The 54,896-nt window shown below is 65.4% G+C and carries 59 protein-coding genes and 1 tRNA gene (1 of these 60 running past the window's edge); 8 read left to right on the forward strand and 52 right to left on the reverse strand.

Annotated features, from left to right (window positions below; genetic code table 11):
* Position 1 precedes the first annotated feature (1 nt).
* Positions 2 to 77: transfer RNA gene (locus tag D7Y61_RS15055), tRNA-Ala, on the reverse strand.
* Between the two features lie 103 nt (positions 78 to 180).
* Complete coding sequence (locus tag D7Y61_RS15060; protein ID WP_180867291.1) at positions 181 to 579, reverse strand: heavy metal-responsive transcriptional regulator; 399 nt, start codon at positions 577 to 579, stop codon at positions 181 to 183.
* A gap of 184 nt (positions 580 to 763) precedes the next feature.
* On the opposite strand from D7Y61_RS15060, the gene D7Y61_RS15065 reads away from it, so the two are divergent.
* From D7Y61_RS15065 to D7Y61_RS15095, 7 genes are all read left to right on the forward strand, one after another.
* A complete protein-coding gene (locus D7Y61_RS15065) occupies positions 764 to 1,831 on the forward strand; it encodes a helix-turn-helix domain-containing protein (protein WP_180867293.1) in 1,068 nt (355 codons plus the stop codon).
* Between the two features lie 80 nt (positions 1,832 to 1,911).
* Entirely contained in the window at positions 1,912 to 2,715 is an 804-nt protein-coding gene (locus D7Y61_RS15070) for a TlpA disulfide reductase family protein (protein WP_180867296.1), read from the forward strand.
* A 30-nt stretch (positions 2,716 to 2,745) separates the two neighbouring features.
* Positions 2,746 to 3,588, forward strand: a complete 843-nt coding sequence (gene dsbG, locus D7Y61_RS15075; protein WP_180867299.1) for a thiol:disulfide interchange protein DsbG — start codon at positions 2,746 to 2,748, stop codon at positions 3,586 to 3,588.
* 514 nt (positions 3,589 to 4,102) lie between these two features.
* Entirely contained in the window at positions 4,103 to 5,551 is a 1,449-nt protein-coding gene (locus D7Y61_RS15080; protein WP_180867301.1) for a DcaP family trimeric outer membrane transporter, read from the forward strand.
* Between the two features lie 76 nt (positions 5,552 to 5,627).
* Positions 5,628 to 6,980, forward strand: a complete 1,353-nt coding sequence (gene adiC, locus D7Y61_RS15085; RefSeq protein WP_180867304.1) for an arginine/agmatine antiporter — start codon at positions 5,628 to 5,630, stop codon at positions 6,978 to 6,980.
* A 20-nt stretch (positions 6,981 to 7,000) separates the two neighbouring features.
* Positions 7,001 to 9,289, forward strand: a complete 2,289-nt coding sequence (locus D7Y61_RS15090) for an Orn/Lys/Arg decarboxylase N-terminal domain-containing protein (RefSeq protein WP_180867307.1) — start codon at positions 7,001 to 7,003, stop codon at positions 9,287 to 9,289.
* Between the two features lie 28 nt (positions 9,290 to 9,317).
* Positions 9,318 to 10,220, forward strand: coding sequence for a cation diffusion facilitator family transporter (locus tag D7Y61_RS15095; RefSeq protein ID WP_180867570.1), 903 nt, complete (start codon positions 9,318 to 9,320; stop codon positions 10,218 to 10,220).
* 216 nt (positions 10,221 to 10,436) lie between these two features.
* Here D7Y61_RS15095 and D7Y61_RS15100 read toward each other — a convergent pair whose 3' ends face one another.
* The 48 genes from D7Y61_RS15100 to D7Y61_RS15335 form a co-directional block, all read right to left on the reverse strand.
* On the reverse strand, positions 10,437 to 11,150 hold the full coding sequence (locus D7Y61_RS15100; protein ID WP_180867310.1) for an energy transducer TonB family protein: 714 nt from the start codon (positions 11,148 to 11,150) through the stop codon (positions 10,437 to 10,439).
* Positions 11,143 to 11,943, reverse strand: a complete 801-nt coding sequence (locus D7Y61_RS15105) for a ChaN family lipoprotein (protein WP_180867312.1) — start codon at positions 11,941 to 11,943, stop codon at positions 11,143 to 11,145. The genes D7Y61_RS15100 and D7Y61_RS15105 overlap by 8 nt, the downstream gene beginning before the upstream one ends.
* On the reverse strand, positions 11,930 to 14,401 hold the full coding sequence (locus tag D7Y61_RS15110; RefSeq protein ID WP_180867315.1) for a TonB-dependent receptor: 2,472 nt from the start codon (positions 14,399 to 14,401) through the stop codon (positions 11,930 to 11,932). Before D7Y61_RS15110 ends, D7Y61_RS15105 begins: the two co-directional genes overlap by 14 nt.
* A 64-nt stretch (positions 14,402 to 14,465) precedes the next feature.
* Positions 14,466 to 15,392 carry a FecR family protein gene (locus D7Y61_RS15115; protein ID WP_180867318.1) on the reverse strand — a complete coding sequence of 309 codons (927 nt, stop codon included), beginning with the start codon at positions 15,390 to 15,392 and terminating at the stop codon, positions 14,466 to 14,468.
* The gene (locus D7Y61_RS15120) at positions 15,389 to 15,898 is read right to left on the reverse strand and encodes a sigma-70 family RNA polymerase sigma factor (protein WP_180867320.1); all 510 of its coding nucleotides are present in this window, start codon (positions 15,896 to 15,898) and stop codon (positions 15,389 to 15,391) included. The genes D7Y61_RS15115 and D7Y61_RS15120 overlap by 4 nt, the downstream gene beginning before the upstream one ends.
* A gap of 697 nt (positions 15,899 to 16,595) precedes the next feature.
* Positions 16,596 to 17,384, reverse strand: a complete 789-nt coding sequence (locus D7Y61_RS15125; RefSeq protein ID WP_180867323.1) for a hypothetical protein — start codon at positions 17,382 to 17,384, stop codon at positions 16,596 to 16,598.
* Positions 17,384 to 19,366 (reverse strand): hypothetical protein, encoded by a 1,983-nt coding sequence (locus D7Y61_RS15130; protein WP_180867325.1) that lies wholly within the window; start codon positions 19,364 to 19,366, stop codon positions 17,384 to 17,386. The genes D7Y61_RS15125 and D7Y61_RS15130 overlap by 1 nt, the downstream gene beginning before the upstream one ends.
* Positions 19,363 to 22,371, reverse strand: a complete 3,009-nt coding sequence (locus tag D7Y61_RS15135; RefSeq protein WP_180867328.1) for a phage tail protein — start codon at positions 22,369 to 22,371, stop codon at positions 19,363 to 19,365. Before D7Y61_RS15135 ends, D7Y61_RS15130 begins: the two co-directional genes overlap by 4 nt.
* 460 nt (positions 22,372 to 22,831) lie before the next feature.
* The gene (locus tag D7Y61_RS15140) at positions 22,832 to 24,289 is read right to left on the reverse strand and encodes a DUF1983 domain-containing protein (RefSeq protein WP_180867330.1); all 1,458 of its coding nucleotides are present in this window, start codon (positions 24,287 to 24,289) and stop codon (positions 22,832 to 22,834) included.
* Positions 24,286 to 29,232 carry a tape measure protein gene (locus tag D7Y61_RS15145; protein ID WP_180867333.1) on the reverse strand — a complete coding sequence of 1,649 codons (4,947 nt, stop codon included), beginning with the start codon at positions 29,230 to 29,232 and terminating at the stop codon, positions 24,286 to 24,288. Before D7Y61_RS15145 ends, D7Y61_RS15140 begins: the two co-directional genes overlap by 4 nt.
* 8 nt (positions 29,233 to 29,240) lie before the next feature.
* A complete protein-coding gene (locus tag D7Y61_RS22800; protein ID WP_414499145.1) occupies positions 29,241 to 29,393 on the reverse strand; it encodes a hypothetical protein in 153 nt (50 codons plus the stop codon).
* A 185-nt stretch (positions 29,394 to 29,578) separates the two neighbouring features.
* Positions 29,579 to 29,938, reverse strand: coding sequence for a hypothetical protein (locus tag D7Y61_RS15155; RefSeq protein ID WP_049451748.1), 360 nt, complete (start codon positions 29,936 to 29,938; stop codon positions 29,579 to 29,581).
* A gap of 152 nt (positions 29,939 to 30,090) precedes the next feature.
* Positions 30,091 to 31,071, reverse strand: a complete 981-nt coding sequence (locus D7Y61_RS15160) for a phage tail tube protein (protein ID WP_180867336.1) — start codon at positions 31,069 to 31,071, stop codon at positions 30,091 to 30,093.
* A 4-nt stretch (positions 31,072 to 31,075) separates the two neighbouring features.
* The gene (locus D7Y61_RS15165; protein ID WP_180867338.1) at positions 31,076 to 31,252 is read right to left on the reverse strand and encodes a hypothetical protein; all 177 of its coding nucleotides are present in this window, start codon (positions 31,250 to 31,252) and stop codon (positions 31,076 to 31,078) included.
* The gene (locus tag D7Y61_RS15170; RefSeq protein WP_180867341.1) at positions 31,249 to 31,698 is read right to left on the reverse strand and encodes a phage tail terminator protein; all 450 of its coding nucleotides are present in this window, start codon (positions 31,696 to 31,698) and stop codon (positions 31,249 to 31,251) included. Before D7Y61_RS15170 ends, D7Y61_RS15165 begins: the two co-directional genes overlap by 4 nt.
* The gene (locus tag D7Y61_RS15175; protein WP_180867342.1) at positions 31,695 to 32,201 is read right to left on the reverse strand and encodes a gp436 family protein; all 507 of its coding nucleotides are present in this window, start codon (positions 32,199 to 32,201) and stop codon (positions 31,695 to 31,697) included. The genes D7Y61_RS15170 and D7Y61_RS15175 overlap by 4 nt, the downstream gene beginning before the upstream one ends.
* Before the next feature lie 3 nt (positions 32,202 to 32,204).
* Positions 32,205 to 32,555: a hypothetical protein gene (locus D7Y61_RS15180; RefSeq protein ID WP_180867345.1), complete on the reverse strand. Its 351-nt coding sequence runs from the start codon at positions 32,553 to 32,555 to the stop codon at positions 32,205 to 32,207.
* Positions 32,556 to 32,639: 84 nt separating this feature from the next.
* Positions 32,640 to 33,539 (reverse strand): Mu-like prophage major head subunit gpT family protein, encoded by a 900-nt coding sequence (locus D7Y61_RS15185; RefSeq protein ID WP_180867348.1) that lies wholly within the window; start codon positions 33,537 to 33,539, stop codon positions 32,640 to 32,642.
* Between the two features lie 28 nt (positions 33,540 to 33,567).
* Complete coding sequence (locus D7Y61_RS15190) at positions 33,568 to 33,972, reverse strand: hypothetical protein (protein WP_180867351.1); 405 nt, start codon at positions 33,970 to 33,972, stop codon at positions 33,568 to 33,570.
* Positions 33,973 to 34,014: 42 nt separating this feature from the next.
* Complete coding sequence (locus D7Y61_RS15195) at positions 34,015 to 35,127, reverse strand: phage protease (protein WP_258010382.1); 1,113 nt, start codon at positions 35,125 to 35,127, stop codon at positions 34,015 to 34,017.
* A 255-nt stretch (positions 35,128 to 35,382) separates the two neighbouring features.
* On the reverse strand, positions 35,383 to 35,934 hold the full coding sequence (locus D7Y61_RS15200; protein ID WP_180867354.1) for a phage virion morphogenesis protein: 552 nt from the start codon (positions 35,932 to 35,934) through the stop codon (positions 35,383 to 35,385).
* Between the two features lie 141 nt (positions 35,935 to 36,075).
* Complete coding sequence (locus D7Y61_RS15205; RefSeq protein WP_180867356.1) at positions 36,076 to 37,275, reverse strand: PBECR2 nuclease fold domain-containing protein; 1,200 nt, start codon at positions 37,273 to 37,275, stop codon at positions 36,076 to 36,078.
* Positions 37,268 to 38,851, reverse strand: coding sequence for a DUF935 domain-containing protein (locus tag D7Y61_RS15210; protein ID WP_180867359.1), 1,584 nt, complete (start codon positions 38,849 to 38,851; stop codon positions 37,268 to 37,270). The genes D7Y61_RS15205 and D7Y61_RS15210 overlap by 8 nt, the downstream gene beginning before the upstream one ends.
* On the reverse strand, positions 38,845 to 40,491 hold the full coding sequence (locus D7Y61_RS15215; protein WP_258010384.1) for a hypothetical protein: 1,647 nt from the start codon (positions 40,489 to 40,491) through the stop codon (positions 38,845 to 38,847). The genes D7Y61_RS15210 and D7Y61_RS15215 overlap by 7 nt, the downstream gene beginning before the upstream one ends.
* On the reverse strand, positions 40,491 to 41,057 hold the full coding sequence (locus tag D7Y61_RS15220) for a phage protein Gp27 family protein (protein ID WP_180867362.1): 567 nt from the start codon (positions 41,055 to 41,057) through the stop codon (positions 40,491 to 40,493). Before D7Y61_RS15220 ends, D7Y61_RS15215 begins: the two co-directional genes overlap by 1 nt.
* A 4-nt stretch (positions 41,058 to 41,061) precedes the next feature.
* Positions 41,062 to 41,367: a VpaChn25_0724 family phage protein gene (locus tag D7Y61_RS15225; RefSeq protein WP_049451766.1), complete on the reverse strand. Its 306-nt coding sequence runs from the start codon at positions 41,365 to 41,367 to the stop codon at positions 41,062 to 41,064.
* Entirely contained in the window at positions 41,368 to 41,643 is a 276-nt protein-coding gene (locus D7Y61_RS15230; protein ID WP_049451767.1) for a hypothetical protein, read from the reverse strand. It abuts the gene before it with no gap.
* Positions 41,640 to 41,879, reverse strand: coding sequence for a TraR/DksA C4-type zinc finger protein (locus D7Y61_RS22805; RefSeq protein ID WP_430543714.1), 240 nt, complete (start codon positions 41,877 to 41,879; stop codon positions 41,640 to 41,642). Before D7Y61_RS22805 ends, D7Y61_RS15230 begins: the two co-directional genes overlap by 4 nt.
* A complete protein-coding gene (locus D7Y61_RS15240) occupies positions 41,845 to 42,048 on the reverse strand; it encodes a hypothetical protein (RefSeq protein ID WP_180867365.1) in 204 nt (67 codons plus the stop codon). Before D7Y61_RS15240 ends, D7Y61_RS22805 begins: the two co-directional genes overlap by 35 nt.
* Positions 42,048 to 42,698, reverse strand: coding sequence for a hypothetical protein (locus D7Y61_RS15245; protein ID WP_180867367.1), 651 nt, complete (start codon positions 42,696 to 42,698; stop codon positions 42,048 to 42,050). Before D7Y61_RS15245 ends, D7Y61_RS15240 begins: the two co-directional genes overlap by 1 nt.
* Positions 42,689 to 43,408 carry a transglycosylase SLT domain-containing protein gene (locus tag D7Y61_RS15250; RefSeq protein ID WP_180867380.1) on the reverse strand — a complete coding sequence of 240 codons (720 nt, stop codon included), beginning with the start codon at positions 43,406 to 43,408 and terminating at the stop codon, positions 42,689 to 42,691. Before D7Y61_RS15250 ends, D7Y61_RS15245 begins: the two co-directional genes overlap by 10 nt.
* Positions 43,378 to 43,701: a hypothetical protein gene (locus tag D7Y61_RS15255; RefSeq protein ID WP_180867383.1), complete on the reverse strand. Its 324-nt coding sequence runs from the start codon at positions 43,699 to 43,701 to the stop codon at positions 43,378 to 43,380. The genes D7Y61_RS15250 and D7Y61_RS15255 overlap by 31 nt, the downstream gene beginning before the upstream one ends.
* Before the next feature lie 164 nt (positions 43,702 to 43,865).
* Complete coding sequence (locus D7Y61_RS15260; protein WP_180867386.1) at positions 43,866 to 44,381, reverse strand: hypothetical protein; 516 nt, start codon at positions 44,379 to 44,381, stop codon at positions 43,866 to 43,868.
* A 3-nt stretch (positions 44,382 to 44,384) separates the two neighbouring features.
* Positions 44,385 to 44,813: a Mor transcription activator family protein gene (locus D7Y61_RS15265; RefSeq protein ID WP_180867388.1), complete on the reverse strand. Its 429-nt coding sequence runs from the start codon at positions 44,811 to 44,813 to the stop codon at positions 44,385 to 44,387.
* Positions 44,813 to 45,418 (reverse strand): hypothetical protein, encoded by a 606-nt coding sequence (locus D7Y61_RS15270; protein ID WP_180867391.1) that lies wholly within the window; start codon positions 45,416 to 45,418, stop codon positions 44,813 to 44,815. Before D7Y61_RS15270 ends, D7Y61_RS15265 begins: the two co-directional genes overlap by 1 nt.
* Entirely contained in the window at positions 45,415 to 45,693 is a 279-nt protein-coding gene (locus tag D7Y61_RS15275; protein ID WP_180867394.1) for a hypothetical protein, read from the reverse strand. The genes D7Y61_RS15270 and D7Y61_RS15275 overlap by 4 nt, the downstream gene beginning before the upstream one ends.
* Positions 45,694 to 45,745: 52 nt before the next feature.
* Positions 45,746 to 46,000 carry a hypothetical protein gene (locus D7Y61_RS15280; RefSeq protein WP_180867397.1) on the reverse strand — a complete coding sequence of 85 codons (255 nt, stop codon included), beginning with the start codon at positions 45,998 to 46,000 and terminating at the stop codon, positions 45,746 to 45,748.
* The gene (locus tag D7Y61_RS15285; protein ID WP_180867400.1) at positions 45,997 to 46,425 is read right to left on the reverse strand and encodes a phage protein GemA/Gp16 family protein; all 429 of its coding nucleotides are present in this window, start codon (positions 46,423 to 46,425) and stop codon (positions 45,997 to 45,999) included. Before D7Y61_RS15285 ends, D7Y61_RS15280 begins: the two co-directional genes overlap by 4 nt.
* Positions 46,426 to 46,602: 177 nt before the next feature.
* On the reverse strand, positions 46,603 to 46,836 hold the full coding sequence (locus tag D7Y61_RS15290; RefSeq protein ID WP_180867402.1) for a hypothetical protein: 234 nt from the start codon (positions 46,834 to 46,836) through the stop codon (positions 46,603 to 46,605).
* Complete coding sequence (locus D7Y61_RS15295; RefSeq protein WP_180867406.1) at positions 46,829 to 47,155, reverse strand: hypothetical protein; 327 nt, start codon at positions 47,153 to 47,155, stop codon at positions 46,829 to 46,831. The genes D7Y61_RS15290 and D7Y61_RS15295 overlap by 8 nt, the downstream gene beginning before the upstream one ends.
* Position 47,156: 1 nt before the next feature.
* Positions 47,157 to 47,771 carry a DUF3164 family protein gene (locus tag D7Y61_RS15300; RefSeq protein ID WP_180867409.1) on the reverse strand — a complete coding sequence of 205 codons (615 nt, stop codon included), beginning with the start codon at positions 47,769 to 47,771 and terminating at the stop codon, positions 47,157 to 47,159.
* Positions 47,772 to 47,793: 22 nt separating this feature from the next.
* Positions 47,794 to 48,285 (reverse strand): hypothetical protein, encoded by a 492-nt coding sequence (locus D7Y61_RS15305; RefSeq protein WP_180867413.1) that lies wholly within the window; start codon positions 48,283 to 48,285, stop codon positions 47,794 to 47,796.
* Between the two features lie 24 nt (positions 48,286 to 48,309).
* On the reverse strand, positions 48,310 to 48,600 hold the full coding sequence (locus D7Y61_RS15310; protein ID WP_180867416.1) for a hypothetical protein: 291 nt from the start codon (positions 48,598 to 48,600) through the stop codon (positions 48,310 to 48,312).
* Positions 48,597 to 48,815, reverse strand: a complete 219-nt coding sequence (locus D7Y61_RS15315; protein WP_180867419.1) for a hypothetical protein — start codon at positions 48,813 to 48,815, stop codon at positions 48,597 to 48,599. Before D7Y61_RS15315 ends, D7Y61_RS15310 begins: the two co-directional genes overlap by 4 nt.
* Positions 48,812 to 50,041, reverse strand: coding sequence for an AAA family ATPase (locus tag D7Y61_RS15320; RefSeq protein ID WP_180867422.1), 1,230 nt, complete (start codon positions 50,039 to 50,041; stop codon positions 48,812 to 48,814). The genes D7Y61_RS15315 and D7Y61_RS15320 overlap by 4 nt, the downstream gene beginning before the upstream one ends.
* Positions 50,041 to 52,035, reverse strand: coding sequence for a transposase domain-containing protein (locus D7Y61_RS15325; RefSeq protein WP_180867425.1), 1,995 nt, complete (start codon positions 52,033 to 52,035; stop codon positions 50,041 to 50,043). The genes D7Y61_RS15320 and D7Y61_RS15325 overlap by 1 nt, the downstream gene beginning before the upstream one ends.
* Complete coding sequence (locus D7Y61_RS15330; RefSeq protein ID WP_180867427.1) at positions 52,035 to 52,490, reverse strand: hypothetical protein; 456 nt, start codon at positions 52,488 to 52,490, stop codon at positions 52,035 to 52,037. Before D7Y61_RS15330 ends, D7Y61_RS15325 begins: the two co-directional genes overlap by 1 nt.
* Positions 52,491 to 52,555: 65 nt before the next feature.
* Positions 52,556 to 52,906 (reverse strand): helix-turn-helix domain-containing protein, encoded by a 351-nt coding sequence (locus tag D7Y61_RS15335; protein ID WP_180867428.1) that lies wholly within the window; start codon positions 52,904 to 52,906, stop codon positions 52,556 to 52,558.
* Positions 52,907 to 53,067: 161 nt separating this feature from the next.
* Between D7Y61_RS15335 and D7Y61_RS15340 the strand changes: the two genes are divergently transcribed.
* Positions 53,068 to 53,604, forward strand: a complete 537-nt coding sequence (locus D7Y61_RS15340) for a helix-turn-helix domain-containing protein (RefSeq protein ID WP_180867430.1) — start codon at positions 53,068 to 53,070, stop codon at positions 53,602 to 53,604.
* Between the two features lie 498 nt (positions 53,605 to 54,102).
* Here the strand turns inward: D7Y61_RS15340 and D7Y61_RS15345 are convergent, their stop codons facing one another.
* Both D7Y61_RS15345 and D7Y61_RS15350 read right to left on the reverse strand, forming a co-directional pair.
* Complete coding sequence (locus D7Y61_RS15345) at positions 54,103 to 54,648, reverse strand: hypothetical protein (RefSeq protein ID WP_180867432.1); 546 nt, start codon at positions 54,646 to 54,648, stop codon at positions 54,103 to 54,105.
* Between the two features lie 81 nt (positions 54,649 to 54,729).
* Positions 54,730 to 54,896 carry the final stretch of a hypothetical protein gene (locus tag D7Y61_RS15350; RefSeq protein ID WP_180867434.1) on the reverse strand. 340 nt of this gene lie beyond the right edge of the window, so 167 of the gene's 507 nt are visible here — the last part of the coding sequence; its start codon lies beyond the right edge, outside the window; the stop codon is at positions 54,730 to 54,732.

Genomic DNA, 54,896 nt, shown 5'->3' on the forward strand with positions numbered 1-54,896 from the left:
GTGGTGGAGCCAAGCGGGATCGAACCGCTGACCTCCTGCATGCCATGCAGGCGCTCTCCCAGCTGAGCTATGGCCCCACGTCGCTGAGGAGCGAAATAATAGCCTTGCCCCAGGGGGTTGGCAAGCATTTGTTGCACTTTTCTTCACGCGTGCCGCGAAGCGGATGCCGGGGTCCTGGCACTACGCAGTGTCATCGGTCAGCGCAGCCAGAATCGGGCACAGGTCCAGGGTCCCGTGGCCCGGGCAGGCGTCGACCAGCTGCGAAAGTGCAGTGTGCATCCGCTGCAGCTCGGCCATCCGCTGCGCGATGTCCTGCAGACGCGCCTGAGCAGTGTCGCGCACGCTGCCCATGTCCTGGGAGCGGCGGTCGCTCAGTGCGAGCAGTTCACCGATTTCTTCCAGGCTGAAGCCCAGCGCCTTGGCGCGGCGGATGAAACGCAGGCGGCGCAGGTCCTGTTCACCGAAGATGCGATAGCCGCCCGCCGAGCGGGCCGCCGTGGGCAGCAGCTGCTGCCGTTCGTAGTAGCGGACCGTATCGATCGGCACGCCCGCCTGGCGGGCCAGTTGTCCAATGTTCATGCGGATTCCTGCGGATGCTGCGGTCCATTGTGAAGCCTTGAGTCAGGTCAAGAGTCAACGCGGGGCCTGCGGCGCGTATTCAGCGCAGTTTGCAACTTTCTTCATAGCCCCGCCGATGGGCCAGTTCCTACCCTTCGCCTGAACCGGCCATCCGATGGCCTGCAACGAAGCGAGGAGGTGGTCTGTGGAAGGACTCAGGAACGAAGGATTCGTCGAGATCGCGGTAGTCGAGTACCCGGGAGGCGACCCTTCGGCCGCATCGGTGCTGGCCGAGATGGCGCACGTTGCCAATCGCCTGGCCCAGCAGCAGCGTCGGCCGTTCAAGCGCGTGCTGGTCACCCGCTGGATCGTGCCGGCCAGCCAGACCGGTGTGCATCGCATCGCGGGTGCGGAAATGCTGGATGCGGCCATCCCTGCGGTGATTGCGGTGCCCGGTCAGATCAGTGCTGGCGCCTGCCTGCGCTCTGATGAAGTCCTGCTGGACTGGCTGCGCGCACACTACGACGGCGGCAGTCTGCTGGCTGCCGCCAGCGATGGGGTGGGCGTGCTGGCCCGGGCCGGATTGCTCGCGGGGCGCACGGTCAGCGGGCCTGATCTTGGGCGCCATCCCGGTCTGCACGCACAGGCCGCCAGCTGGGTGCCGAGCGAGCGGGCGCTGGTGGACGACGGTGATCTGCTGACGGTGGGTGGATCACAGGCCTGGCGCTTTCTGGGGCTGCGGCTTCTGTACCGGCTGCATGGGCAGGGCGTGGCCAGCGAGGTGGCGCAACAGCTGGGCATCACTGTGCCGGCCACGATCCAGCAGGACCTGGAGCGCTTCAGCGCCAATTTCGCGCACGGCGATCGCGATGTCCTCAAGGCGCAGCGCTGGCTGCACACTACGGCTGCACGGGGTGCAACCCTGGCTGCGATATGCGAAATTTCGGGATTGGAGCCGCGGACACTGCAGCGACGATTTCTCAGGGCCACCGGCCTGCGGCCGATCGAGTACTGCCAGCGGTTGCGTATCGCCAAGGCACAGACCCTGCTGCAGCAGGGGGCGGGCATCGATGAGGTGGCCTGGGGCGTTGGCTACGCGGATCAGAGTGCTTTCCGCAGGTTGTTCCTGCGCATCGTCGGCATGACGCCTGCCAACTATCGGCGCCATGTCAGCAGCAAGCGTCGCGAGCGGCCCTTGATGCCGTCCGTGGCGGGCAGCCTGCGCGGATTGCAATCGCCCCCGGCGTTGCAGGTGGGGCGCAGCGCGGCCTGAAGTCTGTTGCTTCGTTACCCTTGCAACCTGGACGCGAGACTTCGACCATGCAGTCAATGGACGATTGAGCAGGTGGGCTGATGTCGAGCGTGGGACCGGTGCCGATGCCGGTGGTGTTGATTCTCGGGTGCGTGTTGATCGCCATGGCCGTGGCACGTCTTTGGCCGCGCAGGAAGGATGGCTTGCCGCTGCCTTCTGCAGCAAGCATGGTCCTGGACATGCTCCTGGTGGGCCTGTTGTGTGGTCGCATCAGCTTCGTGGTGCTGAACTTCGCGCTGTATCGCGAGGCGCCATGGAGCATTCTGCAGATCGCGGACGGTGGCTACCACGCGGCGGTCGTCGTGGTTGCGGGATTGGCGTGGGGGATCTGGCGTTTGCGTCCATGGCGCGCATTGCGTGTCCCGGTGCTGGGTGCCGCGCTGGCAGGTGTACTGTTGTGGGCAGGGGGCAGTCAGCTGTTGTCCGCATGGCAGGAGCGGCACATGCCTCTGCCGGCGTTGCAGGTCGTTGATCTGCAGGGGAGCAGGGTGGATCTGCAGCAGTTCCGTGGCAAACCGCTGGTGCTGAACCTATGGGCGAGCTGGTGCGGGCCGTGCCGGCGAGAGATGCCGGTTCTGGCAGCAGCGCAGCAGTCCCATGCAGAGGTGCAGTTCGTGTTCCTCAACCAGGGCGAAACCCTTGACGACATCCAGGGTTTTGTCACGCGCGAACAGCTCACGCTTGGCAACGTATTGTTGGACGATGCGGCGGCGGCATCTACGGCGCTGGGCGTGCGGGCCTATCCTTCAACGCTGTTCTTCGACGCTGAAGGACGCCTGCGTGAACTGCATCTGGGTGAACTGACCGCCGCCGGTCTTGAACACAAACTGCGCCGGCTGCGGTAGCCTGCGCGGGCATCTCATTACGGAGTTCCCATGTTGTCGACTTCCCTGCGCACTGCCCCGGCGGTGCTGTTGCTGCCGGTCATGCTGGCATTGGCCGCCTGCAGCCAGGCACAGACACCGCCGGCCAAGGGTGCCGCAGCACCGGCTGCGGCGGCCGCATCGCCTGCCAGCAAGGGCGACCGCCCTGCGGTGCTGAAGGGCATCGAGAAGCATGGCTTCGAGGTTGTCGCGGAGTTCGATGCGCCCGGCGGCCTGCGCGGCTTTGCTGGCGTGGTGGGCGGGCAGCAGCCGGCGGCGGCCTACGTCACTGCCGACGGAAAGCACGTACTGGTCGGCAGCCTGTTCGATGCGGAGGGTAACGACGTAGCCGCTGAGGCCGTCGAAAAGCTGGTGGCCGCGCCGATGTCGGCGAAGATGTGGACCAAACTGGAGGCCAGCGCCTGGGTGCGCGACGGCAAGGCCGATGCGCCGCGCGTGGTTTATACCTTCAGTGACGCCAACTGCCCCTACTGCCACAAGTTCTGGGAAGCAGCGCGGCCGTGGGTCGATGCCGGCAAGGTGCAGCTGCGTCATATCATGGTTGGCGTGATCCGCGAGGACAGCCCTGCCAAGGCCGCAGCCATCCTCGCCGCGCGTGATCCAAGCGCGGCGCTGCTGGAGAACGAGCACGCGTTCGACCGTGGTGGCATCAAGGCGCTGCCCAGCATCAGTCGCGAGATTGCGGGCAAGCTCGATGCCAACCAGGTGCTGATGATCGAGATGGGTTTCCAGGGCACACCGGGCATCCTGTTCCAGGATGCGCAGGGCCAGGTGCAACGTCGCTCCGGTATGCCACAGGGCGCTGACCTGCAGACGGTGCTGGGCCCGCGCTGAACGGCACCCCTGTCGTGATGTGACCCCACAGGCCCGCATGGCAGCATGCGGGCCTGTTGCTCTTCGACATTCCTATGTGTGACGCAGGCTGCGCACCACCTGTTCGTCGTCACGTCTGAATCGTGACTGACATCAAGCATCGCGCCTTGATTCCAATCAAGGCCAAAAACGACAGTCGGACTAGCCTGTGACGCATGGAATACAGCGTCAACGCGCCATGGATGCCGCGCCTGACATGCCCTGAAACGGGGCGGTCGGCACAGCCATTCACGACATTCTCACTCCCTGATTGTTACCCAGACCACTGCGGTCGCCACCTCTCTGGCAGCGCGACCTTGATGGCGCCGACACCGGTGCGGGTGGGGCAGTGTCATCGTCCTGTTGCCTGCCACGCGCAGGCTGTCCGGTGTCGTCGACGCAGTACCCGCATTTCCAGCAACGGCAACGCGAAGCCAGGGCGGCGCATGCGTGCGCTCCGGGAACGTGCTGCGAGTGTTCGTCCGGGGAGGATGCAATGCGTTTGGCGGTACTGAGTCTGGCGTGTCTGAGCGTGCTGGCGATCATGCCGGCGTATGCGCAACAAGAAGATGCGAACGATGCGCAGGCATTGCGGCGCGAGATCGCCGCCATGCGCCATGCGCTGGAAGGCATGCAGCAACGACTGGACCGACTCGAACAGCGCGATCCCGCGGCTGTGTCCCCACAGGCACAGGTGCCCGCATCGATTGCAACGGCGCCTGTTGCCTCCGCTGCCTCACCTGCCGATGGGGTTCATCGCACCCAGGTGCCGGGAGTGGCGCAGCCGGTACTGCCACAGCGCGATTCGGTGGCTGATCCGTCCACAGCCGCATCGCGACCGGACAGCGCAGCCGGCCCGACCGACCCCGATCTGAAGGGCTTCTTCGCCATTCCCGGCACCGACACCGTGATCCGTATCGGTGGCTACGCCAAGCTCGATGCCATCGCCGATTCGCGTGCGGCAGGCGACGAGGACCAGTTCATTCCTTCGTCGATGCCGGTCGGTGGCAGTCATCGCGATGTCTCCAACTTCAACATCCACGCCAGGCAGACCCGCTTCAGCTTCGAGGCGCGGCGGCCGACCTCGCATGGCAACCTGCGCTTCTATCTGGAGAACGACTTCTTCGGCAGCAGCGACGGCTATGAGTTCCGCCTGCGGCATGCCTACGGACAACTCGGTAATACCTATGCCGGTTATGGCTACTCCAGCTTCATGGACCCGGACAGCCTGCCTGACACGCTGGACTTCGCCGGGCCCGGCGGCGCCGGCTATCTGCTGGTGGCCGGCATCCACCACAGCTTCACGATGGGCAAAGGCAACACGCTGACCGTCGCTGCCGAAGACCCGGAGACCGAACTGGCCGGTGCCAGTGATGAGCGCGCAGCGGTGAACCGCTTGCCCGACATAACGGTGACCGCGCGCATGGAGCGTGACTGGGGCCATCTTCAGCTGGGCGCGGTGGCGCGCAGCCTCGCCTATGACGGTGAGGACGAACGCGACCGGCGCATGGCCGGCGGCCTGCAGCTGAGCGGCTCGGCATCGGTGGGCGAGCGCGACCTGCTGCTGTTCGGTGCACTCGGTGGCCGCGGCCTGAGCCGCTACACCGCCGACCTGACCGGCTCGGGCCTGGATGCGGTGGTCGGTGCCGATGGGCGCCTCGATGTACTGGATCTGCATGGCGGCTTTGTCGGCTACACCCATTACTGGTCGCCACTGTGGCGCTCGAACCTGATCGTCGGCCAGCTGACCCTGGAACGGAATGCCGCACTCGCTGACGACGCGTTCCGCCAGAGCCGCTATGGCGTGTTCAACCTGATCTGGAGCCCGGCGCCGTCGTGGACGATGGGCATGGAACTGCTGTATGGCCGGCTGGAACAGCAAAGCGGCGCGCGCGGCGACACGGTCCGGGTGCAGGGCAGCCTGCAATACAACTTCATCAAGTAAGCGCCAGCGGCGTTACGCCAGCGCAACCGTCCCCACGCCCGGCCGCACCGGGCTCATGCCAGTACAGGAGATTGTCATGGCAGAAGCAAAGAAAATCGGGGTGGTCGGAGCCACCTTCCTCGTCGCCGGCAACATGATGGGCTCAGGCGTGTTCCTGCTGCCCTCCAGCCTGGCCAAGATCGGCACCGCCTCGATCTGGGGCTGGCTGATCACCACTGCCGGTGCGCTGCTGCTGGCCTTCGTGTTCGCCAAGCTGGGCAAGCTGGCGCCCAAGGCGGGCGGTCCATACGCCTATGCGCGCGACTGGTTCGGGCCCTACATGGGCTTCCAGACCAATACCATCTACTGGTTCGCCAACTGGATCGGCAACGTGGCCATTCCGATCGCCGCGGTGGGCTATTTCAGCTACTTCTTCCCGATCCTGTCCGAGCCGCTGGTGCGCTGCATCGCGGTGCTGGTGCTGGTGTGGGCGCTGAGCTTCGCCAACATGATCGGCCCGGCCTTCGTCAGCCGCGTGCAGACCGTCACCACCAGCTTCGCGCTGGTACCGATCCTGGGCATCGCCATCTTCGGCTGGTTCTTCTTCGATGCCGATATCTTCAAGGGCGCCTACAACGTATCCGGCGAATCCAACTTCGGCGCGATCTCCAGCGCCGCGGCATTGACCCTGTGGGCCTTCATCGGTGTCGAGTCGGCCTCGGTGACCGCCGGTGTGGTCGAGAACCCGGAAAAGAACGTGGCCCGTGCCACGCTGGCCGGCGTGTTCCTGGCCGCGATCGCCTACATCGCCAGCTCGTCGGTGATCATGGGCATGGTACCCAACGGCGAACTGCAGACCTCCGATGCCCCGTTCGCGCTGGCTGCCGCCAAAGCCGTCGGTGGCTGGGGCGGTGCGCTGGTCAGCCTGTGCGCCTTCATCGGTGCGGCTGGTTCGCTGGGCGGCTGGATCCTGCTGACCGCACAGAGCGCCAAGGCGGCGTCCGACGACGGGCTGTTCCCGAGCATCTTCAGCAAGACCAACAAGGATGACGTGCCAGTCAAGGGCGTGCTGATCGTGGCCGTGCTGATGACCCTGGCGGTGCTGGTCACCTCCACCTCGGAAACCGCGTCGGCGCAGTTCGACGTGATCACGTCGGCAGCGGTGGTGCTGACCCTGCTGCCGTACATCTACTCGTGCGTGGCCTGCTACTTCGTGGTCGAACGCTCGCACACCATCATCCACACCGGTGCGTTCTGGACGCTGACCAGCCTGACCGTCGTGTACTGCCTGTGGGCGATCTACGGCTCGTCGGGAACCATCGTGCAGTACGCGTTCCTGTTCGTGCTGTTCATCACCGTGTTCTATCCCTTCTTCAGCGAGGAGCGCCGCCTGCAGCGGCAGCGCGCCCGCGAGGCCTCGGCCATCACCGCCGGCGCCCAGCGTTCCTGAGTTAGACAAGGAGAATCAACGTGTACTTCAAGTCCCTGGACTATCCAGTCATTGTCATCGACAACGACTACGAGTCACCGCGCATCGGTGGCATCCTGATCCGCGCCCTGGTGGAAGAGCTGCGCAGCAACGACCAGCGCGTGCTGTGTGGCCTGAATCTGGATGATGCCCGCGCCGGTGCCCGCACCTACGTGGCGGCCTCGGCGGTGCTGATCTCGATCGACGGCAGCGAGGAGGTGGATGGCGAGTTCCAGCGCCTGACCGCCTTCCTGCGCGAGCAGAGCGCGCGCCGTGCCAACCTGCCGGTGTTCCTGTACGGCGAGCGCCGCACCATCGAAAAGGTACCGAGCAAGCTGCTCAAGTACATTCACGGCTTCATCTTCCTGTTCGAAGATACCAAGAGCTTCATCTCGCGGCAGGTGATGCGCGCGGCCGAAGACTACATGAAGAACCTGCTGCCGCCGTTCTTCAAGGCGCTGATCCATCATGCGGCCGAGTCGAACTATTCCTGGCACACGCCGGGCCATGCCGGCGGCGTGGCGTTCACCAAGTCGCCGGTCGGCCGTGCGTTCCACCAGTTCTACGGCGAGAACACCCTACGCAGCGATCTGTCGATCTCAGTGCCGGAGCTGGGCTCGCTGTTGGACCACACCGGCCCGATCAAGGACGCCGAGGAAGAGGCGGCACGCAACTTCGGTGCCGACCATACCTTCTTCGTCACCAACGGTACCTCCACCGCCAACAAGATCGTCTGGCACGGCACGGTGGCCCGCGGCGACGTGGTGTTCGTCGACCGCAACTGCCACAAGTCGCTGCTGCACGCGCTGATCATGACCGGCGCGGTGCCGGTGTACTTCACCCCCAGCCGTAACGCGCACGGCATCATCGGCCCGATCAGCCTGGACCAGTTCAGGCCCGAGTCGCTGCAGCAGCGCATCGCCGCCAATCCGCTGGCCAGCAAGGCCTACCAGGCCGGCTCCAAGCCGCGCATCGCAGTGGTGACCAATTCCACCTACGACGGGCTGTGCTACAACGCCGAGAAGATCGCCGACGAGATCGGCAGCGCGGTTGACTTCCTGCACTTCGACGAAGCCTGGTATGCCTATGCCGCGTTCCATCCGTTCTACGAGAACCACTACGGCATGGCCAAGGGCAAGCCGCGCGAGCAGGATGCGATCATCTTCACCACGCATTCCACCCACAAGCTGCTGGCCGCGTTCTCGCAGGCGTCGATGATCCACGTGCGCAACTCGGCGCAGCGTGACCTGGATGCCGAGCGCTTCAACGAGTCGTTCATGATGCACACCTCCACCAGCCCGCATTACGGGGTGATCGCAGCCTGTGACGTGGCCTCGAAGATGATGGAGGGCGACGCCGGCCGCTCGCTGGTACAGGAAATGCACGACGAAGCGATCGCGTTCCGCCGCGCGATGCTGCACGTGCGTGACGACCTCGGCCGCGACGACTGGTGGTTCAGCGTGTGGCAGCCCACCAAGGTCGAGCGTAGCCTGGACAAGGGCGATACGCCGGCACCGCTGGTGGCCAAGCGCGAGGAGTGGTACCTGCAGCCGGATGCGCACTGGCACGGCTTCGAGAACCTGGTCGACGACTATGTGCTGATCGACCCGATCAAGGTGACCCTGCTGACCCCGGGCCTGTCGATGGATGGCAGCATGGGCACGCTGGGCATCCCGGCGGCGGTGCTGAGCAAGTTCCTGTGGGGCCGCGGCATCACCGTGGAGAAGACCAATCTGTACTCGGTGCTGTTCCTGTTCTCGATGGGCATCACCAAGGGCAAGTGGAGCACGCTGGTCACCGAACTGATGGCATTCAAGGAACTGTACGACCGCAACGCGCCGCTCAGCCAGGCACTGCCGACGCTGGCCGCCGACTACCCGAATGCCTATGCCGGCTGGGGCCTGCGCGACCTGTGCGACGCACTGCATGCGTTCAACCTGGAATTCGCGGTGGCCAAGGTGATGCGCGAGATGTACGTGGACCTGCCGACGCCGGTGATGACCCCGGCCGATGCCTACAACCACCTGGTCAAGGGCGAGATCGAGCGGGTCGACATCGAGCAGCTCAGTGGCCGCGTCGCAGCTACCATGCTAGTGCCGTACCCGCCCGGCATTCCCACCATCATGCCGGGTGAGCGTTTCGGCGACAGCGACGAGCCGATCATCCAGTCGCTGCGCATCGCCCGCGAGCAGAATGCTCGCTTCCCGGGCTTCGAGTCGGACGTGCATGGGCTGATCATCGAGCACGACGGCGATGTGACCTCGTACAAGGTGGAGGTGCTGAAGGCCTGACCGGCGACGGTCGGCCCTTCGGCGAATGATGGAGACCGCGCGCGAGCAACGCATCCTGAAGTTCTCGATCGGGATCACCATCGCGGTCAGCGTGGTCGGCTTCGGCGGTGGCCTGCTGGTGGGATCGCAGGCCATCCTGTTCGACGGTGTGTACAGCCTGGTCGACGTCGCCCTGACCCTGGTGTCGTTGTCGGTGCTGCGGCTGGTGGCGCGGGAACAGAGTCCGCGCTTCCAGTACGGCTACTGGCACCTGGAGCCGATGGTCGAGGCACTCGGTGGGGTGATCCTGTCGCTGGCCTGCGTGTATGCGCTGGCCAACGCGGTGATTGGTTTGACCACGGGCGGGCACGAAGTGAAATTCGGGCCCGCGCTGTGGTGGGCGGCGCTGCTGAGTGGCAGCAACCTGGCGATGGCCGCGTTCGTCGCGCAGCGGGCGCGGAAGCTGCGCTCGGCGCTGTTGTGGCTGGATGTGCGCGGCTGGCTGCTGGGTGGATTGATGAGCCTGGCGGTGGTGCTGGCCTTCGTGCTGGCGCTGGTCCTGCACGGTGGTGAGTGGCACCACTGGGTGCCGTACCTGGATTCGATCGTGCTGGCGTTGATCAGCCTGGCGGTGTTGCCGGTGCCGGCGCGCAGTGCGTGGAAGGCCATGCGTGAAGTCCTGCAGGTGGCGCCGGATGATCTGGACCGGCGCGTGCAGCAGGTAATGCAGGCGTTCGTGGCGGAACGCGGTTATGCCGGTTTTACCAGTCACGTGGCGAAGATGGGGCGGATGCGCTTCATCGAGATCCATGTACTGGCCGACCCGGCCATGCCGCTGGGCTCGGTGGGTGAGGTCGATGCGATGCGCGACGAGATCGCGGTGCGGCTGGATGCCCGTGGCAGCACGTTCTGGCTGACCATCGATTTCACCGCCGACCCGGCGTGGACGTAGCCCTGTTTCTTCTGCCCGGGCGCCACGCCCGGCTGCCTGCTTCTTCTCTGTAGAGCCGAGCCCATGCTCGGCTGCCATTCGCAAGGAGCAGCCGAGCGTGGGCTCGGCTCGACAGCAGGAAGCGATCGTTGCGCGCGGCGGACCGCTCTGTTGCGCTGGGTGTATTTGACCTCAACCCGGGTTGAGGTCGCAGACTGCCTGGTAGTTCCACAGCGCCTAGCGCAGGTAGTACTCCACCGGTACCACCAGCTCCTGTGGTGCCTTCAACTCGAGCGGAATGGGCGGTAGCGGCTGCGCGCGACGGAACGTCTGCAGCGCCGCGTCATCAAGCATCGGCTGGCCACTGGACTGCTCCAGCCGCAGGGCCAGCAGGCGACCTTCGCGGTCGATGCTGGCCCTGACCCAGGCAGTGCCCTGCTGGCGCCGTGAGCGTGCGGCGGCGGGGTAGTAGCGATAGCGCTCCAGCCGCGCCATCAGGCGGGCTTCCCACTGGTCGCTGGCGGCGCCGGCCTGGAAGTCCGCCGGTGGCGCGTCCGGAGCGGGCGGCGCGGCCGTGATCGATGCCGGTGCGGGACTTGCATCGGTCGCGGCCGCAGGCGGGGCGAGCGGCAATGGCTTGCGGCCTGTCCCGCCCGTCTCGCTGGCGGCCAGCTCTCCCTCGCGCGCCGCCGTTGGTTTGGGCGGCGGCGGTGACTTGGTGGGCTGCGAGGCGCGCGCCTGCTGGGCCTGGCTGGGGGTGTCGGCCTGGCGCTCCTCCACCGGTTGCGGTGGCGTGGCCGGTGTCAGCAGGCGCAGGCTGATGCGCACGTCCTGTTCCGGCGGTGGCGGCAGCGGCGGCGCTGCCACCCAGTGCACGAACAGCAGCAGGGGCAGCAGATGCAGGCCGACGCTGATCGCGATGGCCTGCCAATGTTGGCCTCGCTCACTCATCGCCCAGCACCCACAGCAGATCGGCGTCGGACGCATCAACAACTTCGCCGGGCGAAGCGAGCACGATTACCAGTGCCGGAACATCCGCAGGCAGGTAGCCCGGTACGCCGGTACCCCGCAGCACGTGCCAGCGGCCGGCCACCAGCAGTGCCGGCGCAGGTGCGCCGGCAACCACCTGTGCCATGCGCCTGTCGCGGGCCTGCTGCACGGCCAGCATGCCGTCCAGCATCGGCGCGGCATCGGCGTGCTGAGCCAGTACCACCACAGACAGTCGTTGCTTTGCAGCGGCCACCGGGAACTGCACGGTTCCGGTGGAGGCCAGTAGCGCGTTGACCTCGGTGCGCGACAGGTTGCCTCCGAACAGGGCGATACCCGAGCGGGTGGCGTCCTGCACCAGCCCGCCATAGGCCATCCACGGCCAACGTGCATCCCAGTCCAGCAGCTCCTGCAGGCGTGCGCCATCAGCATGGTTGCCCCTGGCCAGCCAGCGCTGCACCCGTTGCAGGCGCGGCTGGCGCTCGCTGGCGATCATCTCCATCACCAGCGCGCCTTGCGGGCGCTCCCGTTGCAGGGCGTTCAACAGCCAGCGCTGGGCTGCGTGGTCGCCGGCAAGGTCATGGCGTTCACCCAGCAGCGACCGCTGCGCATTGGCCACACGCTGCACGAACGCGGCCTCGTCCAGACGCTGGCCGCTGGCCAGGTCGGTCACCGTGCCGGGCATCTGCTGCGCGCCCACCGCGCCCGCCAGCGCCAGCACGCACAGCGGCAACCAGCGACGGCTAGAACGCCACATTGACGCCCATCGAGACGGTGCGGCCACGGCCGTTGCCGCGGTCCAGGATCGGGCTGAAGATGCTGTCGATCGAGGCATTGTTGTCATAGGACTTGTTCTGCAGGTTTTCGATGTTCAGCCACAGCGTGGTATTGGCCTGTGGCTTGAAGCTGGCGTAGAAGTCCAGCAGCACGCCGGTGCCGCCGGTCTTGCGGGTCTGGAAGAAGTCGTAGCCTTCCTCGGTGGGCCCGGAGTATTCGGCGCGCAGGCCGGCCTGCACGCGCTGCTGCCACCAGCGGCCACCCACGTCCAGGGTCCAGTAGCGGTCGGGCAGGGCGGTGATGTCTTCCAGGTTGACGAACTCGATGGCCGGTGCGCTGGTGCGCGAGCGGGTCCAGCTGAGCGTGGCGTGGTAGTGCTCGCTGGCGTAGTGCGCCTCCAGCTCGATGCCGTGCATGCGCACCACGCCGGGATGGTTCATCCAGCGCGTGGTGGCGGTGAAGTCGTCCGCATCCAGCACATCGGTCCAGGCATTGAGCTGCGGATCGCTATCGATCGGCACCACGAGCGGCTCCACTTCCGGCGGATGCACGATCAGCAGGTACTGCGGTTTGATGTAGTCGCGGATGCGGTTGTCGAAGCGGGTGATGCGCAGCTGCGCCAGGTCACCGTCGACCAGCAGCGAATCGGTGCTGAGGTTGGCACCGAACTGCAGGTTGCGTGAGCGTTCGCGGCGCAGGAACGGATTGGCGCCGATGCCATCGGCGACGCTGGCGTCCTCCAGCGGGATCTTCTCGAAGAACATTTCCTGCACGCGCGGCGGCCGCGAGGTGCGCGAGACTTCTGCAAACAGCTGCAGCCAGTCGGTGGCCTGCAGCGAAACCGCCAGACTGGGGCTGAGTGCCCGCTCGCTGCGGCGTACATCGATGTTGCCGCCATTGATCTCCGTGCATTGGCCCGGCACATCCGAACAGACCGGGATATGCCCGCGGATGCCGTAGCGGTCCTGGCGCAGGCCGGCGGTCAGCGCGTAGATGTCGTACTGCAGTTCCAGGGTGCTGAATACGCTGTCCAGCTGGCTGCGGCCCTGCGGGTTGGCACCGCGCAGGATGGGGGTGTCGGCAACGTAGATGTCCGACTGGTGCTTGATGCCGGTGTTCCAGCGCGCCTGCACTGCGCCGATATCGAAGCGGCTGGTGTTGTCGAGCGTCCAGCTGCTCAGGCTGCTGTGGGTGCGGCGGCCGATGTAGTTTGAATCCTCCACAGGCGGGTAGAACAGCCGGGTCTTGTTGCTGGCGAACGTCGCACGCAGGTCGATCCACGGCGTATAGGGCGTGAAGTGATAGCTGGCGCGCTGGTTGCGCGCGGAAATCTGCCAGGGGTAGTTGTGGTAGAAGTCGTTCTCGTAGCGCATGTGGCTCAGGTCGAGCCGATGCTGGTCGCTGGGCTGCAGGCGCGCTTTCAGCAACCAGCTGCTGGGCTGCTGGCTGCCAGGATCGGCGTTGTTCTTCTGCCCCCGGGCGGTGGCGTATTCGCTGCTGCGGCTGCTGCTGGCAGCGGCCAGCAGGCCGAACTGGCGGTCGCCACCTTCTTCGCTGTGGCGCCAGGCACCGGCGAAGGTACGGCCACTGCCGTAGCCGTTGTTCCCGTGGCGGTAGCCGGCACGCAGGCCCCAGTCGCGGCCCTCGCCGAGCAGATCGTCGATATCGAGCGTGCGGAAGTTGGCACTGCCGGCCAGCGTGCCAGCGCCGTCACCGCCGGCAACCGCACCGCGCTGCACGTCCACACCGGCCAGCAGGAACGGATCGACGTAGGCGAAGGGACCACCCGAGCCATGCCCGGCATTGTTGCGGAAGGTCTGGGTGACACCGTCGATCATGGTGTTGACCCGGCCAGCACCGGTCATGCCGCGGATGTTGACCTGCAGCCCGGGCTGGCTGCGCGAATGGAAGCTGTGGGTGCCGGGCATCGAGCGCAGCAGGCTGTTGCCGTCCTGGCGTTCGGCCATGGCTACGCGTTCGCTGCCGACCGTGGGTGCGAAGCCATCGCGGGTGGCCGGCACATACTGGCTGGCACCGGCGCCCGGTGCGTTGCCGTGTGCAGTATCGCCCTGCACACGTAGCGGCCCGGTGCGGCGGCTGCCGTCGCTGCGCTCGGCCGGCGCCGGTTCCAGGGTGGCGCGGCGCGCATCAATGAAGCGTGGGCGCAGGCCGCTACCGGCCAGCAGGCGCGACAGGGCCTGGGCGTCGTCGAAGTCACCGCGCAGCGCTGGCGCCGAATGACCGGCGGGCAGCGCCGCGCCGATCACCAGGTCGATACCGGTCAGCCGGCTGTAGGCGTCCAGTGCGGCAGCCAGCGGCTGAGCGGGTAGATCGTAGCTGCGGGTGGCGGCCTGTGCGTGGGCATTGCCGGGCAGCAGCGGCAGGGCGCTGGCACAGGCCAGCGACAGGGCGAGGACAAGGGGGCGGGGGCACGGCATCGGGGGCTCCWGGGGCTGACGCAGAGTGTCGTCATCCTGGGTAGACGCAGCCGCAGGCCGGATGTCAGGGTTCATCACGCTGTTCCCTGCGTGGCGGCAGCCACACCTGTATGCCCGCGCCGAAGCGCAGCACTCGCACGTGCAGTTGAGTGGCCAGCTGGTCGCGATTGCCGGCGGCACCGCCGGCACTCCCAATCAAGGTGACCGGCTGCTGGCGCAGCTGCTCGCCAATGATCCACGTGTGCCCGCCGTGCCAGCGGTCCAGGCCTTGCGTGACGTCGGCCAGCGGGGCTGAGACCCAATGCAGGCGCCGCTCGCGCCAGGCCAAGGTGCCGGGGGTGACGGTTGCTGCATGGATTGCTGCCTGCCCGTCGAAGCGCAGCTGCTCGCCGTCGTCGACCAGCATGCTGACGTTGCCGCTGTCCACGCGCACGCGATGCTCGGTAACGGTGACCACGCTGCTGTTGTCCTGCACGGCAAGATCGAATGCGGTCCCCAGTGCGGTGACCGTGCCCTGTGGGGTATGCACCTGGAATGGCCGGCGGGCGTCTGCTGCGACCTGGAACCCGGCCTGTCCGCGCTGCAGCTCCAGCTGGCGGCGCTGTGCGTCGATGCGCACCCGCACTTCGCTGCCCGGCGACAGCAGCACATGTGAACCGTCCGGCAGGGCCTCGTCGCGGATCTCGCCGGACGCCGTACGCAGTACCTGTGCGGCAGGTGGCGAAGCATGCCGACTGTAAAGGCCGAGCGCACACAGCAGCAGCACCGCGATGCCAACCTCGCGTACGCGGCGCCGTTGCCGGCGCTGTTGTTGCCGTTGCAGGCTGGGCAACGTTGCTCCGGCCCGCCATAGCTCCTGCAGGTGCTGGTACTGTGCGGCATGGCGTGGATCGGCGCGGCACCACTGCTCGAACGCACTCTCATCGCGGTCGCCATCGTGCCCATCCAGCCACCAGCGCGCGGCTTCGCGTGCAATGGTCTCCTGGCTCATGCGCCAGGAACCTGCTGCAATGCGACCAGCGCGCGCAGAAGGTGGCCGTGCGCGGTCTGTCGGCTGATGCCGAGCTGGCGGCCAATCTCGGCCAGTGCCATCTGTTCCACACGGGCCAGCAGGAACACCTGGCGCGAGCGTGGTGGCAATGCGGCGATGATCGCGTCGAGATGGCGCAGCTGTTCGGCATCCAGCAGACGCTGGTCCGGTAGAGGCGCAGAATCGGCGATGGCATGCAGCTGGGCGTCGTCCAGCACCTCTTCGCGACGGCGCTGGCGCTGCCGGTAGTGATCGGCGATCAGGTTGTGGGCAACGCGGTACAGGTATGCGCGGCCATTGCTCAACAGGCCGCTGGCGGCGACCTTGACGACGCGCAGCCAGGTTTCCTGGACGACGTCATCAGCGTCGCTGCGTTGTGGGAGTTTGCGGCGGACATGGGCGTGCAGCGGCCGGTAATGGGCTGCGCACAGATGCGCGACATCCGTCGGTTCGACAGGCGTGGACACGGGGCGGGCGACAACTGGGAAAGGGAACAGCCCGCGGCGGCAAGGGCAGCGGCTGCACCTTACAGCAAAAGAGAATCATTTGCATCTATTGTCGATGCCGTTGCCCTCGGCGGTCGATCAATCCGCGCGGCTGTAGGCGGACGCGAGGTTTGCGAAATGCGGACACTTGGTTTGATACCGGCCTAAACGGGCCAAACTGGGGACTTAGAACGCTCTTCAACCCCTCATTGAATGGGGTTCGCAGGGGGCTTGTCCGGCCGCCCGCCGCCGTTGTCGCAGCCTTCGCGACGGCGAGCCGTATCCTCACGCCATGCCGCTGCCCCCCGACTTCTACTGGACAAAACGCTATGTCAGCCGGACAGAGGACCCGCTGACGGTGATTGCCTGCGAAGGGGTGTGGGTCGTTTCCATGGACCAGCGGGTGAACGACGACATCTGGATTGCCTCTCTAGACCGCCACCGGAACGGACCAGCCGGGCCCGCGCGTGTGTGCACCAGTTACGAGCAGGGACGGACAGGGGCAGAGCTGTGGGTGGCTAGGCACCAGGTGCGGCTACGCGAGGATGTGGCCAAGATTACCAAGTGGCGTGAGGCCGTGAGAGCCAACAGGCTGGCCAAGGCGGCGATCCCTCCCCCCTTTGATTGGCTGGAGTAGCCATAGCCAGGAGGCCAGCGCACGGGTCCCGGCCCGCCTGCCTCAGAGCGGCGGCACTTCCTCGAACACCCAAGCCGTGCCGTAGTAGTCGCCGCCCAAGTGGCTGATGGCGCCGGGCGCAGCCTGGCCATAGACCGCCGTCCGATGGATCTCATTGGCGTGGAGCGCCCCGCCTGCCTGCTGCCACCGGGGGATCACCGCGACGCGAGCCGAGCCGCTGACGCGCGCGGCCAGGGCGTCCCAGTCCAGGCCATTCGCCAAGCCCTTGGCCCTGGCCTCTGCCAGATCGGCGCGTCGAAAGGCGACCCTCAGACGCTGGTAGGTCCGGCGCTTCACCACATTCAGCCCGGCGCCGAGGGTTCGCTCCACGACGCTGGGATCGACGCGTTCCGAGGACCACTGCGGTTCAATGGGTGTTTCCACTGCCGGCGTAACGACCAGCTCGCCCACGTCGACCTGGTCGGTCTGGAGCTGAATCGTGACGCCCGACAGGACCAGGCCTTCGGCGAGGACGAACCAGGCCGCCACGCTCCCGTCCGCCAAAGCGACGGCCGGCTGCCCTGCTGCATTCCCGCCCAGGACAATGGGGTCACCCTGCGCGTCTACCCCTGTCACGGAAACCATCGTGCCCGGCGCGCAGCTCAGGCCCAGTAGACTGACGATCCGTACAGGCGCCGGCGCCAGCGGCGTGCAGCGGAGCTGACAGGTACCGCCCGCATTGCGCAGCCGGCAAACGCTGCTGGGGCGCCCATCGGTCAGTGCGGCCGCGTTGAAGATGCTGCCCTCCAGCAAGGCGATATTCATGGCGATCTGTTCGTATCCGATCAGCATCACATTCCCCAGAACTTGATGGTGTGCGTGCCCGTCACCGGGTTGCTCATGACCCCCGTAACCAGGACCTTGCGCCCGGCCTGCAGCCCATAACGGCTGTAGGTAAGTCGCCCCACCTGGCCGACCTGCAGGTGCAGATCCGGCCTGGCGGCAAACTTGCCGGCGTAGAAGTTGCGCGGCACGGCGTAGATCGCAACCACGCGGTCAATCTCCGCCTGTGCATCCTCGCGCCGGTCGAACCACGACAGCATTGGGGCTGCGGCATCGGCGTGGGCATATCGCCTCGCCAGCTCGCCCGCCGCGTAAACCTGCCCTCGCTGGGGCGATGTCAGTTCCTGCCGGCGCTGCGGCGGCAGCTGCACCAGGTCGGTGATCAGGTCGGCGCTGGAGAGCGGCTGCGCGTTCAATTGGAAGGCCATTCGCCGGGACAGGTTGGGAGCCAGATCGGGCAGCACGATCAGATCCGCACCCAGCTCGCGCCAATCAATGTCAAAGGCGATCTGTTCGTCCGGAGTGTCTTCGGGCGCGGTCAATCGAGCAATGCGCAACACCCCAGCCGCATCCTGCCACCAGTCCGCGCCATAGCTCGGCAGAACCGATTGCAACGCCGTGCGCGCGGTGGCGCCTTCGCCCGCGTAGTAACCGATGCCGGCATAGCCAGTAACAGCATCGATCTGAGCGGCGCCAGCAGAGTCCCAAGCTGATTTGCCAAGTCGGCCGAACACGTTCGCCAGGAACTGCTGCAGGGTTGCCGGAGCCATCGCCTCCTGGGTCGACACGTCCGCGATTACGGGCCCCAGCGGCGGCGACTTCAGGGCGATCTGCTGCCCATCCGTGGAAAGGGCATAGCCATCGCCGGCATCGAGGGCCGCGCCGCGATCCAGTACCGCGCCCAGGCTGCGGAGCGGCGCATCACTCACCCAGCGTACGCTGCCATCGCTGTTGATTCCCGTAGTAGGAACGCTGCGCACGGAGCCGATCACCACCGGCTGAGGCGCCCAGGCCAGGCTATCGCTCACCGAGGGCAGGAACACCGCCTGATGCAGTGAGCGGTCGAGGTCATCATGAGCGTCGCGCAGCACCAGCGATTTGACACCGTCGCTTTCGATATCCACCCGGTCCAACACATAGCGCCCGACCGGCTCTGCCGAACTGAGGGGAGCGCCCTGCTGCACCTGGCTGATACGCACGGGGACGTTGCGCATGGCGCCCAGCGCCATGCCATCGAAACGCCCCTCAGCGTCCAGGATGCGCACCGTCGCCGTTCCGCCGCGTGAGGCGTTATCCCAAGGCCAGAAAGAGACGCTGGCCACAGTGTTCAGGCCATCGGCCTGCAGCAGGCCGTGGAACGGAGTATCTGCCGGATCGTCGGTGGCATCGGTGAAGTAGTCTTCGCTGCCGAGACGCAGAGGCTCGACCTCTTCGGCTGGAAGCCCCCACTGAAGCCCATCAGATACAGCGCCGCGACCGCGCCACTGCCCCGCATTGACGATGCACCGCAGCTCGCGCTTCTCCTCGCTGGCCAGTGACACGGCAAAGAAGACGCGCGGCCCTGCCGCACGGTGCGCCTGCGCAACCACCTGAGCGTCGCGGTAGAACGTGGCATCCACGCCTTGGTCGGTGATCGAAACGCGTAGGCCCACGATCACAGCAGTGGTCACCACGGGAATACCCGAAGTCACTAGGACACCATCGACGAAGACCTCACCTGTGTGCAGGCGCCAGCCGATGCCGGCAGAGAATCCGACCTCTGCATTGGTCGCGGCACCCTCGCTCACTACGCCCACCGTTGCAGTCGCAGCGGCCTCGCCCCAGAACACGAACTCAACCCCATGCATGCCCTGGGACTGACCGATGTCAGCGCGGGCCATGCGGTTCAGCCCTGCAGCGGGGCCGACAGCCAGAAGGCTGCGGCCACCATCGAGCACCAGCAGATCAGGACCGAGCGGCGCCTCGGCGAATTTCGCAACGGCTTCCGTCATGCGGACATCCTCGGCAGGTAGGTCAGATAGAGGCCGATGGCTCGCAGGATCTCACCTGCCCAGAAGCCGAAGAACATGCCGTTATCGGAGGACGCGCGCACAGCCGGCGACCAGCAGCCGTTCATGACGTGGCCAGCCGACACCACCTTGTAGTTGTCCTGAAGCTCCTTCATAGAGTTGTTGATGACCGTGTGAGCCGGCACCGCATCGGCACCGGCAAGGGCGGCGTAACAGGCGCCCGCCAACCACAGGCCGGTCATGTGGCCGGTGAAGTCGTCTGCAGGCACGCGCGGCAGCGCATCGGAGGGAAACTCAGTGGGGTTCAACCCATTGTGATCCGCCTGGAACTGCGCCAGCCAGCGCAGCCAGTTGTTGACGTAGTCGCGCAGGTGAATCGGCACTACTCGGTTGCGCTGTTTAAGCGTGTACCAGGCCAGCGCTGCGCCCAGGAAGGCGCGCGGTTGATAGCCCGACCACGGCTCACCGTTGCCCCAGTGCGTGAAAGCAAAGGTGTCTGCTGGGCCATAGCTCAGGCTGTCCCAGCGGTTCCAGTAGTACGCAGCTGCACCAGGACCCAGCACGCCGAAGCGGCGCTTGTAGGCCTGCTGCGAGTCGTAGAGGAACTCCACCATGTTGTTCAAAGGTGCATCGTCGTCGGTGATCGCCCAGATCCACGGGTACTGATAGCCGGGGTACGGCATGCCATGCCACCCGTCGAACTGCTGGGAAAACGGGTCCAGGTTGTTGGAGAACGGGATCACGCCTGGCGTGTAAGCAAGGTTGTCGTCGCGGTACTTCTCGATCCGGCAGTCACCGAGCAGCGCGTTGTACGCTTCTTCGCCTGAAAACGTCACGCTGAACATCATGGTGTAAGCGCTGTCGGAGTCGAAGCGCGGCGGCACGTCGTTGATGCAGTACCACTCCAACCAGCCGGTAGCGCCGACAGGCGTGTCATCGAGCAACAGGGTGAACTCCGATGAACCGGTGTAGTCCGGGCCAACCGGGCGCGGGCGGCCGTCCTGGTTTGGCTGGTAACCGGAGAATCGCAGGTCCGACACCGGCAGGTCGATCGTTCGCCACTCTCCGTTGGTGGCTGGGACCATCCACCACCAACGCCATCCCGCCGAGTCTTCGATGCGGATGTTGAAGGCGTCGGCACCAGACCGGTATGTGATTCGCTTCACCTCGGCCCGCTCGTTGGGCAGCAGCCAGAAGCCCACGCTGGCGCCGCCATCCTCGTTCATCTCCAGCCGACACGTGGTGCCGGCGCGATCGCCGAGGATGTCCAGGACATAGCGGGTCTCCAAGGCGGCACCGCCATAAGGGGCAATCATGCGGGGGTCGGCCACGATGTAGGGCATGCCATCGGGCGATGCTTCTCGGATGAACTGGCCCAGCTGGATCGTGTACGTCTTCACCGACATATCGGCCGTGTCGGGAATCGGCGCCACGTATTCAACGGCCGCTGGGTGATCCTCAGCCTTTACCGGCGACAGCTGCAGCTTGCAGCGGACGCGCAGCGGCTTACCGCTGTCGCCACAGCCGCCCAGCTCAATGTGGAGCTGACTGGCCGTCGTGACGCGCATCCAGATGGCCTGCTGTTCGAGCGTCTGCTGCGCAGCCTGGGCCTGCCGAATCGTGATCAGGCCCGACGCATCGCGGCCAAACTCGGGCACGGCGGAAGACGGATAGGCGTAGTCGTAGCTGATGCCATCTGTCCATGGCGTGCTGGCGGCGGTCGAGCGGCGGAAGAATTGGTCGAAACGGTCGATGTCGGCATAGAGGCGGCACGTCTCCATGACGCACTCGAAGGCCTGGCGATATCGTGCCTCGCCAGTGATCTCCCACAACAAGTGGCTGGCCTCGCCGAACCACTGCTCCGCATCGGCAGCATTGGACATGGCGCGGGTGGGCACCGGTACGTTGATGGGACGGTTGTGCCAGGGCTTGTTGCGGGGGATCAATGTGCCGCCGTCCGCTACGGGCAGCTTCACGGCGAAGTTGAGCAGATAGCAGCCGTTGAGCCCCGCGTCCTGCAGCTGCACTGTGCCGAACTCGCTGGGCTGGTGTCCGGTGCTGATCACATTGCCATCCCAGTCCACCTTCTCGCCCGACCAGGTGATGATCCAGTCCAGGGCGTACTCGACACCCCGACCTCCCGAGCCCCACACAGGCGTGTACTCATCGCCAAGGTAGCCCTGCCAATCGATCCACGCCTTGGGGTCCCAGGGAGCCTCGGTGCTGAGCCTGCGCCAGTTGCTGTAGATGGCCGCCCAGTCCACCTCCTCGGCGATCTTCTGCACGTTGGCGTTGATCGCCGGCCATGCCAGATGCCCACGGTGGGCGAAGCTGGCCACGTCGAGCCACTCGCCCCAGAACGGAGCGCCGTGCGGGATCTGCGTGCGGCCCTGGGTGAACATCAGCGGCACGCTCTTGAAACCGCCCTGGGTCGGGTAGTCGGGATGCAGCGGGTAGTGCGCGACCACCGGTTCCTTGCCGTTGACGATCCAGTTGCAGTACCAGGGGGCAGCGGGCACAGGGATGGCCTGGCCGTCATAGAAGTGATTGACGTATGCCTCCCAGTAGTGGACCGCGCCCTGCAGCCAGACCGGGTCCCTGGTGGCCTGGTACATGTGGGCATAGCCGGTGATCAGCAGCGCCTGGCCCTCGGTCGTCGCATCGCCATTGGGCTGGTACTCCTGGCGGGTGTAGCCAATGAAATGCCGATTGTTGGCGAGCACCCCCTCGGGGTTCAGCACGTAGTGCTGGACGTCGCCGGCAAGCGTCGTGCCGGTATTCCGCTGCAGGAACCTGGCATGGCCGTAGGCAAGGCTCAGGGCGTTGGCGCGGAGCGATGCCTCATGACTCAGAAAGCCTGCCTTCACGATGCAAATCCTCCCGCAGCGAAGAACCCCAGCCACTGATCGCCGCCGTTGAACAGCAGCGTGACCAGGTCGAACTGGCCGGCCTCGTAGGACAGCACGGGCTTCTGCCCGAACGGCCACACCACGTTGGCTGGCCAGGCGACCTGGTTGGCACCGCTACCCTGGCGCAGCAGCAGGGTGACCTGTTTCATGCGTGTGGCTTCGATAGCGGGCGTCTGCAGGGTCAGTGCGCAGCTGGGCTGCGACAACTGGATCTGCCAGAAGCTGGCGCCGCTGCCGGTTGCGAGCTGAAGCGCACTGCCAGCGTCGGCAATGACCACCTTGTTGTAGATCGACGCCGCCGCCAGGTCGGCGTTGGCGCCGGCTTCGCTGCCGGCACTCTGCACCGCCCGCCAAGACGGAATGATCTTGGCGTTGCCCTCGCCATCGGTCACCGAGGCGATCAGCTCGGCGGTGCCGTACAGATTGACCTGCTGGTCCTGGAACAGTCGCACCTGCGCGACCAGCGCCTGAACCGCCTGCGCCAGTGCCGCAAGGTCGGGCACCGCTACTGCCTGGGGGATAACGTCGACCATATCGATTACCTCATTCCTGTGATCTGGGCGGTGACGCCTGTCAGGCGCCAGCTGCCCCAGCTGTTGGTTCCGCGGCTGACGCGGATGCGATACCGGCGTGCGGTCGACACGTAGCTGTCGGGCACGATCATCACGTTGGTGGGCTGCGTGGACGCGGCCAGGGTGAATGTCTTGGTGCGCAGATCCACCCAGTTGCCATTAATCAGGTACTGGATGGTGATCACGCCATCGCGGGAGTGGTCGCCATCGTTCTCCATCGACAGCTCGATCATCAGCACGGGCTGGTGGCTGTCGCCGTATCGGATGGGCGCGTCCAGGACAAACTCGGTTGTGAAGCCTGTGAAGTCGGCACTGAGGACGCCGGACCAGGTGAAGACCTGGGTCCGCTGGAATCGCCCGGAGATTGCCTCGGCAATCACGGTGCCACGCACCAGCACGTCGCCCGCGAACCGGGCCTGGCCAGTCTTCAGGATCTGCCAGCCACGATAGATGCCGGCACCTTCATCCCAGAGGAAGTTATCCGACTGGATCGTGTTGCCGATCATGGCGTTATTGATCCAGCCGTCACCAATGAAGGCTTGGTTGATGTAGACCTTGCCGTTGTTGATGATGAAAGGCGAATACACCGTGCCGTCGGAAGCCGTGGACAGCACGCCAAACGTGTCGGCCAGCGCCAGCACTTCACGCTGCACCAGGTCACCATCGGAGTAGACGCCCACCACGATGCCGGCCATGTAGTGCTTGCCGTTGATGTTCAGCTGTGTGCGGATCGAGTGGGACGCTTCCGATTTCCCATTGAGATCCGCTATCGCCTTCGTCGTCTCCTGTGCGATTGCTCGAATGGGCCCGGTTTCGGCAGCAACCGTGTCCTGGACCATGGCGCGCGCCTGGTCGACAGTCACCGAGGTTTCCTCCACGTGGGCGATGTACGCGCGGTTCTGCCGCGTGCCGTTGGCCAGTTCGTACTGCTCCAGGGCCTGCTTAACGATCGTTTCCGAGTTGACATCAATGCCGTCGATCGCGGTAACGAGCTGCTGCCCGATTTCCGACTGTTTGATGTGGTCGACAATCTCCTGCATCCCCGGCACGTCCTTGGACTGGCCGTTTGCGATGCCGCCCAGCCCCGGCCGGCCATTCACGCTGGCCGTTACACGGAAGTACCACAGCCCATCGCGCGGACCGGTGTACAGGTAGCGAGTCGCCGAGGTGCGGGCAATCTCTGCCCACGGCCCGGTAGCTGCGCGCGATCGCTCGATGATGTACTGGACGTAGCCCACACGGACGGGCTCCCATTCCAGGAGGATGCCATCAGCCACTGGCGTGGGCGTGACTTCCGGGATCGGTGGCACCACTGCAGGCGGGGTGTAGACCGCCTGCGACCAGTTGCCCGCAGGAGCGACTGCCGGCGTCACCACCGGCAGGGGAATGTCGCCGATTTCCAACAGCAGTACAGGACGCGTCATAGGTCGTTCAAAGCCCGTTGTTCTGTGCTGCGGCCCAGTGCCCGGATGCCGTCACGGATCTCGACCAGGAGCGGCTCCGAAGGACCGTAGCCGGGTGAGGTCATCTCGCCAGGGGCGCTGGAGCTGCGGCCACCGAAGGAGGCGGTGGGCAGTGCCTCGCCCCGCAGGGCGGCAACCATCGCCTGGGCAATGCGAGTGGGCAGATCGTTGAGGATCTCGGCCAGGTCACTGAGGTCGGTGTTCTGCGCGGTGAGGTACTCCGACAGTTCGGCGATCGACAGGCCCAGATCCTTGGCCAGGTCTTCCGGGGTCATGCCCGTGGTGTTGCGCAGGATCTCCAGCGGATCACCGCCCTTGACGCCGGCAAGGTCGGCCACGCCCTGGGCGATGCGCTGCGCACGATCCAGTCGCGCTGCGGCCTCCTGCTGCGCCTGCAGGGCCTCGCGCTGGGCATACAGCTGCTCCAGGGAGTTGGCGCTGCCATCGGCTCCGAACTGTTGCGCCATCCGCATCACCTCGGCGTAGTCGGCCTGGTAGCGAGAGCCGGATGCGTTCATGGCGCGGCTCACTTCCAGGAATCGCTGGGCGTAGGTGATGAAGCTGTCCACATTGCCGCTGGCAGCGGCGCTGCTCATCAGATCCGAAGCGGTGGAGCGCTTCTGCGCATCGGTGTTGACCGAAAGCGTGTCGCTCAGGCGCAGGGAATTGAGGAAGTCGCCCAGCTTGTCGCTCGCGCCCTCTGCCGAGCCACCCAAGCGCTGGATCTGATCGTTGACGCGATTCAGCGCCAGGTCGACCAGCTCGGACTGCAGCGACTTCACCAGGTCGTTTGCCTTCTGTTCGGCTGCCTGGCGCACGGCCATCAAATCGGACTCGCGTGCCGACAGGCCGCCGAGTGCCTTGGCCTGTTCCTTCAGCGTCGCAATGCGCTGCTGCTCTTCGCGGCGGATGGACAGCATGGATTTAGCAAACGAGCTGAGCCCTGCGGTGGCCACGTCCTCCTGGGCCGATGCAGCCACCTCGGCGTAGCTCTTGGCTGCGCTGGCCATCGCCTCGGTCTGCTCGGTGAGCGTCCGGCCCGATTCCTTCGCCATGCGCTGGAACACGTCCAGGGTGGCGGACAGCTCTTCTACAGATCCATTGGTCAAACCAACCGCGCCTGCGGCGGCGCCCATGATGTCGGTCGCCTCGAAGCCCTTGTCCATCAGGCTCGACAACCCCAGCGCCTTGACTGCCTCGCCCGACAGGTTTGCCACCATCTTGTTGACGGCATCTTCGAGCTGGGCCTTTGCCTTCTCCGGGTCTGCATCCAGCTGCAGCTTGCCGATATCCACGCGCACGTTGGCCAGGTGGCCGCTGACGTCCATCCCGAGCTGCTTGGCCAGCTCGGAAACGCCGCTCTTCACCTGGGCCGCCGCCGAGCTGAAGAGCTGGCTGATGCCTGGATCGACGTCGCCGTACTGGGTCCACTTCTTATCGCTGCGGAACCAGCCGCCCTTTTGCTTGATGTCGGCGTAACTCCGGCCGGAGAACCCATCAAACCCATACGAGCCCTCAATGCCTTGGCCAGTGACCTTGGGCGCCTGGCGACCGAAGGCGCGCGACCACAGGGCGCTGCCCGAGATCAGCGACGCGGCCGAGCTGCCCAGGCCAATGCCCTTCAACAGGCGATCAACCGCGCCGATGCCGGCCGTCATGGTGCCCAGGACGGGGCCGAGGAAGTTTCCCTTGGCGGTCGACTTGAAAAGGGTCTCGGTCATGTCGGTGGTCTGACCGTCCATGTTCCAGCCCTGCTTGTAGAAACTGCTGTTGAGCATCATGCCGGCCGCAATCCACCCAGCGATCGGGATCGCGGTCAGTCCCGCCAGTGCGCCCGAGCCGGCGCCAGCACCCGCGCCTGCAGCGCTGCTTGCTGCGCCGGCACCGGTCAGGATGCCGCTGTTGGCGCCTGCAATCCCGGCCAGGTTGCCCACGTTGCCAAAGCCCATCATCGAGCCTGCCCAGCTGTTGGCGGCAGCGCCGGCACCGCTGGCCACGCCGCCACCCTTGCCGAACAGACCGGCGATGCTGCTCAGCCAGTTGCCGCCGCCACTACCACCACTGAACAGGCTGGAGGTGCCCTTGCTCAGCATCTGGTTGAACATGTCCTGCATCGGGCGGACAAAATTCTGCTCCATTACCGTCCTGGACAGGTCGCGCCAACCGCGCTTGAAGATGTCCTTCAGCTGGTCGAAGAAGCTCTTGGATTCATCCAGGCCATCGTCGAACGCATCGATCAGCAGATCGGCAATGCCGCCCACGGTGTCGCCGCCGACACGCGCCAGTTCTTCCAGGTAGCCCGCATTGCGCTCGACCTGGATGGACAGATCGGCGTAGGCGGCCGCCTGGTTGACCAGGCTCTGAGTCATCTCCGCATTGATGCCCGCGCCGGCCTCGTTGGCCTCGTTGATGGCCTGGCGCATGTCGTGCTCGGCGCGCATCTGGCGCTGCGCACGCTCCCGAGCGTCGCCCAGCAGACCCAGAACCTGCAGCTCGGTCGACATGTCGCCCAGCAGCGCCTGCGGGGCCTGCTGCCGGCGATTCAGCTCCTGCGTCTGCTTGGCCAGCTCTGCGGCTGACGCCTTGACCAGGTCGTTGCGGGCGGCCTGGGTGATGTTGCCCTTGGCCAGCTCTTTGTCCAGCTCGGCCTCGCGCTGCTTCTGGCGTTCCTGGGCAGCGGCAAGGGGGCCGCGCAGCTCGGCAGCAGTGAGCGCCGCCTCTGCGGTGTACCGGGCCTGCGTTTCGATCAGCTGGTCGCGCTTGCGCTTGGCTTCTTCCGCCTTGCGCTCGCTGTCCGTATCAGCCTTGGTGGCTGCCTGGGTGGCCTTGGTCTGGCGCTCGATGGACAGCGTCAGCGCGATGGCCTGCTCGTTCTTGGCCCGCAGCTTCTGATAGTCGGCGCTGGTCGGGTCGAGGCCCTGAGCTGCGGCGCTGGTGATGAACTCGGCGCGCATACGAGCTGCCTTGCCCTGGGTCTGTTCGATCAGCTGCAGCTGCAGCGTGTTGATCTGCTTGTCCAGACCCTCGTTGACCGACAGCAGCGCGGCCTTGATCGCCGCACCCGACGCCTGCGCGGCGCTGGCCACCTTGTCGAAGCTGGCGCTGGCCAGGCGGTTGGCGGTGTCCACGTTGAACTGCTCAGTCGCCCACTTGGTCAGCAGTGGCATGTTCTGCTGCAGCGTCTGGCCAGAGGTGGCCTGGCGCTTCAACAGCTCTTCCAGGGACGCTCGCTGGGTGTTGGTGGCATTGGTAATGCCGGCGGACTTCAGCACCAGGTCAGCGGCAACGTCGATCGACCGCTCGTAGCCGGCCGTCAGCTGCTCCTGGCGCACGCGGGCAGAGTCGAGTGCATTGGCGGCGGACTGCAAATCCTTGTCGAAGCCTGGCGGGGTGTTGCCCGTGCGGGCCATCCACATGTTCTTAGCGCTCACCAGGTCGGCGTACCGCCTGCGCAGCTTGTCCACTTCCTCGCCAGCCTTATCGAGCGTCTCGATGGACCCGGCCAGGTTGGCGAAGGAAGCGTTGGCGGTTTCCTGGTTGAAGCCTTGCAGCGTGCCAATGGCGGCCTGGAACCCCGCCGTCACGGTTTTGGACAGCTCCTTGGCTTCCTTATCGCTGTTGCGCAGCCACAGGACGAACAGCGACAAGGCGGTGATGGCCAGGCCGACCGGCCCACCGAATGCGCCCATGGCCACGTTGAGACCGCGCATCGCCGCTGCCTTGGCAGTCAACGCGACCGAGGCGCCCTGGGCAGCGGCGGCGGTACGCAACTGCGCCGCCGCCAGCGCCTGCTCGGCGGCGACCGTGCCACCGGCCGCGCTCATGCCGGCGCGCGCCAGGGAGAGCTGGCCAGCGGCCTGCACTTCGGCAGCACGGGCGGCCACCAGCTCCTGCCGGGCCAGCTCGCGACTGGCGGCGGCGGATGCGATCTTCGCCGCCGTGGCCTGCAGCACGTTGGCCACCAGCTTGCCGCCGAAGGCCACCGCCAGCACGTTGGCTGCCTCGCCCACCGCTTCCATGTTCTGGGCGAGGAAGGCCACGCCCTCGGCCAGGCCGCTGCCCGCGCCCAGCTCCTGGGAGGCTTCGCCGATGTAGCGCGTGACGCTGTTGCGCAGCTGGACCATGGCCCGCTCGACCGTCAGCGGGATCTGGTTGAACTCGGCCTGGATCGTGGCCGATTGGTTCTCCAGGGCGCCGACGATCTTGTCGATCGACACCGCACCGTCGTTGACCATCTTCCGCAGCTCGCCCGCCGAGACGCCCAGTCCATCTGCCAGCGCCTGTGCCAGGCGCGGCGAATTCTCGATGACCGAGTTGTACTCTTCCGCCCGCAGCACGCCGCCTGCCAGCGCCTGGGTGAACTGGGTGATCGTGTTGGACGCGGCGACTGCACTGGCACCGGAGATGGCGAAGGTGCGGTTGATCGACTCAGTCAACGCCAACTGGCGCTGCTGGCTGATGCCGTACTCCTTCGTAGACTGCGAAAGTCGCGCATACAAGGTCGCGGTACTCTCCAGCGCGGTCGAAGTGCGCTGGGAGATGTTGAACACCTCTGACTGAGCCTGGGCAAACGCCTTGTGGCCGTCCGTGGCAAGCTTCAGACGCCCGCTGATGTTGGCGTATTCGTCCGACAGCTTGACCACCGACGCCAAAGCCTGGGCGCCGACAACACCGGCCACAGCGGTGCGGGCGACGTTCACCACCGCGCCCATGGCGGAGACCTTGCGGGCGGCTTGGTCCGACGCGTTGCCCAGAGAGGAAACGCCGGCAGCACCAGCGCGTGCCTGCTGGCCCATGGCCGCCGATGCTTTACCCAGTTGCGCCACTTCCTCCCTGGATTGGCGCGTGACAGGCACCAGCCTGCTGTTGTCGGCGGTCAATCGAAGGGTGACGGTAGGGTTCACTGGGGCACCTATGCGGCCTCGGAGCGGGCCTCGCGGGTTGCCTGGATCAGCACGTCCAGGCAGAACAACAGATCTGGGTATTCCTCGCGTTCTACGCCGAGTAGACCCGCAGCGGCGCTAATTTCCGTGGCGCTGATGCCGTCGTAGACGGGGGCGTGCATACCGGTGATCCACTGAGGCCTGCAGCGTTGGAACACCGCCACCGCCGTCCAGTTGAAGAACAGGACTTCGATCGCCTCAACCGCAGCTTCCGCATTGCCACCGTCACGCAGGAAGTCCGTCGCACTGACGGCAGAATCGGGTTCATGGTCCCGATCGCTGCCGCCAGTGCGGGGACCCTTCCCAACTAGCGCCCGCGCGACGGCTTGGAGTTTTTTACGCGGACTTCGCCGTACTGCTCCCAGTAGTCCTGGAGGATGGCGTTCTGCAGGTAGGTCGACCACGGGCCGGTGTAGACCTCGGCCAGGGCGGCATCGCCCTCGATCGGATTGCCGTTTTCATCGCCGAGACCGGACACGGACACCAGGATCTGACGCAGATACTCGGTGTCGTGGATTTCGGCGTCGGCCAGATCCTTCAGCTGTTCCTTGGTCAGGATCTTGACGCCGACCGTGATGGTGCCTTCGTTGAAGGTGTCCGGATTGTCGGTCGGCAGCCGCAGCTTCACCGGGCGGGACACAGTGGCGGTTTTCTTGAGTTTCAGCATGGGGTTGAATCCTTTAGGGAAGGTAGTTCAATGCCCGTTTGAACGGGACAGGAACACTTTGCCTGCGCGCTTTGCGCGATCGGGATTAACAACCGTTAGTGCAAAAAAGAAGCCCCGCGCGTGGCGGGGCTAATGGGCGGAGTGTAGCTCGCTTACGGGGTGGAATCGCCGAATTCGATGTACAGCTCGTCGCCGCCGGCATCGCTGGCCACACACGGGCCGGACAACTCCCAGCCATAGTCGCCATCGATCTCCACCTCGTTGATGGTGTCGATCTGTCCGCGAATGCCCAGCTCGCTGTACAGCTTGCTCTGCTCGGTCAGGCGCAGCGAGATGGCCAGCGGGGTTGCAGCATCGCGCAGCGTCCAGGGATTGAAGTCGGCCAGGGCGGTCCTGGCCAGACGCAGCGTCCAGGTCGGCGCGCGATCGGTGATGCCGGTTTCCTTGTGCGAGGTGTATTCCTTGGGGGTGATCGTGTTGCCCAGGTCCACCGAGAGCGACTTGGCCCACACGGTCAGCGCAGCGCCGCCCGGCAGCACGCTGATCGTGGTCACGGTGTTGTCCGCCCTGGCGACGGTGGGGACCGTGGTCGGCAGGACGATTTCCGGCAGGGCGTCCTCGGCGATGGTCTCGTAGTCGCCCTGGACGCGAACGTTGCCCTTGAAGCGATCGCCGACAGTGATGGCCAGGCTGGTCAGGTTGTGGCGGGCCGCCTGCACGTGCTTCAAGGTGCCGGCGTGCCAGAACTTCGCATCGCTCAGCGCCATGTTGGTGCTGATGGGGTTGTAGCGAGTGGTTTTCTCCGTGGCGTCCTTGACCACGGTCATGCCGGCCGGCAGCAGCAGCACACCGCAGTCGGGGTCGCTGTCGGCGGCGCCGCCAGGCGAGGTCGGCGGGTACAGTTCAAACTCGCCCTCAATGTAGGCGCGGCGCGCGCCCACAGCGAAGGGCTGGCCGGTCAGGAAGGGGCGGTCGATAGGGCGTTCGATCTTGTCGAACTCGGTCCCGCTGGTGCCGTTGAAGAGCAGGACGCCATTGGTTGCGGGCGCCGGCACGACAGGACTGCCGGCAGCGGCGCGCACGGCCAGCGCCAGGCCGCGACGCTTGAAGGGTTCGAGTTGGGGCTGTGCCATGGGGCTATTCCTCGGTGGGCGATGTGGTGGTGTTGGTCCGCTGGCGCGGAGGCTTCGCCGGATCGGTGGTGACCTTCGGCGTGACCTGGGGCGGCGTGGGACTCGCCTTGGCCTCATCGACCAAGGCGCCATCGATCACGCGCCAAGCGCCGCCGCTGGTCGGGGTGGGTTTGTTCGTCATCGGGATACCTGCATGCGGTAGTTGGTGGTAAGCACCTGCTGGTTGACGAGCCAGCCGGCCTTGAAGGCTTCGTCGCGGCCCGCCTGGAAGGAGAGCGCATCGAAGGCGTCGACCGGGGTCCAGCCGACCAGCGCCTGGCGCACGGCGGGAATCACTTCCTTGTCCATCTGATCGCGGGCGCCGGCGCCCGTCGCTTCCCCTGCATAGTTGCGGACGAACAGCACCACGCGAATCGTGACGTCGACATTCTGGATGTGCAGGGCATTCGTGGAGTATTTCGAGGGTTTCCCTACCTCGGCCGATGTCACGAACGCGGCCACGGCCGTCTTGGGCTGCTGCTCTAATGCGGTGCTGAGGTCGGCAGCGCTGCCCACTTCGAGCAGCACCTTGGCCTGCTCCTGGAGGCGGGCAACGATCGCCCCGACTGGGAAGGGGCCAACGGTCACGGCCGGCCGTCCCTGCCGAACACCTTGTTCCCCGGATGGATGAGGAAGTCGCCCAGGCCGGTGGTGCCGGTGGTCGGGTCGGCGCCCCCCAGGTGGAAGTCACCCTTGGCAATCAGCCGCAGAAAATTCATCGCATCTCGGTAGTCCCGCACGATAGGATCGGTGCGCTCATCTGACATGCGATCGCCGTGGAGCTGGTAGCGAACGATGCTCCGGGCCCACGTGGGCAGCATGGTGTCCATCTGCGCCAAGGGCAGCTGATAGCGCTTGGCCAGGTATCCGTCGATAAGTGCGCCGGCTTGGGCGATCGCTTCCTGGATTCGCGCCACGCACGCGTCGGCGCGGACGATTTCGGCGGGATCGAAGGCGCTACGATCACCCCCGCGCAGCGTGGCGTCCATCAGTGCGGCCGACACGGGACGTTGGTCCTTTGCCGTGGCCACCTGCGCCAGTTCCAGGGCGCCGGGGATCTCGGCCAGCTGCGTGAGGGTGATGTAGCTCATGGGTCAGACGTCCTTGCCCAGGTGCGCCTCGATCTGCGGCACGCGCTCGGCCGGCGCCAGCGCTTCCCAGGCTGCGGCATCCAGACCGGCCGCTGCCTGCGCCTTGACCTCGGCTTCGCCCCAGGCCTTCTTGCCGCCCGCGTTCTTGGTGGCCGCCTTCTCGCGAGCGATCGCCGCTTCGTCAGCGCTCGGCTCACCCTTGGCCTTGGTCTCCACGTCCTGGACGATCAGCTCCGGGTCACTCTTGATGGCGTCGAGCTGGCCTTTCTTCAGGTCGGCCACGTCGATGGTTTCACCCTGGCGGGTGAAGTGTCGGCCTGCGCGCCAACGGCCGCGCTCCTGCCTGGATTTCACGATGATCTGCTGATTGGCCACTGGCCACTCCTATTTTCGGATGAGGGAGAGGCCGGTTGCCCGAAGGCACCGGCCGGGGTGGTGTTACAGCAGCCAGGAAGAGTCTTCGACCTTGACCAGGCCTTTGAGGACGTTCTCTGCGCCGCTGGCCAAGGTCGACGCGCTGACCAGCTTGTCCGCCTTGAACTTCATGCCCGGCGTAACCACCAGCAGGCTGGGCTTGATGCCCAGCGGTCGGCCGTGGTCGCCCTTACGCTCAGCCATGGCGGTGTAGGCCGCCACCAGGTTCTCTTCGTTCAGTTCCTTGCGGCTGCCGTAGGCGAGCTGCCAAAAGCCGAAGCCGACGTTGCGGCGGCAATCGACGCCGTAGACGTACTCGGCGCGGTCAAACACGTTGTCGTCCGTCTCGCTGGTTTTGGCAACGAAGTTGGGCGCTTTGCGCTCCTGCAGGATGATCGGCTTCAGTACACGGGTGGTGTCCAGCAGATACCAGGCTTGGCCGTTGCCGCCGTTGTTGTCCCAGTTGCTCTGGGTGGTGGTCGTGCCATCCGCGCCCAGCACCGGGTGGTCGGTATCGAAGAAGTTCTGGCCGTCGTAGCACAGCGACACGTTGCCGTTGCGCAGCAAGCTGAAAACCAGCTCATCCGGGTGAGCTGCCACCGCTCGCCCCATCTCCTGCATCATCGGGGTGTAGATGCCGTACTGATCGTCCTCGATCTTGTCGCGCGGCACGCCGACGGTGCTTTCATACTTCTTGTTCTTGATCGTGTAACCGTGCGTCTCGATGCCATTGACGACGCGGTCACCGATCCACTCGCGCACGCTGGGGAACGCGCCCAGCCAGCCGTACTCTTCGGCACCGGTCGTGGACGGGACCGGAGTGGCGATGCTCAGGTGCTGCGAGGGAGCCTGGCCCAGGCCCTGGCGGAAGGCCGCGTTGAACGCGACATAGAGCCCGGACAGATTGGTGCGATTGATGATCATGCGAGGGGATTCCGAGTAAGGGAGGGAATTAGCCGACCAGGACCCAGACGCCAGCAGCGTCCACGTCGATGATCTTGCCGGCGACCTTGCGCGCGGCGCTGTTGTCGGTCTTGGCCACCGTCTGGTCATCGACCACGAAAGCCTTGGCTCCGATGTCGGCGCGGGTGATCTGATCGGCTGCGGCGCTGTTGGTGAAGTGGAATGCGTAGCCACGCCAGGCGTCCGCCTGGGCGGCGCCATCGCCGAATCCATCGTCCTGGGCAACGCCGACTGCATCGCCCGAGCCGGCGGTTCCGGCCGGCACGGCGTTGCCGTTGGTGGTGAGAAGTGCGATCAATGTGCCGGCCCAAATCTGGGTGCCGGGGTTGATGAGGTGGCCCACGCGCTGAGCATCGCGGCGGTTCGTGTTGCGGCCCTGGGTGGCAGCGGTCATAGCGGTGTCCTTCTATATAGGCGTGATGGAGGCCTGCCGCTGTCAGGCGGCTGGCTTGGCGGCAGCGAAGTCCTTCGGGCTGATGCCGGTCGCCGAGCAGATGGCCAGCTCACCCGCATCCAGACCATGCTCATCCTTGCCCTGGGCGCCGCCTGGCTTCCTGCCTTGGGTCTGGGTCTGGCTGAGAGCGGCGATTGCCGGGGCGCTGGCCAGATACTTGTTCAGCGCGGCAATGTCGGACTTGCCCAGGTCAGTGGCCCACTCCTTCAAGGCGGGCAGGATGCGACCTTCGGCCAGACCCTGCTCGACCAAGGCGGTGACCTTCTCGTTGGTGCGCTCCGCACTGAGCGCGGCCAGCTGGCCACGGATCTCTTCCACCGCGCTCAGCGGCACGAACTTGGTCGGGTCCGGCTTGGCGGACGCCGCCTTCAGGGCCGAACAGGCAGCCAGCGCGCCGCCTTCATCAACACCCAGCTCGGTGGTCAGGCTCTCCAGCGTGGCCAGCTTCGGGCCGAGCTTGCTGCAGGCGGCAATGGCCTGCTCTTCGGTGGTGGTGTCGGGCAGTTTCAGTGCAGCCAGGATTGCTGCGAGCAGGGCATTCATTGGGTGGTCCTCTGTGTCGGTATGGAACGCGAACGTGGCAGCCGCACGCAGGGATAGGGCCTGCATGTCATCGATCGCGGGGGTGTTGGTGATGGCGGCCATCTCGATCGTCAGCACCTCGCCGGTCTTCTCATCGAAGCGGAAGACCGGCGATACGTAGCGGTACTCCTCGGCGTCGATTGCAGCGAGTGCGCGAGCCGTTGGGCGGGCAATAGCCCAGAGGCCGGAACCTTCGCGCCATTGCAGCGCACGCATCCAGGCAGCGGCCGGCGCAGGCTGCCCGTTGGTTTCCTTGTTGAGGGTCTGATGCTCGTAATCGACGACGAGCGGCTTGTTCTTGGCGTTGAAGCGGGCGATGACGCGTTCGGCCACCGCCGCATCGATGTACCAGGCCGATACCGGCAGTTCGCGGCCATCGTTGGGCCGGAACTCGCCTGCAGGCGTCAGCTGCATTTCGATGGTTCCGTCATCGGCAAGGCTCAGCGGCAGCTTGAAGCTGCACGCGGCGATCGCGACGTTCAAGGGCATGGGGGTCTGGGCTGGCTTGGTCATCCCAGCCAGATTGGCCGGTCGACTGAGCGGATCGGGATTAACATCCGCTAGTGCAGATGGGGGGCAACTGCCCTCGCGCCATCGAGCCCAAACTGTACACGTTCTGCAAAAAATCGGCCGTTCGTCGCAACGCCACCTTCACTGCCGACCGCAACAGCGTTTGAAAGGCGTTTAAATCGCCCCTGAGCGCCTCGGACGGGGTGGCCTCGGACGGTGGCCGCGCTCAGGGGGTCTCAGGGGCCCTGTGGGGCCGTTTTAGGCGGGGGGCAAATTTCCGGCTTCTGCGTCCAAGTCCAGCCAGGCAACGGCAAGCTGTTCGATCGCCTCGGCATCGGTCTCGCTGATGCCCAGGAAGGGACGCGCGGGCAGTCCTGGATGGTTGACCTTTTTGACGAACCCCGGCGACTCCTTCCCGTCCTTGCCGGTACGCATCTGCATGCCTGGCCAGAACAGCGCCTTGCCCGGCTTGGCTTGGATGACATACGGGTCTGTGCCCTCCTGGTGCCACCTGGCCTGCCTGGAGTCGGCGCGGATCTCCACCCAGTCCACGCCCGATAGGGGATGGATGCCATCCCTGGTGCGGTGCGTCGCGTTCAGCGGCGTGCGGCCTGACCCATCTGCCAGTGGCTGCCAGGCGACGCCGTCAGGGCCGATGCCCGTGTCGAATCGGGCTTGGGTGCTCTCGGTCAGGTCTTCGCCGATCTGGGCCATCAGGCCACTGAGGTCGGCGCTGCGGCGGTGCAGTTCGCCAAACCAGCGCTGCGCCTGGTCGGCATCTACCTGGAGAATCAGGGGCTCGTCAGCCATGGTATTCTCCGGCCACGGACCAGGGACCAGCCGCCCCTGGTGTAGCGGCCCCAGAGCCGCAATCCTTCCACAGGGTGGGCCAGCCCCCGAGGCCCTGCAGGAAGCGCCGCAGAGCGAGCTGGCGCGTCTGTGAGCAAAGGCTCATCCTTCCGACCTTCCCCATACCAACACCCCTTGCCGCGATCGCGGCTGTGGCTTGTTGCCCCGGAAGAAGTCGAACGAGCCCCATACGCCGCCTGGCAGCACTTCGGCGATGACGGTCAACGCATAGCGCTTCGCCGCCGCGCCTTCACCCTCGGTCACTTCAACCCGCTTGACGTAGTAGCGGCGCAGGCCGACCTTGCCGGCGTCGTTCTGGGCGAAGTTGGCCCAAATCTCGAACGGCGCCTGGATGGTCTCGGCCAGGAGCGGCAGGTACTTCTCCCGACCATCCAAGCGCGAGGGCTTCTCCAGCCAGTGCTCGATCACCTGGTCGGTCAACAGCACCGGGTCGCCTGCAGGATCGCGCAGGGTTGAGGTCTCGCCGTACAGCTCGCGCCATACCTGGCGCACACGCTGCGGGTCTCGGATGCCGCTGGCCAGGGGCTGAGCTGCGGCAGCATCAAGCGGAACCTGCGCCGGTCGTCCGTACTCCGCAGCGGTCTTGCCCGGCAGCTCGGACCACTTCGCCGCCGCGTCCTTGGCCAAGGCAGCATCGGCGATCTGGCGACCGTTGGCTGCATGCCCCACGTGATAGGCCCACTCCGGTGGCGGGTCGCCCAGGACAGAGGCAGGCCGTTCGCTGACCTTCCAGCGCATCGCGCGCATCTTGGCCTCCGACACGCCGATCACCGTGCAGTGGCAGCCCCAGCCGTTGGGCGTGTAGTGCGTGTCCCACCATGGGTCGGTCGACGGCAGGATGATCCCGTCCCAAGCCTTGTGCTGCTCGCGGGGATTGCGCACGGTGTTGTGCTTGTAGCGCAGGTAGGGAAAGTGGCGCAGGGTCTCCCATCGACCCGCCTGGTAGGCGGTTCGGATGTTGGTGTTGTAGATGACCGCCGTGCGCCAGGCCTGGCCGCCCGGACTGCCTTCGCCCGTCCAGCCGACCCAGCCGTTGCGCTGGACGATGTCGCGGAATCTTGCGCGGAAATCCTCCAGGGTCTCGCCCTTGGTGATCGCAGCATCCACCGCCTCGCGCAGATCCGTCAGCAGGGCATCACGGGTGGCACCGGCAACCACAAAGGCCCGTGCGTGCTGGCCCTGCCAAAGGTCGTTCCAGCGCCGGGTGGGCAGATTGACCTTGTCGCGGAAATACCGCTCCGCCTCGGGGAGGCTGCCGAAGTTGCCCCGGATCTCAGCCACGGCTGTCTTCCAGCGCATCGAACATGCCGGCAGCGCCACCGATCGCCAGGGCGTGCTGCATGGCGCGGGTGAACTGATCGGCGCTCATCGTGGGCAGCAGATCGAGCAGACCCTGCCGGATGTGCTCCAGGTCCGGCGCGGTATCCACCAGCTGCTGGATCTTCTCGACCCAGTCGGCAATCAACGGGTCGATCTCACCGCCCACCAGGGCGGCCAACTGGTCTTCCCTGTCCTTGCCACGCGCAGCCTGCGAGGTGGCCGCCGCCAGGCCGGTGCGAGTGAGCGCAGCCACGCCTGCAGGAGCGGAGTCGGCGCCGTCGACCAGCACCGCCTCATCCGGGCCGGCCTCGGGAATGCCCAGCTCGGTGTGTACCCATGTCGGACTGATGCGCATGCCGAGTTTCACCAGGGGCGGCAGCGCGGTCGCGTAGGCGCCGATGTCCTTCGTTTCGGCGAGGTCGAAGGTGAAGCGCGGGCAGCGACGGCGATCGCCCTGCGGAAGGAGGCCGTTCAACATCGCCAACGGATAAATCAGGTCGCGCGTCAGCGTGGTGGCCACCTGCTTGGCGTCGGCGTCCTTCAGCTCCTTGCGCACCTCGTTGTGCACCTCGCCCAGGGCGTTGGTGCTGCTCTTGCCATCAGCCTGGCTGGTCAGCGTTCCGCCCAGGATCGCCTTGCTCTGGCTGCGCTCGCACCAGCTGATCATCAGCTCGAACGCCTTGGGGTCACCCTCAGCAACGGCAGGGAAATCCATGGTCATCCCTTCGGGGATGATGCCCGCCGCATTGTGGCCGATCTGCATCAGCGCCCGGAGCAGCGTCAGCTTCTCCTTCTCGGATGCACCTGGCGGATACTTGCCGATGCGCATCGGGATGCCGTAAATCTCCAGGAACTCGGCCAGGTCGCCGACGCTGTAGTTCTTGAACAGGTATGGCCATACCAGGACCCGGAACAGTGCCGAGCGCTCCAGATAGCCGCTTTTGGCACCATGGGTGTGGGTGATCCAGCCGTAGGGCTGGAGCGCTTCGCCCTCACCACTGCCGTCGCGCAGGCGGATCTCCTGCTGATAGCCACGTTTGAGCTGGAACCAGCTCTGCGGCCGGTGCAGGATCGACTTCGGTTGCCACTCGGCACCCAAGCGCTGCCACTCGATCTCCTGGCATGCAAAGCCCTTGCCGATCGCGTCGGTGGTGTCGAAGAGGATGCCCTCCAGGTTGTCCAGCGACTCCAGCGTTTCCTGCAGCTGCTCGGCATTCTTCTTCTCGGCCGCACTGGGATTCTTTGGGGGTGCAATCTTCCAAGACAGGCTGGCCACAGCGCGGCGGCGCTTAGACATCTCGGAATAGATGTGGGCGTCGCGCTCTTCCATGTCCTCGAACAGCTCGTACTGCCGGATGACGTCGCCTTGCTCGGCGGCCAGCATGATCGCGGCCAGACGCGAGGGCGTCAGGCCGCGCGAGGGGTGGCCCTGGAACTCGCGCTGTAGCTGGATCGCGTGGGCGGTTTGCGGCTCGGCTAGCTGAGCAATGCGGAGGGGCTGGCCATCGGGGCCGAGGATGCGGGAGTTGATCACCATGCTTCGGGTTCCGGAATAGAGAGGTCGTCGCCGTCATGAGAGACGGTGTCGTAGCCGCGGCTGCTGCGCGGCATTGGCGTCCAAGCCATTTCCGCACCTGGGTGCCGGCTGGCGTAGTACATGAGGGCAATGGCGATGCCGGCATCGCCGTGGCGCTGCCCACCGTCCTTGCCGGTGGAGCGCTCAGGCACGCGGGCAACGCCCTTTATCATCTTGATGGCGCGCAGGTCGCCCAGAACGTCCTTGTCGCGCGGGACGGCGATGGTGTCGTCCTCGAACGCCTGCTTCAGCGGGGGCATGTTCTCGCGATACCAGGTCTCCGTTGCCATGACGAGGGCGACACGGCTGTACCCGAACTCCTGGGCGAGGAACTCGGCCACGGCGTTGCCGTTGCCGCGCGCATCCACCGCTGCCTTGACGAAGCGCGGCAGGCGCTTGATGACGTACTGGGCCACCTGGTCCTGCTGCTTGTGCGGCATGTTCCGCAGTTCCAGCAGGAACGGGATGCGGCGACGCAGGCTCTGCTCGATCTGCGCTGGCACCATGACGGTCAAATCGCCCGAACGGCCGAAGTCCTGCCCGAACACGCTCTGTAGCTCCGGGTCCAGTGCGTCCAGTAGCGGGCCGACTTCCAGATCCAGCCATTCCTGGACGGCGGTGCGGCGCGCGTTATCTGACTGCTGCTCGAAGCCCTTGGGACAGGTGTAGCGCAGGACCGGTGCGCCGTACATGCGCTGTTCGACCAGGGCGGTGGTCAACCAAGCGCCCGAGCCCTGGCTTGGCACAACGTCCAGTTCTTCCTCGGCTGCCGAGCCGTAGAAGGCATAGACGCTGGCAACCCAAACGGCCTGGGCATCCACGTTCCATACCGCGCCCTTGCGCATGCAGACGCGGCCGTACAAACCCTGCTCGACAGCTTCCATAAACGTGATGCGGTGGACGCTGCCCTTTCGGCCACCCGCCCGAATCTCGTTCACCAGCTCGTTGAACGGGTTCTGATCGCCGTCATGGGTGCTGATCACACGGACCTTGCCGCCCCAGATCAGCAGCGCCAGGGCGGCCTTCAGCAGTTCGCCCAGGGCGCCGTGGAATGCGGCCTCATCGATGACCACCACGCCCTGCTTGCCGCGCAGGTTGGCCGGACGCGAGGACAGGGCCACGATGCGGAAGCCGCTGGCAAAGCGGATGGTGTAGGTCTTGATCGACTTTTCATCGTCGCCATCCTTGAAGACTTCTTCGCCTTCCTCGACGTCTTCGGCCACCTGGTTGAACACGCGCGCCCACATGGCGCAGGCCTCGATGTACTCGATGGCCATGTCCATGTTGTAGCCGATGTAGTACACGTTCATCCCGCCGCCCTGGCGGGACTTGGCGGCGGTCAGCACGTTGTCTGATGCTTCGGCCCAGGTGAGGCCTACGCGTCGGCTTTTCTCGGCCACCTTCAGGTCGCTGTCATCGGCAACCCAGTCCTGCTGGTACTTCAGCAGCACGGCGTCGATCGCGCTGTTGACCTCGACGGCGAGCGATGCCGGCAGTTCGTCCCGCAGCAGATCCTTGGCACGATCAGCCCGGTGGACGGCTTCTGCCAATGGAGTCTTGGTTGGCGCAGCCTTCGGGCGCACGGCGCTTGCGATGACCATCAGCCGATTCCCAGGATCTTCTTGCGGAACTCGTTGGCCCGCTCTTCGGACAGGCCACCCGACTTGACGACGTTCTCCAGCTTGGCGGCCTGCTCGCGCTGCAAGGCCTCGCGGGCTTCCTGCGCGATCGCACGGCGGACGTTGACGCTCATCCGCTGGGTATTCATCGCGTCGTTTGCAGCACGGGCCAACTTGCGGATGTCTTCGATGCTGGTCTCGTCGCTTTCGTGCGCTTTCAGCGCCGCGTTGGTTGCCAGAGTGGTGATGGCGTGGCCCAGCAGTGCGCCGGCCTTCTCGCCGACACCTTCGCCCAGTTCGCCCACCACCGCCTGGGCGGCAGCCTCGATGTCCCGCATGCGGGCGGTCATGGCTGAGATGCCCTGGTGATAGCGATGCAGCGCCGATTTCGATACTTCCGCTGCCGGCTCACCTGGGAACGTCTGTTGCAGCTCGGCGATCATCTCCGCCAACGTCAGGCGGTCCTCGCGGAGCAGGCGCTCCACATGGGCGCGCTGCTCGGGCGGCAGACGCTGGATGCTGGACTTTCCGCGACGTGGGGCAGTCATGACGTTACCGCGCGCTCGGGCGGCGGACGCCGGGCACGGACGTCATGCCGGTGGCAACGTCCTGGCCGCGCTGGGTCAGTTCGGCCACCAGGACACCGGGGACCGCCTCGCTGACCCGCAGCAGGCCCTGCTCACCGAGCCAGGTCAGGTCAGTAAGGACATCGTCCCGGCTGCCCGCCACAGCCATGTGATGCAGCCCCGCGTGCAGCGTGGAGCTGTTGGCGCGGTAGCCATTCTGTTCTGCCAGCAGGCGCAGCAGCACCAGGCGGCGGTCTTCGCGCATGCGTTCGGCAAAGGTCTTGTGGGTCATTCAATCGGTCTCCAACAGATGTTCATGGACGGTCTTCAGCATTGCGTTGGTGTTGTCGAGTTGGCCCTCCAGACTCGCCAGGCGCTCGAAAACTTGCTGGACTTCTTTGTGCGAGAGGTGATGCTGGTAGTGCACCTCCAGTTTTGTGACGCGGTCGGCCAGGCCGGAGTGGCGCCACCACAGAACGATTCCCACCAGCAGGTTGATCGACACCAGGCCCGTTACCAGCACCAGCAGTCCCACCACCATCGGCCCGGCCATCACGGGGTCGCTCATCGGGTCTCCAGCGCGCCAGCGCATGTCACGCAGCGGCGGGTCCGAGGCACGGCGCGCTGTCGGGCTTCTGGGATGCTGGCACCGCAGTCCACGCAATCCATCGGCGTCAGGATTGCGGGCGGTCCAGCCAGATACGCCTCACGCGCGAGCCGGTTGCGTTCGTGTTCTTCCCAGGCTCTTGCGTCGACCTCACCGGCCATATCAGCGTCGTCTTGCACTCGGGTGTTTCCTTCCATTGATCAGGTCGAAGAGGTCGGCCGCGCAGCCCGCGTAGGCGCGCGCTTGGCCCTCCAGGGCGGCGGCGCGGTCGCCGCGCATCTTCTTGGCTTCAGTTCTGCACCGCAGTGCCAGGTCGAGGTACTCGTTGCGCAGGGTTGCCAGGTCCTTCTCGGTTGCGCCCGCCATCACCGCAGCCCGCCGTTCGCACCTGCGACTGCTCCAGCGCCCGGCAGTACCACTGCCATGCCGTTGCCTCCCAGTCGTCCGTGGCCAGGATCAACGCCCGCCCCCGTGCGCTGCAGTCGTGATACAGGGACGCCACCAGGTCGTGATTGCCCAGCAGGGTCGCCAGGAGGTCGTTGGGTGCCATCGGCAGCTCCGGGCATTCCTGTTTCAGGCTGGCCGGCATCGCGGGCGGGGGCGGCGGTGGTGGGTTTGCCCTGATTGCTTCGGTTCCAGTGCTGCAGGACGTCAGTGCCAACGCGAACAGCGCGCAACTGAGGGCGCCGATCAAGCAACGATTCCAGCGCCGCCCGCTGGTCTTCAGTGAACCTGCGGTTCTCTTCACGGTTTTGCTCCAGGGAATTGGCAATGGTGTTCATGCGGTCGATCGCCTCGGCATAAGCAACCGCCGTATCGGCGGCCTGCGTGTGCAGCCGGGTGAGCTGTTGTTCCAGGTCCTTGATGTACGCCTGGTGTTCGGCGCGGTCCTTGATGGCGCGGCCACCCTCGGCCCAGCGATTACCTGCCCACAGGCCAGCGGCGATCGCCGTGGCCAGTAGCACTGCGATGACCAGGAGCTTTCCTGCCGTGGACTCCATCCGGGTCACTGACATGGAGAACTCCCTGGCCAGCCCGCCGCGATGTAGGCCGGTTCCAGCACCAGCAGAATCCGTCGCGGATAGCCAATGTTCTCGCGGTGCGCCCAGTCGGCGCGGGCACGGAACTTGGCCACCTGGTGCCAGTCGTTGGAGTCGGCGCCGGCCGCGTATGCCAGGCTGCGCTCGCGGTTCAGGGCCTTCTCGCCGCCGTTGTAGGCGCGGAAGGTGAAGGCCCAGCGGCTGCACTCGGACATCGTCCCACCGCCGTACACAGCAACGCGGTCGAGCAGCCAGCGGTCGTACAGAGCCGCTGCCAGGATGGCCTGCTGTGCGTTCCAGGGGTCGAACGCCGCCAGATCCTTGGGGAACACCGTCGCGATCCACGTTGCGGTCTTGGGCATGAACTGCGCGATGCCCTGGGCGCCGACCGGCGACCGCGCGTCAGCACGGAAACCCGACTCCTGGTGCAACTGCGCGGCCAGGCGCGCCGGACTGCCGTGCACGCCCCAGGCTCGCGCTGCGGCCTGTTCGACACGATGGCGGTACAAAGCCGATGCAGGAGCGACACGGACTGCCGTCCGCTTCGGCTCCGCAGCCTGGGCGGTGCGACAGCTGCCGATTGCCAGGACTGCAAGCATCGTCAGGACCACCGCCGCCAGCAGCCGCAGCGCCCGGTCGGGGTAGTCGCGCCGCCTCATCCGATCAACCCTGCCGCGATCATGCATGCGGCGATCAGCGTCACCCGGCGCGTCTGCGCCATCGACTTCTCCAGGCCATCCTGGAGGTGCCGGGGATCAGCGCCACGGAAGACGGTCAGGTCCAAGCCAAAGCCAACGGCTGCCGCCATCGTCAGCTTGGACGCGGCCCAGATATAGGAAGCCACCAGCACCGGGTTGATCGGGGCCACCATCGCCAGCAGTGCCAGGCTGATGGCGAACCACAGCCAGACATGGCCGATTCGGTCGAGCAGCGACCCGATGGCCGAGGTAAATCGCAGGAAGGGGTTGTTGGGTTGCATGTGCACTCCGCTGTTGTGGGTAGCGGGTGCGATGCCGGCATTCTTCCTGCCATGCCGCCCCCGTGGTACACAGCTTCCGCGCGAGGGCCGATGAATCGGGATTAACAACCGTTAGTGCAAAAAAAAAGCCCCGCATGCGCGGGGCTTCTTCGGAGACGCCGAGGTTACGGGGCTGCCAGTTCCATCTCAACACGCACCCGGCCAGCTGTCTCGGTCAGTCGCTGCTTGGCGTGCACGACGCCCTCCTGCCACTGAGGGCTCCCGTCCATGTGGACCATGCGGAAGTTTTCGTAGTACGCCATCTGAGCCGAGAAATCCTCTTTCATTGCCGCGCGCAGATCGGACTCTGGCAGCGTGCGAATGGCAACGGCGTACTTCTTGGCGATGTCCTTTCTGCGGTCCTGCGCCAACAAGGCGAAGTCGGCGAGCGAGGCCGGGCCCGGAGTGAGCCGTTCCTTGCGCATCAGGGCATTGGCCTGCATGAGGGAAATGTCCGCCTGTACGGCAGACTCCATCACTACGCTGGACAGCTGGTCCAGGTTCTCCACGGCAATGATCGGGTTTCCCGACTGGCCTGCCGCCGACACCTGGGCACCGGCCTGGGTGATCACAGCGCTATCAGTGTGGTTGGCGCAGCTCGCCAGGGCGAGCAAGGCGAAAGCCAGCAACGTGTTCTTCATGTCTTACCCCTGTTCCTTGAAGTCAAAATGACTCTGCACCTTGGAAAGATGCAGCTCCTTCTGCTCGCGGCAGATTCGATAAACGCTGACATCCGTCAGCCCATACTCCCGCGCCAGTTCCTGAATGTTACCGCGCTTGGCCCGCCTGTAAATCTCGGCGTCGCGGAGGGCGTTGCGCAGGCGCTGCCCACGCGGGAGGTACATCATTCGGCCACCGGCATACTCGGCCTGGGCGAGGACGCCAGCCAGGGCGTACCTGGTTGCCATTTCCTCGTCCGCGCCGCTTCGCTGGAAGGCCAATTCCATCACCTGCACCAGCGCGACCAACTGAGCCGCCCATCGCGACTCGGGCAGATCGATGCCACCGCGCTCAATGAGTGCGGCAGCTTCTTCGCCTTCGGGCATGCGGATCAGATCGCGCTGTTCAACCATCACACCTCTCCGTATTTCTCATGGGCCTTGCGGCGCTCTTCCTCGGCTTCCGCAGCGGTGTACTGCTCAAATTCCTCCATCTGAGCAATCCATGCCAACTGGCGCTGCAAAGGTGTTTCTGCATTGGGTGAGGGATCAATGCCGGTAGTTCCGGTACTGCGCACCAGGTGTTTCCCCGAACGCGTGTCTTCCTCGCGCTTGCGCTCCGCCGCCGCGTCCTGCTTGTCAGCCAACCCGTAGACCACGGCGCGCAGATAGCCGTGCGAATCCAGCGGCAGCGAGATGGCCGACCGCTGAGCGAGCATCTGCTCGATGCCCGCTGTCCAGACCGCTGGCCCTGCAGGGCGGCGAACGCCCGTGCGTTCGTCCTTGCAGACGTCACCGGTTGCGACCAGCTCCGCCACGTCCTGGGCGATCTTTACCGCCCGCTGCAGTCGAAGTGAACTCTTCGGCGGCTTGAACAGCCCGAGATAGCCCAGGACTGCCTTTGCCAGCTCCTTAGTGGGCATCTCGGCCATGGTCATTGCCAGGCGCTTGCCGTCCTCTTCGACAAAGAAGGTGGCGATGTGGCCTTGGCAGCCACACTCGGGGCATGTCGCTTTCATCCTTCATGCCCCAGCAGACGCGGCTTCCGAGTACGGGCCGTGGGCGCTGGCGTCTCTACCGATGCCCGGACGTTGCGCGGGGAGACCATCTGCATCTCGCAGCGCGGCCGCTCGCCGGCAACCCAGTTTCCAAAGCCCCGCTCCATGTCGTGCTCGACCTCGACGGCATTGCGCAAGAGCGCCATAGCTTTGAGCCCGTCGGTGGCAGGCATCAGCACCTGCACGAACCCAATGGTCACGATGCAGCAATCCTTCATTTCCCGCTTTGCGCTCATCGTGCGCCCCCTTCCATCTTCGTTTCAGTCCAGGTATTCAGCATGGTCTTCGTCAGTTGACCCGCAGGTCCGTCATCGTGAGGAAGGGCGGGTTGTCCAGGCTGCGTGTCGCCTCAGCCAGAAACTCCCGTACAAACTCATCCCGCTGGCCACCGGCTCGCAGCAGCTCAACCGCGATCAGGGTCATCTGTGTCAGGTATGGGAACACCTGCGGCGGCGGGAGCTGTGCGACCCGCTCAAACGTCATCTGCAGCGCCTCCTTTGTGGAGCCCCTCATTGCCTCTTCAAACTGCTTTTGATTGCTCACTTCTTCTTCCCTCGGTTTGCGTCGATCTGCAGGGCGGCGATCAGTCGGTGCAGCTGATCGCCTTTGAGCCATTCCAGGCGTTCCACCTGAAACATGCGTTTGGCCACGGCCAGTGCGTAGCTCCAAGGACGGCCGGCGTCAGCCAAGAGCGCCTCGATCTTCTGCAGCATCGGGGTGTCATCGACCGTATCCGGCCGGCCCGGGAAGGCGGCGCTACCGCCCACCTTCTTGGCTCCGGTGAATCCCAGCCGCCGCAGCTCGCTGATGACCTGGTCGCGCTCACCGACCGACATACGAGCGGTTGAGTCCTTTCCGGTCACGCGACGCAACAGATCCCGGTAAGTGGCATCGTCCAGCCCGAGCTGGGTAGCGGCCAGATGGATCTTGGCGATCTGTGCACGGCGCGGGTCTTTCTTGGCAGTCACAGCGCAACCTCCTGCCGATCATTCAGTGCCGCGCGGAGAGCGTTCTGCCACGCTGGGATCGGCGCGCCGGCCGCGTCTTGCAGCTGCAGCAAACCTGGGCGATCCAGCTGCACGATTCGCCCGCCAGTCTCCAGCACAGACTGGACCTGTGCCTTCTGGGTGAGGGGGCTGGGGCGGTTAGCCATTGCTGCGCTCTCCCTGACTCTCTTCCTCGGCAGAGTCATCAAGCGCGGCAGCGCTCATGCGCAGGAGCTTGTGGGCGATCTGCCTGGTGCTTACGGCCGTCTGCCCGTCATCCGAGCATTCAAACAGCGCCACAGCACACGCTGCAATCACGCGGGCATCGTGTTTGGCATCGGGGTTGTTGAGGATCTTCATCGACTCCTCGCGCTTCAACGTAATCTCAGCCATGGGCCAACTCCACTCCTGCGACGGCGCCCTTGATGGGAAGCGGGGCCGCCTTGTCTTCAAACCGCACCAGGTTGGGATGCTGCGGATGGCGGTGCATGATCCACGGGAAGACACCCTCACCGCGCAGGCCGATGTACTCGATCGCGTCCCGAACCATCGCCACGTCTTCGTCGTAGAGCCTCGGCGCGTCCAGGTCGTAGTGCTGGACCCCGTCGATGTAGACGTCCTTGGCAAACAGCTCGATATCACTGCGGACGGTCTTGTCGGCAATCTCCGCAGCGAGCTGCACGAACTCCTGATAGGTATGCTGCTCGGCCATGTCACACCCCCGCCATGTCGAGGGTGATGGGCTGATACTTGCCCTTGTCGTCGCGCTCGTAGACGCGCACGTAGGACTTGCTTCCCACCACCTGGACGGCTTGACCGATTGCCTCCATCGCCCGCTGCCAGCGGTCGTCCTCGATTTTCAGGCGACGCAACGACAGAACCTGACCCGTGCGGATGTTTCCCTGGTTGTCCAGGCGGAAGGCGTCATTGATGATCGCCCGGATCTCAGGGCTTGCATCCTCGGTCCACTCGATCAGGCAATCATCAATCAGCGCTTTGGCAGCCTGCAGACGCTCATCGAACCGGATGCTCTCCTGGATCTGGCGGATGATCTTGTAGCGCCCGTCGAACGTCATCAGGGTCACGTTGCCCTTCTTGCCGCCGATCACCACGCGGTACTGCTCGGCGCTCAGCTGGACGAAGGCAGCGATGTCCGCATGCGCGCGCAGCTTGAACGCCGCCAGCAGCGCGTGCAGGCGCTTGGCCTCGGTAACCAGCTCTTCAACCAGGTCATCGCGTGCCTGGTCGATGGGACGGATGTTCTTCTCCGGCACCAGGTTGCCCCTGGCGTCCTGCCTGTAGCCGACGGGAATGGTCGCGGCGTGCATGGTATTGGTCTCCATTTCGTGATCAGCGGGTAACGGTGTCGGCTGCTGCACGGGCCGCGCGGTTTGCGTCCAGCAGATGCTGGATCGCCTTGTGTGGCAGTTCGTTGCTGCAGGCGTCGACCAGCACTTCGTCCAGGTCCTGGGTGATGGCGTTGATGCGATTGCGCAGTGCAATTGGGTCATCCTGCCGGCTCGCGCTCGGGGACATGAGCGCCGGCACCTTGATCGTGACCTTTGCCTTTTCCAGGGCAAACGGGGCTGCGCTTGCGACCGTTGCCGCGTCCTGACCAAGGCGGACCAGGGAGTGGATCGCAGCGCCCCCTGTGCCCGTGGTCTCCAGTTCGCCCTGATGCTGCAGCTTGAGCACTGCGCAGGCCCGTTCTGCTGCGGGCACGTCTTCCAGGGCATCGCGCAGTTGGGCTGCCGTGAGCATGCCGCCGGCATCATGAGCGGTGGCGACGATGCGGCGCCGCACCTCTGCTTGCTGTTCGTCAGTGAAGGGGGTGTTGTTCATTTTGAGTCTCAGTTCGGTGTTGGCTCAGTGGCGGGTCTGGATGGCCAGGGAACAGACTTCCCATTCGATCTGACACCCGAAGAAGGGCGCGGCCATCACGGCCCGCTGGACCATCTGGCCCGCACCCTTACGGACGTGCTGCACGCCAGCCAGGAAAGCGTGGTCACGCGGCGGGTCGATCACGATCAGCGGCTTTCCGCCAGTGATTGAGATGGACCGGGGGACGCAACCATGGCCGGCGAGCTGGGAAACGGCGCCCTGGGCGGTCTTCAACAGGTCATCAAAGGTCGGCATTGCCTTGGTGGAGTTGTTCATGCGGGGAACCCTCTCTGTACGGTGGCGTGGGCTTTGGATTGGTTGGCGAGCTGGAGCAACTCACCGACCGTCAGGGCGTCAACCTGGGCGCCGCGATCGGCGATTGCCTGGATGACGTGGCAGCGCAGGGGCAACTCTTCTTTGCGGTCGAGCTGGCTGATGCCTGCAACGGCACTAATCAGGTCGGCGGTAATCCGGGGAATTTGCGCGCTCATGCGGCGAAACCCCCAAGCTCCTGCGCTGCATAGCGAATCGACTCGCAGCACATGGGCTCCTTCTTTGCCTTGGCGTAGACCGCTGCCAGGCGCAGAACTTTATTCAGCACGCGCAGGGCGCCGGGGCGATCCGCGATCTGGCGGATCTGCTCGCGGCAGCTGGTGTCGGTGATGTTCCAGGCGTCGATGATTGCGTCCGCATCGCCCTTGACCGCCTTGTGGACAATCAAGCGCTTTCCGACGCGGCTGTAGAGACGGTCGAGGAACGGGGCACGGTTGCCGCCGGTCATCTGCGAAATCACCCGCTCGTTGCCCACAAGCACCAGGCCGATGCCGGTTTGGTCGTTGATCGCGCGGACCTGGTCCAGCGCCTGCACGGTCAGGTGCTGCGCTTCATCCAGGATCAGCAGGCCGTTGGTGTTGCGGACCTTCTGGAAGATGGCGCGCTGGATGTAGGCGGCGGTGTTGACCAGGTCGCGCAGACCCATGACGCCGGCAATCTCCTGCAGGCAAGTCAACACGCCACCGGTCGCTGGAGTCAGTTCAACGTGCCAGACGTTCGGGTTGACGGCGGCATAGCGCTTGTTCGTGACCGTCTTGCCGAGGCCGGCGCCGCCCGCGATGACGGCGATGTCGCCGGCCATGTGGGCGTACTGCAGCACGGCGCGGAGCTTCTCGCTGGTCGGGGTGCGCACATAGTCCGGGCCTTCGGGGAGGGCGCCGTTGCTGATGCGCTCATCGCGGGACGCGAGCCAGCCAGAGAGCTTCCGGGCCACGTTCTGCTGGCTGCCGGCGTAGGTGCCGCCCAGGAACTGGGAGAGCGTGGCGCTGCTGAGGTCCGACTCGCGCGCCAGTCGGGCCTGACTGAGGTTGGTGTCTTCCTGCAACGTGATGCGCAGCCGTTCCCGCAGGTCGGCAAGCTGTTCGGGATTCAGTTCTTCGGGGGTGATAGAGGTGACGGCCAGGTTCATCGTGAGCGGTTCCTTGGATTGGTGCGGGTGCAGCGGGGAGACAGGTGGAAGGGGCGGACGTTTCAGCGAGGCCAGTCTTGATTTGCGGCGGATGACACCGCCGCCAGCCTCTGTGGCCTTGGGCCGGATTCGGTTATCGACACCGGAGCGCAGCCGCAGCTGCGCTTGGTGCCTGGGCGGGTGTGATCCCTCGTTACGGATGCGCTGCAGGTACGCTTGGCGCCGCTGGTAGCCGGTGGCGAGGCTCGTTTTCATCAGGCCTCCCCATCGGTTGCGCTCCAGAGGCTGTTGCGCTGCTGCTCGGACTGCATGCGGTCCATCAGCGACACAAAGGCCGTCTGGTTGTCGTCGGTGCCGGTGCGCTGCTGCACGATGCGTTCGGCTTCCTCGGTACGCGCTGTCTTGCGGCGGCCGAACATCGGCGCGATAACGCCCGCCTGCGGCAGTTCTTCGGGCATCGGCGAGGGCAACTGGGCGGCGACCTTGGACACTTCCATCCGACGCTCGGCGTCCAACTGCTTGCGGGTGGCCGTGCGATAGTTCTTCTTGGCGCGGGCGTGTTCGCGGGCTGCGCCGGTATCAGCAAAGCCGACTGCTGCGATGCACTCGGCCTGGCCGATATACACGTTGGCCAGGGTGTAAGCCTGCACCGCCTGGTGAAGCTGTTCCGGGTCAAACCGCAGCATCAGCTTCTGGCCCGCGTAAGGGGCGATGGCTTCGCTCCAGTACCGGTTGCCGGACAGGCGCACCGAGCCATCGCGGCGGTCGCCGATCACGACGTCGGTCGACAGCAGCAGCTCGCGCAGCTGTTCGGGCGTGGCCTTGCGGATCGGCGCCTTGGAATAGCTCTCATGGAACGCGGCGTCGAAACTGCGGCCAGCAGCGGTACGGGTGCGCCGACCTTCGCGGGCGTTGTGCGCGGCGATTTCCTCGTTGACCACCCTGACAAATTCGTCCAGGGCGATCGCCTTGCTGCCGTAGTTCTCCGGCTTGGCGTCAGGCTTGTTGCCGGTGTAGGCACCCGCGAACGCGGGATGCTTGGCGATGCGGTCGCAGAGGTCACGCCATGCGCGCTCGATCGGCTTGGCCTGGCCGTGGTACGGCGTGGCCCAATGAATCTCGCAGCCCATTGCGGTCAGGACACCGGTCGGATCATCCTCGCGGACCTTGAAGCGGAATCGGTTCTTGGTGCCGCCCGTGAGCATCTTCGAGGCGAAGCCGCGACCGTTGTCCAGCCAGACCTTCGACGGGATGCCGTAGCGCTCCATGACGTCACGGAACGCGAAGCGCGCCAGGTCGGCCGACTCGGTCTCAGCGATGCGGTAGCCCAGCAGCTTGCCGCTGTAGAGGTCCTGCACGCCGACCATGATCGGCCGCGCCACCGTGCCATCGGGCCACTTGGCGAACACGTCGAACTTGTGGCCGTCGCTGTTGACCGCCTCCAGGGCATGGAACACAGAGCGGTCGCGCTCCTGAGTCGGGAAGGTCTGATCGAACTTCTCCTGACCCTGGCGGGCCAGCACCAGAACTGCACGCGGCAGTTCCGCGTCGATACGGCGCTGGAACGTCTTCAAGCACGGCAGTGCCGGCCATTCCGACTTGATGGCGGCGATGCGCTTCAGGCGGTCATAGCAGCTGCTGGCAGTGGGTGCTTCAACACGGAGATAGTCCGCCTTGAACAGATCCCATGCCTCGGTCGGGATTTCAACACGCGCAGTGCGGCCGGTGTAGGCCGGCACCAGCATGGCCAGGCGGTGGTGCTTCTCCACCTTGGCTACCAGGGCCGCCCAGCGGCCAAGGCTGGCCACGCTGGCACCGCCAACGTTCTCGCGCTGCAGTTGTGCAGCGACCAGGGCGCGCGCATCCATGACTGACCGGCCATCGGCGACCAGCTGATCTACCGCCTGCAGAGCGCGCAGGCGGCGGTGCGCTTCGTCTTTGAGGTGCTGGGGCACGGCTTCGTATCGCTTCCAGGCAGAGGCGATGGCGTCCGCGCTGGACTGCCGGGGTGTGGGCGGGGCAACTACAGGCGCAGCGGCCTGCGTCGCCAGAGCTACCGCCGCCTGCATTTCGAGCGGGAGGCTGGAGACCGCAAAGATGCGCTGTTGGCCACCACGGACCGTGCGGGACTCAAATGGCCACTTTTCGCGGTTGGCGCGGATTTCGATCGCGCGCTTGGACTTGCCGAGGGCACTGGCCAGCGAAGCCAGATCGATGCTGCCCCGATTCGGCACGGAACCGTCTGCCATTACCCGCCGCTCCTTTCGCTCAGGGTGCGGAGGGCACGAAGCCGCTTCAACGAGCTGGCTCGCTCGCGCTCCGCCCGCCCGATTTCGGCGTCGAGCGTGTCAGCGCCCAGCAGCAGCTGGCCACCGATGGTGTCCGCCTGCCAGCCAGCCAGGTCGGCGCTGTTGCACACGACTTCCAGCACCGGGGCGAGCCACAGGGGGATGTTGAAGGTCTGTCGGCTCGGGGCGGTGTAGCCGTCGAGCATCGCTTTCGAGACATGCTGGCCGGTTAGCCGGCTGGCGCGGGCAGCCACTTCGTACCGGTCCAGCCCAGCGGCATGGGCGGTTTCGAGCATCTGGCCGACCATCACGCTGACGGCCTCGCGGAAGTCCATGGTTCCGGGAACCTGGGCAACCGGCTGAGGGGTCAAAAAGAAGTCTTGCGGGCGGAAGGCCTGGCGGGGGTGACGATTCATCCTTGCGTCTCCTGCAGGTGGGCGGCGCGAGTGCGCCTGGGGGAAGCTGTAGATAGATGCACCCTTCATTGGGAGGCACCCATTTGTGGATTGCGGCCTACGCGGAGGCTGCTAGGCTTTGCACCAGGGGGTAGCAGCGGCTTGCGCCCTCCCTGGCCACGGTTCGGTTTGCCGTCGGCGTCATACCGGGTGGGCCAGATGGCCTGGGGCGGCTTGCCAAGCGCTTCAGCGATTAGGGCCTCGGCCTGCGGGTATGGCCGGCGAAGGGCGGTATTGAGGCTGGTAGCGTTGGTGTAGCCATTCAGTAGTGCGAGCTGGCGCAGGGAGATTCTTCTGCGATGCAGCGCCGCTACGATGTCGGCGGGATGCCAGTCCGTAGCAGGACTGGCTTTTCTCGGGGCATTCGTTGCTGACACTTCGTACCTGTCCGTTGAGTGATGTCTACGGGGCAGATGCTAAACCCATTTGGGTGCTTGTCAACAACCGTTTGTGTTTCGCACTTCGCCATTCGCACCACAAATGGGTGTCAAAGAGAATTTGCCTTGATGAAACAATTACTTACAGGAAGTGCGAAACGATGAGCGCCCGCGAAAATTCGGTTCGCACTTCCGAGGAAGAAAGCGCGAAACCCGTTTGGTTGTCGATCGGTGCGCGATTGGCCACCGTTCGGGGGTTGCGTACCCAGGGGGACATGGCCGCGCTGATGGGGGTTGCAAAGAACACCTACGGGCGGTTTGAGCGGGGCCTGCGCGAGATTGGCGCTGAATGCCTGGCTGTCCTGGTCAAAGAGGGATGGAACGGCAACTGGCTTCTCACCGGAGAGGGCCCGGAGCGCCTGGATTCCGGCCCGATCCAGCGTCAAAACAATGACTTGCCGCAGTCTCAGGTGGTGCGCCACGCGTCTGTGAAGATCGCCGCGCAGTTGCTTCAGGAGGCGCTTGATGACGCAAATGCCGCCCTGGCCCCGGCCCAGTACGGCGAGGCGCTTGTTCTCCTGGCGCAGCTGCTGGAAAAAGGACTGCCGGAGGCCGAGGTTCGGCCATTTGCCCGGCAGACAGTCGGGATGATCACCACAGGGGCACCGAATGGAGCAACAGCGTCAACTGGTAGGTAAGTTGAGGGCAATCTTGGGGGACGCGATCCCCCGACATCCTCGGAACGAAAGGAATCTGGAGCCGGTGACAGCGGCTCACCTCAGACGCGCGCGCACCAGGTTCGAGATCCGCGACATAGCGACGCGGTACGGCTGGCAGGGCGAAGTGGAGCGCGCTCTAGTGCGCTTTGAAGCCCCTTCGCTCAAATACCTGGGCGGTGATCAGCTCGACCAGGTGTTGGCACAGCTGCGGACCCTGGAGGAATGCCTCCAGACCCCCTGCGATCCGCCCGACTCGCCACCGGCCCGTTAAAGCCCCCTTCAAACGCCAATGAAACGGCCGCCATCTCTGGCGGCCGTTTTGCATTTCATGTGTCTCTGGCGGTCAATCCGGGACCATTTCGCAAACCTACCGATATCTATCGATAGAGGTCGCTCAGAACGGGCAAACCTAGCAACGGCGGGGCTTTCATCCCATTTCGTCCCGTTTTTTCCCGTTCTTTCCCCTGTAATCAATCCTCAAGTCCCCCCACAGCGGCTGGTGCGGCGCATCTCCAACAGCAGGCGGTGCGCAGGAAACGTGCGCAGCGTGGGATGCCGTTGTCGATGATAGGCGTTCCAATAGCTTGCGGCACGCTGCATGCATCGCTCGAAGAAGGCGGCGTTCTCGCGGACCAGGGGCGCGTAAGCGGCCAGGCCGATCTGCCGGGCATGGTGATCGACCACCAGCGCGATCTCTTCGACATATTCGTTGAGCAGCGCGAGGTGGAACGCCAGAACCCACGGCGCCGATGCTTGCCCCAATGCCTCGACGGCCCGTTGCCGCAGGAAGCCATCGGGATGCCGGGTGGCCAGGCACAGGCACAGCAGGCGGTGATCGCCCTGCAGGGAAGATGCCAGGCGTTCCAGGCGCGGGACGTCGGCGTAGATGCGATAGGGGAAGCGCAGCACTTCCCCATCGATCATCAGCCGGTAGTCGTTGTTGCTGGGCTGCGCCTGGATGCGATCGAGCCGTTGCTGAAGATCACGGGCGATGCCATGCAGGTGGGGAGGTACATCGAACATGATGCGAGTATCGCCTGCCTGAAGGAATGCGTCAGCCTATGGCGGGTGGTGCAGCGCGCCGCTGCAGGCCAGGGGCCGGCCTTACCGGGCCAGGTAGTCGCAGTGGATCTGAAGTGATTCGGTCGGGTTGTGATGCAGTTGGAAGCCGCAGTGCTGCAGGCTGTGCTTCACCAGTGCGATCGCCTCGGCATGGCGGTTGACACGGTGGGCCTGCCAGCGGGGAGGCGTGAACACGCCCAGCGGCAACA

Source organism: Stenotrophomonas maltophilia (assembly GCF_013464485.1).
Taxonomy (GTDB): Bacteria; Pseudomonadota; Gammaproteobacteria; order Xanthomonadales; family Xanthomonadaceae; genus Stenotrophomonas; species Stenotrophomonas maltophilia_AW.

Excerpts from the sequence above, each read along its gene's own strand:
- D7Y61_RS15060 (WP_180867291.1), bottom strand. The coding sequence starts at position 579 with ATGAACATTGGACAACTGGCCCGCCAGGCGGGCGTGCCGATCGATACG.
- D7Y61_RS15070 (WP_180867296.1), top strand. The coding sequence starts at position 1,912 with ATGTCGAGCGTGGGACCGGTGCCGATGCCGGTGGTGTTGATTCTCGGG.
- dsbG (WP_180867299.1), top strand. The coding sequence starts at position 2,746 with ATGTTGTCGACTTCCCTGCGCACTGCCCCGGCGGTGCTGTTGCTGCCG.
- D7Y61_RS15080 (WP_180867301.1), top strand. The coding sequence starts at position 4,103 with ATGCGTTTGGCGGTACTGAGTCTGGCGTGTCTGAGCGTGCTGGCGATC.
- adiC (WP_180867304.1), top strand. The coding sequence starts at position 5,628 with ATGGCAGAAGCAAAGAAAATCGGGGTGGTCGGAGCCACCTTCCTCGTC.
- D7Y61_RS15095 (WP_180867570.1), top strand. The coding sequence starts at position 9,318 with ATGGAGACCGCGCGCGAGCAACGCATCCTGAAGTTCTCGATCGGGATC.
- D7Y61_RS15100 (WP_180867310.1), bottom strand. The coding sequence starts at position 11,150 with ATGAGTGAGCGAGGCCAACATTGGCAGGCCATCGCGATCAGCGTCGGC.
- D7Y61_RS15105 (WP_180867312.1), bottom strand. The coding sequence starts at position 11,943 with ATGTGGCGTTCTAGCCGTCGCTGGTTGCCGCTGTGCGTGCTGGCGCTG.
- D7Y61_RS15110 (WP_180867315.1), bottom strand. The coding sequence starts at position 14,401 with ATGCCGTGCCCCCGCCCCCTTGTCCTCGCCCTGTCGCTGGCCTGTGCC.
- D7Y61_RS15115 (WP_180867318.1), bottom strand. The coding sequence starts at position 15,392 with ATGAGCCAGGAGACCATTGCACGCGAAGCCGCGCGCTGGTGGCTGGAT.
- D7Y61_RS15125 (WP_180867323.1), bottom strand. The coding sequence starts at position 17,384 with ATGCTGATCGGATACGAACAGATCGCCATGAATATCGCCTTGCTGGAG.
- D7Y61_RS15130 (WP_180867325.1), bottom strand. The coding sequence starts at position 19,366 with ATGACGGAAGCCGTTGCGAAATTCGCCGAGGCGCCGCTCGGTCCTGAT.
- D7Y61_RS15140 (WP_180867330.1), bottom strand. The coding sequence starts at position 24,289 with ATGACGCGTCCTGTACTGCTGTTGGAAATCGGCGACATTCCCCTGCCG.
- D7Y61_RS22800 (WP_414499145.1), bottom strand. The coding sequence starts at position 29,393 with ATGCACGCCCCCGTCTACGACGGCATCAGCGCCACGGAAATTAGCGCC.
- D7Y61_RS15155 (WP_049451748.1), bottom strand. The coding sequence starts at position 29,938 with ATGCTGAAACTCAAGAAAACCGCCACTGTGTCCCGCCCGGTGAAGCTG.
- D7Y61_RS15160 (WP_180867336.1), bottom strand. The coding sequence starts at position 31,071 with ATGGCACAGCCCCAACTCGAACCCTTCAAGCGTCGCGGCCTGGCGCTG.
- D7Y61_RS15165 (WP_180867338.1), bottom strand. The coding sequence starts at position 31,252 with ATGACGAACAAACCCACCCCGACCAGCGGCGGCGCTTGGCGCGTGATC.
- D7Y61_RS15175 (WP_180867342.1), bottom strand. The coding sequence starts at position 32,201 with ATGAGCTACATCACCCTCACGCAGCTGGCCGAGATCCCCGGCGCCCTG.
- D7Y61_RS15185 (WP_180867348.1), bottom strand. The coding sequence starts at position 33,539 with ATGATCATCAATCGCACCAATCTGTCCGGGCTCTATGTCGCGTTCAAC.
- D7Y61_RS15190 (WP_180867351.1), bottom strand. The coding sequence starts at position 33,972 with ATGACCGCTGCCACCCAGGGCCGCAACACGAACCGCCGCGATGCTCAG.
- D7Y61_RS15195 (WP_258010382.1), bottom strand. The coding sequence starts at position 35,127 with ATGACCAAGCCAGCCCAGACCCCCATGCCCTTGAACGTCGCGATCGCC.
- D7Y61_RS15200 (WP_180867354.1), bottom strand. The coding sequence starts at position 35,934 with ATGGCTGACGAGCCCCTGATTCTCCAGGTAGATGCCGACCAGGCGCAG.
- D7Y61_RS15210 (WP_180867359.1), bottom strand. The coding sequence starts at position 38,851 with ATGGTGATCAACTCCCGCATCCTCGGCCCCGATGGCCAGCCCCTCCGC.
- D7Y61_RS15215 (WP_258010384.1), bottom strand. The coding sequence starts at position 40,491 with ATGGTCATCGCAAGCGCCGTGCGCCCGAAGGCTGCGCCAACCAAGACT.
- D7Y61_RS15220 (WP_180867362.1), bottom strand. The coding sequence starts at position 41,057 with ATGACTGCCCCACGTCGCGGAAAGTCCAGCATCCAGCGTCTGCCGCCC.
- D7Y61_RS15225 (WP_049451766.1), bottom strand. The coding sequence starts at position 41,367 with ATGACCCACAAGACCTTTGCCGAACGCATGCGCGAAGACCGCCGCCTG.
- D7Y61_RS15230 (WP_049451767.1), bottom strand. The coding sequence starts at position 41,643 with ATGAGCGACCCCGTGATGGCCGGGCCGATGGTGGTGGGACTGCTGGTG.
- D7Y61_RS22805 (WP_430543714.1), bottom strand. The coding sequence starts at position 41,879 with ATGGAAGGAAACACCCGAGTGCAAGACGACGCTGATATGGCCGGTGAG.
- D7Y61_RS15240 (WP_180867365.1), bottom strand. The coding sequence starts at position 42,048 with ATGGCGGGCGCAACCGAGAAGGACCTGGCAACCCTGCGCAACGAGTAC.
- D7Y61_RS15245 (WP_180867367.1), bottom strand. The coding sequence starts at position 42,698 with ATGTCAGTGACCCGGATGGAGTCCACGGCAGGAAAGCTCCTGGTCATC.
- D7Y61_RS15250 (WP_180867380.1), bottom strand. The coding sequence starts at position 43,408 with ATGCATGATCGCGGCAGGGTTGATCGGATGAGGCGGCGCGACTACCCC.
- D7Y61_RS15255 (WP_180867383.1), bottom strand. The coding sequence starts at position 43,701 with ATGCAACCCAACAACCCCTTCCTGCGATTTACCTCGGCCATCGGGTCG.
- D7Y61_RS15260 (WP_180867386.1), bottom strand. The coding sequence starts at position 44,381 with ATGAAGAACACGTTGCTGGCTTTCGCCTTGCTCGCCCTGGCGAGCTGC.
- D7Y61_RS15265 (WP_180867388.1), bottom strand. The coding sequence starts at position 44,813 with ATGGTTGAACAGCGCGATCTGATCCGCATGCCCGAAGGCGAAGAAGCT.
- D7Y61_RS15270 (WP_180867391.1), bottom strand. The coding sequence starts at position 45,418 with ATGAAAGCGACATGCCCCGAGTGTGGCTGCCAAGGCCACATCGCCACC.
- D7Y61_RS15275 (WP_180867394.1), bottom strand. The coding sequence starts at position 45,693 with ATGAGCGCAAAGCGGGAAATGAAGGATTGCTGCATCGTGACCATTGGG.
- D7Y61_RS15290 (WP_180867402.1), bottom strand. The coding sequence starts at position 46,836 with ATGGCTGAGATTACGTTGAAGCGCGAGGAGTCGATGAAGATCCTCAAC.
- D7Y61_RS15295 (WP_180867406.1), bottom strand. The coding sequence starts at position 47,155 with ATGGCCGAGCAGCATACCTATCAGGAGTTCGTGCAGCTCGCTGCGGAG.
- D7Y61_RS15300 (WP_180867409.1), bottom strand. The coding sequence starts at position 47,771 with ATGCACGCCGCGACCATTCCCGTCGGCTACAGGCAGGACGCCAGGGGC.
- D7Y61_RS15305 (WP_180867413.1), bottom strand. The coding sequence starts at position 48,285 with ATGAACAACACCCCCTTCACTGACGAACAGCAAGCAGAGGTGCGGCGC.
- D7Y61_RS15310 (WP_180867416.1), bottom strand. The coding sequence starts at position 48,600 with ATGAACAACTCCACCAAGGCAATGCCGACCTTTGATGACCTGTTGAAG.
- D7Y61_RS15315 (WP_180867419.1), bottom strand. The coding sequence starts at position 48,815 with ATGAGCGCGCAAATTCCCCGGATTACCGCCGACCTGATTAGTGCCGTT.
- D7Y61_RS15320 (WP_180867422.1), bottom strand. The coding sequence starts at position 50,041 with ATGAAAACGAGCCTCGCCACCGGCTACCAGCGGCGCCAAGCGTACCTG.
- D7Y61_RS15325 (WP_180867425.1), bottom strand. The coding sequence starts at position 52,035 with ATGGCAGACGGTTCCGTGCCGAATCGGGGCAGCATCGATCTGGCTTCG.
- D7Y61_RS15330 (WP_180867427.1), bottom strand. The coding sequence starts at position 52,490 with ATGAATCGTCACCCCCGCCAGGCCTTCCGCCCGCAAGACTTCTTTTTG.
- D7Y61_RS15340 (WP_180867430.1), top strand. The coding sequence starts at position 53,068 with ATGAGCGCCCGCGAAAATTCGGTTCGCACTTCCGAGGAAGAAAGCGCG.
- D7Y61_RS15345 (WP_180867432.1), bottom strand. The coding sequence starts at position 54,648 with ATGTTCGATGTACCTCCCCACCTGCATGGCATCGCCCGTGATCTTCAG.